The sequence below is a fragment of the Saprospira grandis str. Lewin genome (assembly GCF_000250635.1).
Lineage (GTDB): Bacteria > Bacteroidota > Bacteroidia > Chitinophagales > Saprospiraceae > Saprospira > Saprospira grandis.
Window position 1 is genome coordinate 2,852,501 of record NC_016940.1, and the last position, 57,671, is coordinate 2,910,171.

Consider the following 57,671-nt stretch of genomic DNA (forward strand, 5'->3'; position numbering starts at 1 on the left):
CTAGAAAAGCAAATGTAGGCATGAGTAACGATAAAATAGGTGCAAGACCTATTCGCCGTAAGACCCAGGTTTCCGATTCTATGTTAGACAGAGTCGGGTTAGTCGGACCCTAAGGAGTAGCCGAGAGGCGAATCCGATGGAAAATCAGTTAATATTCTGATACTTGTATATTGGGCGAAGCGGGGACGGAGTTGACGGTCATCTGCTCACTGACGGAATAGTGGGCTAAAGTGTGAAGAGAGGGCAGTAGTGAAGTACGCTGTCTATTTGAAGCACGATAGTACTTGGATCTCATTAGAGAGAAGAGCTAAGATGTTAGTCAGCTTCCAAGAAAAGCCGCTAAGCATTAACTAATATACAAACCGTACCGCAAACCGACACAGGTGGTCGAGGAGAGTATCCTCAGGCGCTCGAGTGATTCACGGCTAAGGAACTAGGCAAATTGGACGCGTAACTTCGGGAGAAGCGTCGCTCTGAGTAATCAGAGCCGCAGTGAAAAGGCCCAGGCGACTGTTTAGCAAAAACACAGGACTCTGCGAATCCGAAAGGAGAAGTATAGGGTCTGACACCTGCCCGGTGCCGGAAGGTTAAGGAAGGGGGTTAGCGCAAGCGAAGCTCTTGACTGAAGCCCCGGTAAACGGCGGCCGTAACTATAACGGTCCTAAGGTAGCGAAATTCCTTGTCGGGTAAGTTCCGACCTGCACGAATGGTGTAACGATCTGGGCACTGTCTCGGCCGTGAGCTCGGTGAAATTGAAGTATCGGTGAAGATGCCGATTACCCACAACGGGACGAAAAGACCCCGTGAACCTTTACTACAACTTAACATTGTCTTTGAGTAATTGATGTGTAGGATAGGTGGGAGACTATGAAGCTGATGCGCTAGTGTTGGTGGAGTCGTCCTTGAAATACCACCCTTTAATTGCTTAGAGACTAACCCGGTGGGGGACATTGTTAGGCGGGTAGTTTGACTGGGGTGGTCGCCTCCTAAAAGGTAACGGAGGCTCCCAAAGGTTCCCTCAGCATGGTTGGTAATCATGCGAAGAGCGTATAAGTACAAGGGAGCTTGACTGTGAGACAGACAAGTCGAACAGGGACGAAAGTCGGGTTAAGTGATCCGGCGGTTCTGCATGGAAGGGCCGTCGCTCAAAGGATAAAAGGTACTCCGGGGATAACAGGCTGATCTCCCCCAAGAGCTCATATCGACGGGGAGGTTTGGCACCTCGATGTCGGCTCGTCACATCCTGGGGCTGGAGAAGGTCCCAAGGGTTGGGCTGTTCGCCCATTAAAGTGGCACGCGAGCTGGGTTCAGAACGTCGCAAGACAGTTCGGTCTCTATCTGTTGTGGGCGCTCGAATATTGAAAGGATTTGACTCTAGTACGAGAGGACCGAGTTGAACAGATCTCTAGTGTACCAGTTGTGCCGCCAGGTGCATGCTGGGTAGCTATATCTGGAAAGGATAAGCGCTGAAAGCATCTAAGCGCGAAGCCAACCTTAAGATGAGTATTCGTTGAAGAGACCTGGAAGATGACCAGGTAGATAGGCTATAGGTGGAAGCACAGTGATGTGTTAGGGAGCCAAGTAGTACTAATTTCTCGAAAGCTTCCTTTTTCTTTCTTTTTTAAAAGAAAGATCGATAATCAACGCACTTTTAAAGTTCTATTACTTTCCTTATGTCATAACGATATAGAGTTTATCCAGAGGGATAGACAAAGATTTAATGGTGGTCATAGCGAGGGGGAGACACCTTTTCCCATTCCGAACAGAGCAGTTAAGCCCCTCAGCGCCGATGGTACTACGAAAGTGGGAGAGTAGGTCACCGCCAACCTAATCTATAAAGCCTGTACAGCAATGTGCAGGCTTTTTTTTGCCCTAAAGAGAGGGCAAGGCCCCGGAGGGGCTGGCGGCTTGCCGCCAAAGAGGAGCGAAGCGAGGACGGCTGAGGGATGGAAAGCAGGGCCGCTGCAGGCGGCAGACCCAAGGCTTTTGCAGCGAAGCGAAAAAGCCTGCAGGGCCGAGCAGACCTGCGAGCTGCGATACAGCCCGACCCGCCCGCAGGGCGGGGCAGCCCCAAAATAACAGCAGCAGAAATAGTACTTTCTTGATTTTGAAGCGATTTGGGAAAACGACTCGAAAAATTGGGATAAAATAGATACTTTTGTGGGCCTTTAGGGCCTTTTTTTCGTCTATAAGGCAAAGCAACCCTCTTACCGCTGAACATAAGCAGCATATAAAAACAGACTCATGGAACCACAGCCAAAAATTAAGAAGCTGAGCATTATTATACCAGCCTACAATGAAGGTCGGACGATACATCGGATTTTGAACAAAGTGCGGGCCGTAGAACTGCCCCTAGGTATAGCTAAAGAAGTAGTGATTGTTAACGATTGTTCTAAGGATGATACAGAAGAAGCCATCAAGCGGTATCAGGCGGCTCATCCAGAGCTTCCTATTCAGTATTTGGCGCATGAGGTCAACAAAGGAAAAGGGGCAGCCTTGCATACGGGAATTGAGCATGCCTCGGGCGAGTACCTCATCATTCAGGATGCGGACTTAGAGTATGACCCCGAGGAATACAATGATTTGCTCAAGCCTGTGCTTTCTGGTTTTGCAGATATTGTTTATGGCTCTCGTTTTATGGGGGGGAACCCTCACCGAATCTTATTCTTTTGGCATAGCATCGGAAATAAGTTCCTGACCTTTCTGTCGAACATGTTTTCGAACTTGAATTTGACAGATATGGAAACCTGTTACAAACTGTTTCGGACCGATATTATTCAGCAAATTGCGTTGAAAGAAAACCGTTTTGGTTTTGAGCCAGAGGTAACGGCTAAAATTGCTCGTATCCCTAAAATCAGAATTTATGAAGTAGGGATTTCCTATTATGGGCGGACCTATGAGGAAGGGAAAAAAATTGGTTGGCGAGATGGATTTAGAGCCATCTATTGTATCTTGAAGTACAATGTTTTTACCGCCAAGCGAAAAATGTTTAAAAATGGAGTCTTCCAAAGCCAATCCTAATTTAGCAGATCCTGTAGGAGAGCGCACATTAGAGCGTTTTCAATTGGCGAAGGACTTTAATTATTGGATGTATCAGAGCATTGCCCCCTATTGTCCATCTCCTTGTTTAGAAATAGGGAGTGGTTTAGGGAATATCTCTCAGCATTTTATTGCGACCCAAAAAGAGATTTGTTTGACTGATTTGCGGCCGCATTACTGCAGTCGTTTAGCCAAGACTTTTGAGGGCGTAGCGGTAAAGCAGCTAGACCTAGTGGCGATGGATTTTGAGCGGCAATATGCAGAGCTGATAGAGCAATTTGCTTCTGTTTATGCACTAAATGTAGTAGAACACATAGAGGATGACCGGCAGGCTTTGGAAAATTGCTGCAAATTGATTCGAAAAGGGGGAAATCTGGTTATCTTAGTTCCTGCTCATCAGTTTCTGTATAATGGTCTAGATGAAGCTTTGGGCCATTATAAGCGCTACAGCAAAAAGGAATTGCGTCAGCTATTTGAACAACTGGGCCTAAAGGTGCTCAAGGCGCAATATTGGAATGCAGCAGCCATGGCGGGTTGGTGGTGGTATGGCCGAATTCGGAAAGAGAGAGAGCTGCCAGCAAGTCCCCTAAAACGTTATAATCAACTTTTACCAATTATTAAGTTCTTGGATCGTTGTCTCTTGGGGCAAATTGGTAATTCGGTGCTCATTGTAGGCCAAAAAAATTAAACTTAGTTTAGACAGCTATTGCTATGAAAATTACAAACGCACTTTCGCATTTTGCCATTGTCGCTATATTACTCTTTGCGGCTATACTTTATTTTAAACCGGTAGCCTTAGATAATAAGTCGCTACCAGAAAGTGATAATATCCAAGCCCGTGGTATGCAGGCGGAAATCCAAAAATATAAAAAGGTAGATGGGGCTGCTCCCCTTTGGACCGATCAGGTCTTTGTTGGGATGCCTTCTTACCAAATTTATGGAGAGTACAACAATAATGTTATCCAAAAGTTATTTTTCTATGTTGTCCGTTTGGGGACACCAGTAAATACTCCACACATCATTTTATTTATGATGATGTTGCTGGCTTATTTGTCGCTGATTATGTTTGGCGTGAATAAATGGTTAGCGGCATTTGGTGGACTTGCCTTTGGCTTGATGACCAATAATTTGGTCCTTTTTGAGGCGGGCCACTCGACAAAGTTGCATGCCATGACCTATATGGCGCCTATTTTAGCCGCCGCCACAATGACCCTTCGAGGAAAGCGGATGCTACTGGGGGCTAGCCTAATGGGCGTCTTCTTGGCTGGACAGATTTCGGCAAACCACCTCCAAATTACTTATTATACCTTTATGATGCTGGCCTTTATTGGCGGAGCATTTTTGGTCAACGCCCTATTCAAGCGAGAACAGCTAATGACCGTCGTTAAGGGCGGAAGCTTGCTAATTATTGCGGCGGTCTTGGCCGTAGGAGCCAACTTATCGGCCCTTTGGACTACCTATGAGTATTCTAAAGAAACCATTCGGGGGAAGTCGGAACTAACGGCCTATACCTTAGATGAAAGCGATGCTCGGACCTTGGCCCAAGAAGGAATGCCTGCCGAAAAAATTGCGCAGTTGCAACAGGCTAGAATCCTTAATGAGCCGATTAAAACAGAGACGATTTTTATCAATCGACTAAAAAATGTAATTGGTCCTGATTATGTAAATGCGAATAAAGAGCGCATCTTGGCGCTAGCTTCTAGCCAACAACAAGATGGCTTGAATAAAGATTACATCTTTGGCTGGAGCTATGGGAAAATGGAAACCTTTACGCTTTTAGTGCCTCACTTTTATGGGGGCGCTAATGGAATGTACTTTGCCGATGATCAATCAAAGAGCGGAATTCAGCTTAGTAAAGAGTCTGCTACGGGAAAGGTGATTCAGAAAATGATGCGCAATGTACAAGACCCTAATCAAAGTCAGCAAATTGCCAATCAATTACTGCAAATGAGTACGCAGTACTGGGGTGCTCAACCCTTTACTAGTGGTCCGGTATATTTTGGTGCCGTGATTTGTCTACTCTTAGTTTTAGGTCTTTTCTTGGCTGATGGACCCCTGCGTTGGGGCCTAGGCTTGGCCTTGCTTTTCCTTACCGTTTTGGCTTGGGGCGATAACTTTAAGGCTTTTAACTATTTTATGGTGGATAATTTCCCCATGTATAATAAGTTTCGGGCAGTGAGTATGGCGCTTTCGGCTGCGCAGGTTTTGGCCGCGCTTTTGGCCATTTTAGGATTGCAAGGATTCTTTAATTTAGAAGATACGGCCAAGCGAGAGAAACTGCTTTATCTAGCCACTGGAATTACAGCAGGTCTAGCTGTTTTTGCCCTCGCCTATAGTTTTGTGGGCGACCTCTCTGCTCCCAATGATGCTCGCCTAGAGGCTATGGTCGCCCAGGCGCCTCAGTGGGCCGAGTACTTAGAAGCCCTAAAAGAAGATCGGGCCAGCCTGATGCGCTCGGATGCACTTCGCTCTTTGGTCTTTGTGCTTTTGGCTGCCGGAAGCCTTTGGGCCTTTAATAGAGGTTACTTTAAGGAGAAATTGATTGCTGTAGCCGCTTTGGTCCTTTTGAGCTTGATCGATTTGGTGGGCGTAGACCTCAATTATGTCAATAAGGAAAGCTTCCAACGTAAAAAAGATGTGGCTAGCGCTCCTCCCATGACAAAAGCCGATCAGCAGGTGCTCGCTGATAAAGATCCCCATTTCCGTGTTTTTGACCTGATTGCTGGCGCCCGCCGTGGTGGCTCTCCCTCTAATTCTTTTGCCAGCTCAGAAGGGGCCTATTTTCATAAGGTGATCGGAGGTTATCATGCCGCCAAACCTATCTTGTTGCAAGAAATGGTAGAGGGCTATTTTAATAGCAATGAAATTTTGACCGATAAGCGGCATTTACTCGAAATGCTGAATGTGAAGTATGTCATGCAAAGCCCCGAAAATGCGGTCCAAATTGCTAACTTAGGAAATGCTTGGTTTGTGGACCAAGTCAAGCAGCTGGAAGATGCCGATGCCGTTTATACCGCCTTGGCTACCTTTAACCCCAGAGTAGAGGCGATCACGACAAAAGCTAATGCAGCTTATCTAGATGGCTTAGCGAATACAGCAAGCTCTGGAGATTATATTCGCCTAACGGCTTATCATCCAGAAAAACTCGTCTATGAGTCGCAGGCCCAAAACGAGCGCTTTGCCGTTTTTTCTGAAATCTATTATCCCGCTAGCAAGGGCTGGCATCTCTACATTGATGGACAAAGAGCCGATCAAGATTTTATTAAGGTGAATTATCTATTGCGTGGGGCCAGAATTCCCGCAGGCAAACATAAAATCGAAATGGTTTTTGAGCCTAATTCGTATTATACTGGCGAAACTGTATCCCTAATCAGCTCTTTGCTGATTCTTTTGGCCCTTTTGGGCACCGGCTTTATAGCTTATCGCCAAGCTCAACTTAAAGCCGAAGAAAGTATGATCTAATAGCCATTAGATGGTACAAATTTAGGCCTCTACGCTTCAGCGTAGAGGCCTATTATTTTGCGGTCTAGCAGGCGCGCAGCGCCGCAGGCTGAGGGATGGATAGCAGTGGCCGAAGGCCAGACCGAGCTTTTGAGCAAAGCGAAAAAAGCGATGGGCCGAGCAGACCTGCGAGCTGCGGTACAGCCCGACCCAGCCGCAGGCTGGGGCAGCCCCAAAAAAATATCAAAAACTAAATCCTATTGCCCTTGCTTAAAATAAAAATCATCCTCAATAGAAGATAACTCCCAAGGAATTTGCACGCCCTCAGAGGCCTTGCGAACATTTCTGCGAACCCTTTTAAAGATGTCTTCTAACTGAATATTGGGCTGCCGCATCTGCGCCAATAATTCCTCCACATAAAGGCTGTGCTCCCCCTTGGGGTTGTTCTTGGCCACCGCCCCCGGAGAGGTCGAAAAGGCAATGAAGGAGTTGTAAGGGGCCGAGTTGATAGAGGCCAAACCGTTGTGGGTGTTGCGGCTGGATTTAAACTCTTTTTTGTAGGGGTTGTCTCGACAAGCATCCAAAATGACAATGTTCAATTCATTGCCCGCATAGTCCATTTCCACCAAAACACGGCCCAAATCTACCGACTCAAATTCAATGTCTTGGGCCTTCCGAATATCGGCATTCACAGGCACCAAATAGTTGCGCCCATCGGCCTGCAAACCATGGCCCGTATAGAAAAATAGCCCAACACCGCCCTCTTCCTTGAGCTTTTGACCAAAATCCCGAATCGCCCGCTTCATGTCTTCCTGCTTGGCATTGGTGTAGAGCATGACCTCAAATCCAGAACGCTGCAGCTCCTCCGCCATCGCCAAAGCATCCGACTGCGGGTTTTTTAAAGGCTTATGCTTATAGCTCGAATTGCCAAAAACTAGGGCCAAACGCTTTTTCCCCTTAGGGATATTGCTCAGCGCAGGCAAGACCAAACCCTTAATATCACTGGGGTCCAGCTTGTTTTCTGCAAAAGGATCGCTGGCCTTGCTCTCGGTTTTGGGCTCCTCTTTTACTAAGGTCGAAATCGTCTCAAATTGCCCATTATTCCAGCGAACTCTAGCGGTAGACCCATCGGCATAGGTATAAATTCCCTCCCCAACAATCTGGTTGTTCTTAAAAATACCACTAAAACTCTCGCCATTGGCCCATTTGTAGGTCCCTTCTCCCTCTCGCCAATTATTGGCATATTCGCCAATGTATTGCTCCCCATTTACATGGAAAAAATGCCCGTAACCATGCCGCTTATTGGCCCTAAATTGCCCCTTATAAACATTGCCGTTTTTAAAGGTATAATTGCCCCGGCCATGCATCTGGCTCTCCTTAAATTCTCCAATGTACTTATCGCCATTGTCAAAAATAAAACGCCCTTTACCGTTCTCACAATCGCCAACGGTACAGCCTTTTTCTTGGGCCAAAAGGAAAAAAGGCAGAAAAAATAAGCTCAAAAGTAGTCTGTGTTTCATAGTAGCTGCAATTTGCAAAATAATCATAAAGGGGGGCTTCCCGCAGCCCTTTTTAGCGGGGCTGCGGGCGCTATGCTGCGGGGCTCGCTATTCGCTCGGCCCTTCGGCGCTAGCGCGCCTCGGTCTGCCCCTTTGGGGCACCCACTCCGCAGCGCTAAGCCATTTGGCCCTGCGGGCCAGGCGGCTTCGCCGCCCAATGGACCAAAATCGGGCCAAGGGAATTTAACTTATTAAATATAGTTTAAAGTGATCTGCCCCCTTCTTTCTCTAAAAATAAGCCCTTAGATTGATTCTAAATAATAAAACCAATGTCTAAATATATAACAACTTCTTACCTCATAGAGGGCATGTCCTGCGGGGCCTGTGCCCAAAGTGCAGAAAAAATTCTCTCCCGCCAAAAACAACTCAGCCGAGTATCGGTCAATTATGCCAGCAAAAAGGTCCAAATTACCGCAGAGCAATCGCCAGATTTAGAGCAGCTCAATGCCGCCCTCAAAAAAGCAGGTTTTCAGTTGCTGCCCCCCGCTCCCGATCAAAGAGCAGTAGCCCGAGAACGGGCCAAAAAGAAGCAACAACAAAGTTTCCGCCAGTTATTTTTGGCCAGCTTGTTTGCCCTTCCTCTTTTTGTCGTCTCTATGCTGATGCCGCCTTTTGCAGGCGATAATTACCTCATGCTATTTTGGGCCTCTATGATTTTGTTTGGCCCCGGACGACAGTTTTTTGTCAAGGCTTGGCAACAACTGAAAGTAGGCCAATCTAATATGGATACTTTGGTGGCTCTAGGCACAGGAACGGCTTATGTATATAGTCTGGTCGCTACTTTTTTGCCCAATTGGTGGAGCAGCCAAGGCCTTAGCCCTCATGTTTATTTTGAAACAGCTGGCCTGCTGCAAACCTTTATCCTTTTGGGCCGATACTTAGAGGGCCGAGCCAAGGCCAAAGCCTCTAAAGCCTTAGATGCCCTCTTAGATTTACAACCCCCTACGGTCCAAATTTGGCAGCATGAAATCTGGACCGAAATGCCCTTGGCCGCAGCTCAAGCAGGGGACCGCCTGCTCATCCGTCCAGGCGAACAAATTCCCCTAGATGCGACTATCCTCGAAGGTGAATCAGAGGTGGATGAACAGCTGTTGACTGGAGAATCTCTGCCCCAACACAAACTAGTCGGTGCCCCCATTTGGGCAGGCACGCTCAACCAAACGGGCCGTTTGCTGGTAGAGGCCAAAAAAGGAGCCGACCAAAGCCGTTTGGCCCAAATTATTGAGCTGGTCGAAACTGCCCAAAGCTCTAAGGCCCCCATTCAAAAATTGGTGGATAAGATTTCAGGGATTTTTGTGCCTGTTATTTTGGTTTTGGCCCTGCTTACCGCCTTAATTTGGTTCTTTTTTGGACCAGCACCGGTCTGGAGCCATGCCCTAAATAATATGGTGGCTGTTTTGGTCATTGCTTGTCCCTGCGCTCTAGGATTAGCTACTCCCATGGCTATTATGCTAGGCATTGGCCGAGGGGCCAAGTTGGGCTTGCTGCTCAAAGGGGCGGAGAGTCTAGAAGCCGCCCAAGCCATTGATGCCTTTGTCTTTGATAAAACGGGTAGCCTTACCGAGGGCCAAATGAAGCTTCAGGCAGAAGAATGGCGGCAATCTATGGCCCATTATTGGCCCGCACTTTACGCCTTGGAAGAAAACTCAGAGCATCCATTAGCCAAGGCTTTGCTAAACTTGAGCGAGCGCCCCAGCCATTTACCAAAGGTAGACCATTTTCAGGCCCGCTCTGGCCGAGGCGTTTTGGGCCAGATTGCTGGACAAACTTATGCGGTGGGCAATCGCCAGTTATTAGTAGAGCAAGGGCTCGATCCTAAGGATTTAGCCCATGGACCTTGGCGAAGCTGGGAGGCCGAAGGCCAATCGGTCCTCTTTTTTGCCGTAGAACGGCAGCTCATTGCCGCCTTTGCCTTCTCCGATGTATTAAGAGATGGGGCCAAGGAAACGGTAGCGGCCCTACAAGCTCGTGGCATCAAGACCTATATGTTGAGCGGTGACCAAAAAGTGGTAGTGGACCGCCTAGCCAATGAGTTAGGCATTGCCCATGCCCAAGCGGAACTCTTACCAGAAGATAAAATCAACTTCATTAAGGAGCTGCAGGCTCAAGGACTAAGGGTGGCTATGCTCGGAGATGGCCTAAATGATGCCCCCGCTTTGGCCCAAGCCGATTTAGGAGTATCCCTAAATGCAGGAACAGGAGTGGCCCTAGAAGCTGCAGAAGCCTTGTTGCTCAAGAATGAACCCTGGCAGCTCATTCAACTACTCGATTTGGGCCAAGCGAGTATGAAAATTTTGCGACAGAATTTATTCTGGGCCTTTGCCTATAATTTGCTGGGGATTCCCATTGCAGCAGGACTGCTTTATCCTTTTACGGGTTATTTATTGGATCCAATGTTAGCTGGCGCCGCTATGGCTTTTAGTTCGGTTTCTGTAGTGCTCAACAGTTTGCGCCTGCTCTCTTGGCCCATTTCCAAAATGGCTGCCTAGCCTTACTGCTGTTAGAGCGGTATTCGTCGCTAGGCTCCTCATGCGTTGTCATAACCCGCCCACCCACCCCTCTGCGGGATTCCCTAAGGAATCCCTTGGGGGAGGCTGGGCCATTTTTGCAGCAGACAGGCGGCGAAGCCGCCGCAGGCCTAGCGATGTGCAGCAGGGCGGCGCAGCCGCAGACCCAGGCCGTTAGGCCGCAGGGCCGAGCGAGTAGCGAGCTGCGAAACGTAGCGCCGCAGCTCTGCTGCGGAGGCCCAAAAACCTCAAAATAAGTCGCTCAACAAAAGCGGCTTTTGCCGAACAAGCCTTATATTTGCGCCCAAATTCTATTGCGAAACCGCTCATCGAGCTGCAGAATATATACTAAACATGAAAATCTCACTTAACTGGTTGAAGCGTTACCTAAGCTGCGACCTATCTTTAGATAAAATTAGCGAAAGACTGACCGATATTGGATTAGAAGTAGATGGAGTAGAAACCACGGAAACAATTCCGGGTAGTTTGCAAGGGCTAGTTGTTGGCTATGTAGAAAGCTGCGAAAAGCATCCAGATGCCGATAAACTTTCTCTTACTCAAGTGAATGTAGGAGCCGAAGAATTACTTCCTATTGTCTGTGGCGCCCCCAATGTAGCCCAAGGGCAAAAAGTAGTAGTGGCCACTGTGGGCACCACCCTCTATCCCGAAAAAGGCGATGCCTTCAAAATTAAAAAAGGAAAAATCCGTGGTCAAGTTTCTATGGGTATGATCTGCGCCGAGGATGAAATTGGTCTGGGCCAATCTCATGCGGGCATTATGGTTTTGGACCAAGATGCGCCTGTTGGTAGCCCCATGGCGGATTATATCAACAGCATTGGAGGCTATAAGGGCAAAAAAGCCGAAACCGACGCCCTCATTGAAATCGGTTTGACCCCCAACCGCTCAGATGCCACTAGCCATTATGGTGTTGCCTTTGACCTAGCTGCCGCCCTTAACTTTGAAGAGGAGGGGAGCGCCAAACTAGAACTACCTGCTGTAACAGACTTTGCCCTAGGTACCTCAAAATTGGCCATGGGACTAGAGGTAAAAGCAACAGAAAAAGTGGTCCGCTATTCGGGCCTAGTCATTGAAGGCATAAAGGTTCAGGACTCTCCCGAATGGTTGCAACAACATCTTAAAGCCATTGGGATTCAGCCAACTAACAATATCGTAGATATTACCAACTTCGTTTTGCATGAAATGGGCCAGCCCTTGCATGCTTTTGATTACGAGCAGATTAAATGCGCTAAAATTCAACTAGATTGCCTAGCCGCCGATACGCCCTTTTTGGCCTTGGATGGCCAAGAATATCCATTGCGCGCCGAGGATCTCATGATCTGTGATGCAGAAGGCCAAGCCCTTTGCATGGCAGGCGTTTATGGGGGAAAAGATTCTGGCGTGAGCGAAAAAACCGTAAACATCTTCTTGGAATCGGCTTGTTTTGATGCTCAAAGCATCCGCCAATCGAGCATGAAGCATAATTTGCGGACCGATGCCGCCACTCGCTTTGAGAAAGGCAGCGACCCCAATGCTACTATCTATGCGCTTCAACGTGCCGCCCTTTTGATTAAAGAGTTGGCTGGTGGAGAATTTGGCAGCGAATTGATGGATTACTATCCTCAGCCCGTCGCCCGCCCAGAAGTAAAACTACGCTACAAGCGCCTTAATGGCTTGATTGGGGTAGAATTGCCCAAAGCCGAGGTCAAAAGAGTATTGGCCCTTCTAGATATGCCTATTGTCTCCGAAGATGAAGAGCAACTCATTGTTGCCGTACCCACCAACAAGACCGATGTCTTGAGAGAAGTGGATATCATTGAGGAAATTCTCCGCATCTATGGATTCAATAAGGTGCCGAACTCCGATAAAGTAGCCTATAATCTTAGCTTTCCCCAAAAGCCAGAGAGCCTAAAACTCCGCCATCGCTTGGCCGAAAACCTAGCCGCCGCAGGCTATACCGAAATGATGGCCCTCTCGCTTTCTAAAAATAGCTATTACGAAACCCTTTATCCCATTGCTACAGAGCAATTGGTAGAAATTCACAATACCTCTAATCAAGAGCTGAGCCTCATGCGCCCCTCTATGCTCATGGGCGGCCTAGAAGCCATTTTGCACAACCAAAATCGCCAACAAGATAACCTCCGCTTTTTTGAGTTTGGCAAAACTTACCGCAGAGATGAACAAGGCGCTTTTGTAGAAACCGAACGCCTAGCTTTCTTCCTCACCGGAAAAAAACAAGAGGAAAGCTGGTTGCAGCCTCAAACCGAATTGAGCTACTACGACCTCAAAGCAGTGGTGGAAAATAGCCTAGCCAAATTGGGCATTGACCTCAACGCACGCAATATCCAACAGCAAGTTATTGAGGATGAAAAACCTTGGGCCTATGCCCTCCAAGCTAATATTCGCCTAGGCAAAACCGCCGACGAACTATTGGTTATGGGCCGAGTAGACCCCGAACTCCTCTATGAATTTGGCATCAAAAAACCGGTCTACTTTGCTAGCCTCAATTGGGAGACCCTCATGAAGGTAGTGGCCAAGAAAAAGGTCAAATATCAACCGATTAGCAAGTTCCCCGCTATGCGTAGAGACCTCGCTTTGGTCGTGGATAAGGCTGTTCGCTTTACTGAAATTGTAAAAATTGCAGAAAAGCAGGCAAAAAAATGGCTAAAAGCTGTAAATTTATTCGATATTTATGAAAATGAAAGCCAACTCGGAGAAGGCAAAAAGTCTTATTCTGTTAGCTTCATTTTTCTAGATGAAAATAAAACCTTGAAAGATAAAGAGGTGGATAAGGTGATGAAACAGCTTATGCAGCAGTACGAAAAACAACTGCAAGCGCTCATTCGCCGCTAAACCTCCTAGCCTTATCATTATGAGTCTTTTAGACGAGAAATTAAGCGAAGTTCTACAAAAAGTTCAGCTCTTGTTGCAAGAAAACCAATTGCAAAAACAAGAGCTGCAGCGCCTTCGTCTACAAAACGAAGAACTTCGGGCCCAACAAGACCAACTGCAAGAAAAATTGCAGGCCCAATCGGCCCAAAATGCTGCCCAACAACAACTTCAATCACAGGTTTCGAAATATATAGAGGATATTGATTCTGCCATTGAATGGCTGAAAGCACTCGATTAAACTATGTCGAAAGAAAATCTCCATAGCATCAAAGTAGAAATAGCCGGACGTAGCTACCCGCTTTTTGTAACCGACAAAGAGCGAGAGGCCGTCCTGTTGCTCGGAGAAAAAATTAACGAAGAGATTAACGATCTGCATGCTCGCTATGCCAATAGCCTAGTTAAACAGGATATTATGGCCATGCTATTACTTACCTACGGCAAAAAAATGCAAGAATTAGAAGAAAGTACTAGCCTGCCCTCCATAGAAGATAAAATCAATCAACTCCAAAATCTTTTATCCGAAATCCCCCTTGAAGATTAAGCACTTTTTGTAAAATTTCCCTTGTCTAAAAGTTTGTACCGCATTTTGTTGCCCAGCTCGCTGGGCCCTACATACTTTTACTATTCTTTTTAAATTATAACGACAATGGAAATCATCATAGCCCTTTTGGGCCTTGCCATCGGTTCCGGCCTAGGGTACTACCTCGGTACTAAGGTCCTGAACAAAACGGTGCGCGACAAAGAAGAGGACCTGGAATCTAGAATCCAAGATATCCTCCAACAAGCTAAAGATAAAAAAGCCGAGGCCGAAGCCGACGCCCGCCAAGCCGCTTCCAAAATTATTGAGGACGCTAAACGCAATGGCGAAAATATTAAACGCAAGAAAATTAAAGAGGCTAAAGATCTCTACAATAAAAAGAAATCTGAATTTGATGCCAAGGCTAACCGCCGAGACCAACAACTGAAAAATGCCGAGAATAAGGCTAAGGAAAAAGAAAACCAACTCCGCCAAGAAGAAGGAAAACTTAAAAAGGAGACCGAGGCAAATGCTAAACTCCGCCAACAACTAGAACAGAAAATTCAAGATACTACCGCCAAAGCAGAAGCTATGGCCCAACAAGAAGAACAGTTCCGATTTGCACTCGAAAAAGTCGCCAAGATGTCCGCCCAAGAAGCTAAAGAAGAACTGATCAAAAATATGCGCGATAAGGCCGAATCCGAAGCTATCGCCCTGGTGAAAGACCGTATCGAAGAAGCTAAGTTAACCGCTAATAAGGAAGCAAAAAAGATTGTGATCCAAACCATTCAAAGAATGGCCGCAGAACACACAATCGAAAATACCGTTTCTGTCTTCCACCTCGATTCTGATGACCTCAAAGGCCAAATTATCGGTAGAGAAGGCCGAAATATCCGTACCCTAGAAGCCGCTACCGGCGTAGAGGTGATCGTAGACGATACCCCCGAAGCCATCATTATCTCTAGCTTCGACCCCGTCCGCCGTGAGGTTTGCCGCCTCTCTCTACAACGACTCGTTGCCGACGGACGCATCCACCCTGCCCGCATCGAAGAAGTAGTGGCCAAAACACGCAAACAAATCGAAGAGCAGATTATGGAAATCGGTCAACGCACCGTGATCGATCTCAATATCCATGGTATGCAACCCCAACTTATTCGTATGGTGGGCCGCATGCGCTTCCGCTCTTCTTATGGCCAAAACTTACTCAAACACTCTATCGAAACCGCCAAGCTTTGCGCTACTATGGCCGCCGAATTAGGCCTCTCTCCCCGAGAAGTTAAAATGGCCAAAAGAGCCGGACTCCTACACGATATCGGAAAAGTATCTGAGGAGGAAACCGAACTCTCGCACGCTATCCTCGGTATGAAGCTTTGCGAAAAACATGGCGAAAAAGCGCCCGTGATTAACGCCGTTGGTGCCCACCACGATGAGGTCGAAATGAAGTTTATTATCTCGCCCATTATCCAAGCTTGTGATGCCATTTCTGGGGCCCGCCCCGGCGCCCGCCGAGAAATTCTCGAAAGCTATATCCAACGAATCAACGAACTGGAACAACGTGCGCTCTCTTATGATGGCGTCCAAAAAGTTTACGCTATGCAAGCCGGCCGCGAACTCCGCGTGATCGTAGAAGCCGATAAGGTGAGCGACCAAAAAGCCGACGAACTGTCTTTCCTCATCTCTCAGCAGATCCAAAACGAAATGCAGTACCCCGGCCAAATTAAAATTACGGTCATCCGTGAAAAACGTGCCGTGGCTTTCGCCCGCTAATAAGAAGCATTTGCTATATCGCCCCTCCGCAATTTGTGGAGGGGCTTTTTTTTTGCCTTTTTTTGGGGCCCGCGGCCAGCTAGGCAAAGCCTAGCTGGCCGCCGCTATGCTGCGCCGCTCGCAGGTCTGCTCGGCCCTGCAGCCGCCGTAGGCGGCTTGGGTCTGGCCCTGCGGGCCACGGCTGCGCAGCGCTGGGCCGCTCGTCTTTTGTGCTTTCTCTATACGCTCTGCTCTGGCCCCCTTGGCCCAAAATCCAATTTTCTAGGCCTGTGTATCAGGATAAAGTATATAGGGCTTCCCCCCGCTTAATGTTAGAAGCAATTCCTCTCTCTATACAGCTCATCACAAGGCAGAAGCAACTGCGGGCTAGAGCTAATCTGCTGGACCAAGAGCAGGCGGCGAAGCCGCCTGCAAAGGGCCGAAGGCCCGCGGCTGAGGGGCTGTAGCAGGGCCGCCAAAGGCGGCAGACCAAAGCGGCTTTTGCCGCTGCAGGGCCGAGCAAACCTGCGAGCTGCGCAATGGCCCGACCCGCCCAAAGGGCGGGGCAGCCCCCAAAAAACAACTGCAAAATCGCCCCCTCCCAAAATTATCGCCCGCTTTAACCTCTAGTTAATAGTAGCTTAGTATCTTGAGTTCACTATCTTAGTCAAAATCACAAGCACCCACCATAAAATAACTGCGATGAAAAAACTTCTCCTCGGCCTACTGCTCCTGCCCCTTAGCCTAGCCAGCCAAAGCCTTACCGACGATTTTAGCGATGGCGACTTTACTAGCAACCCTAGCTGGACCGGTGACCAAGCTCAATATACTATCGATACAAACAATGCGTTGGCCATCAATGACCTTGGCAATACTGGCAATAGCAGCCTGTATGTGGGCGCCAATATGCAAGATAGTACCGTTTGGGAGTTCCTGATTAAAACTGACCTGACCACCTCAGGACCCTCTGGCTCTAATAAGGTACGTGTCTATCTCCAAATCGATCAAGCCGATGTTAACGCTAACCTCAATGGCTACTATCTGGAGTTTGGCGAAAGTGGCAGCAATGACGCCCTAGAGCTTTACCGAATTACAAACGGCTCTTCCTCTAGCCTGATCCGTGGAACAGATGGCCAAATGGCCGGCCCTAGCAATAATGTCCGTGTCCGCATTAGCCGAGATAATGCCGGCAACTGGGAGCTAAGCGCCGATTATAGCGGAGGTACTAACTTCGTCTCGGAAGGCACCACCCAAGATAATAGCCATAATGCAGGCAGCTTCTTTGCTATCCGCACGTATTATTCTTCTACCCAAGGCGACCGCTTTTCCTATGACGATATTTCGATTTCGCCCCTTTTTGTGGACCAACAAGCGCCCAGCTTGCTCTCAGCCTCTGCCGCCTCGGCAACTACTGTAGCAGTGCTTTTTGATGAGGCCCTAGACCCCACAACAGCCAATAATGCCGCTAACTATAGCCTGAATAATGGTGTAACGGTCTCCGCCGCTCAAATTGATGCCCAAAATCCTAATCAGGTGAACCTGACGGTAACTAGCATGCAGTCGCAAACGAGCTATCAGCTAAGCGTGAATAATGTGGAGGACCTCTCGGGTAATGCCCTGAGCAACCAAAGCACTACCTTTACTTATGTTCAGTTGGTCACCCCCGCTTATCAAGATCTCATCTTCAATGAACTGATGATCGATCCCTCTCCCACAGTCAATTTACCCGAAGCCGAGTTTATCGAAATCTATAACCGAGGCACAGGGGCCGTGGACCTCAGCAATTATGAGCTGATCCACCGCAGCGCTAGCAGCGGTACCGAAACTAGCCGCAGCCTAGCCAATTATATCCTCTTGCCCAATGAATACCTGATCCTGCACAATGATGCCGCCTATACAACGGCTAGCAATCAACAGCAGATTCCTGGCTTTCCCTCTCTAAATAATACCAGCGCCTACCTGCTGCTCAAAACGCCCGCAGGCCAATTGGTCGATAGCATTTTGTATAGCAACGATTGGTACCAAGATGATAATAAAGATGCCGGCGGCTGGACCCTAGAGCTAATCAACCCCAATTTGGTCTGTAAGGGCGGCAATAACTGGATCGCCTCCAACGATCTTAATGGCGGAACCCCAGGCGCCCCCAATTCGGTCCTGGATAATACCGTAGATACTACAGCCCCAGTCATTCTTCAAGCCCGTCAGGCCTCTGTGAATCAGGCGGTTTTGGTCTTCGATGATATTTTAGATGCCCTAGCTGCCACGGACATAGCTAACTATAGTATAGATAATGGCCTGAATGTCGTTTTTGCCCAGCTCTTGGACCAATATACCGTTGAGCTGACCTTCAATAGCAATATGCAAAGCCAAAATACCTATAGCATTACAGCCAATAATGTGGGCGACTGTGTAGGCAACCTAGCCAATAGAACGGCTAGCTTTGTCTATTATGAAGTGGAAGCCGCCGAACATTATGATATCCTAATCAACGAAATCTTGGCCGATGCCTCTCCCTCTGTGGGCTTGCCAGAACTCGAGTTTGTAGAGCTTTATAACCGCTCCAATAAGTATATCAACCTGCTTAATTATCGCTTTAGCGATGGGACAAGTAGCCGAGATGCCGTCTTCCCTTTCTATATCTTGGCCCCCGGCGAATATCTCATCATTAGCGGAGAAGAACAGGGCCAATCTTATAACAGTTTTGGCTCAGCAATCACATTCACGACCTTTCCAGACCTCAACGCAGGGGGAGAGCTCATTAGCCTGAGTGCCGCAAACGGAAATATTATTGATGCCGTAGACTTTAGCTCCGACTGGTATAGCGAAAGCAGTAAGGCCGATGGTGGCTGGACCCTCGAACGCATCAATCCTAACCGCCCCTGCGAGGGCGCTAGCAACTGGATGGGCTCTATCGCTCAACCGCCCAATTATGCTACGATTGGGGGAACGCCCGGAGAAGAAAATTCGGTCTACCAAGATAATCCCGACCAATTCGCTCCCGACCTTATCCGCGCTTATCCTTTTGGGGCCAGTATTGCCGCCAATGGCGATAGCATCCGCCTCTTTTTCTCCGAGGCTTTGGATGATAGCACGGCCGTTAACTTGGCCAACTTTAGTCTAGATAATGGCCTGATGGTCCAAGAGGCCTATCTGGAAGCCCCCAACTACAATACTTTGGTCATTGTTACCGATCAAGGACTAAGCGCTAATACGATTTATACCATTAGCCTAACCAATGGCCTGACCGATTGCGTAGGCAATCCCATCGGCCTGATCAATAGTACCCGCTTTGCCCTGCCCCAAAACATTGCGGCTGGCGATCTCCAACTTAATGAGGTCCTTTTCAATCCCGCTACGGGCGGTAGCGATTTTGTAGAAATCTATAACGCTTCGGAGAAGGTGCTCAACCTAGGCGACCTCTGGATCGCCAACACCACCGAAGAAAGTAGTTTGCTGGATGATGCCAATCGAGTAGTGGGCAATTTGCTCATTTTCCCTGGCAGTTATGCCGTACTCACTGAGGGAGCCGCCAATCTGGCCCGCCAATATGCCCGCCCAGTAGGCCAACCCACTCCCGATTTAAGCAAGATGCTCGAAACAGACCTGCCTGCTTATAATGATGATGAAGGAACGGTTTTAATCTATAGCGTAACGAATAATCAGGCGGTCTTTGTGGACCAATTTGATTATTCTGAGGATTTCCATAATGAATTGCTCGATGAGGTGGATGGCGTTTCTCTAGAACGCATCGACCTAAATGCGCCTACCAACGATCCTAATAACTGGCATTCGGCGGCGCAGGCCGCTACCTTTGCCACTCCAACTTATGAGAATAGTAGCGCTTTGCGCAATGAGGTCTTGGGCCAAGAATTACTAGAGTTGCCCAATAACACTTTCTCGCCCGATGGCGACGGCTTTGAGGATTTTCTATTGATTAACTATAGTTTGCCCGGTCCCGATTATGTGGCAGAGGTTGCCGTCTATGATGCAAATGGCCGCTTTATTAAGCAGTTGGTGCAGGGCGAAAGTCTCTTGCAAGAGGGCTTTTTGCAATGGGATGGCAGCAATGAAGCCGGCGAAAAGGCCCTGGTGGGTCCCTATGTCATTCTGGCTAAGTTGGTTTCTCCCTCTGGAGACACAAAAGTGGAAAAGAAGACTTGTGTGCTGGCCGCCAAGTTTTAATCCCCAAGCAAAATGAGCCGTTTAGGCGCTAGTTTTAGATAAGCAATTAGTCATTTCTATGGCTAGTTGCTTATTTTTTTGGGGCCCGCGGCCGACTAGGCTCCGCCTAGCTCGGCCGCCGCTATGCTGCGGGGCTCGCAGGTCTGCTCGGCCCTTCGCTTTTTTTTCGCTTTGCTCAAAAAAAGCTCGGTCTGGCCTTCGGCCACCCGCTCCGCAGCGCTGGGCCAATGCCCGCCTGGCCCATAAAAAAAGGCTGGGCCAAAAACAGCTAGCTTATAGTTGTTGTCAAAAGAGAAAGCGGGCGGTACTGCCGTTTTGGACCAACTATAAAATAAAAATCCCCTCGCAAGGAGGGGAGAGTAAAAGTAATGATAAACGCCTGTTTGTTAGTTAGTGCCAGGGACTTCATCATCTTCCAAAACTTCAACTTCTACCTTAGCAGAGCTGTTTTCGGAATTTTCCAACACCAAGAGACGATGCCCAAGCGGTAGCTGTAGGCGAGCATTTTGGCTGTTTTGTAGGCGATAAACTTGATCGGGAGTATCTGCCGAATTAGCTACAGTATAATACTGAAGGTTGTCTCCTTCTAGTAGCTGTAGGCGAATCGTTTCTCCACCCGCAAGCAAGCCCTCTAGCTTGACGACTCGGCTTTGGGGGGCGAGATCAAATTCAAAGAGGTCGTAGTTTTCTTCTTCCTCGCTATTGTTGTTGCTGCTGCTTGAGCGGCGACGGAAATACTTCAGTTCGTAGAAGTTGGTCACTTTGTGCAGTTCTCTGTAGTAGTGCCCAATTAGGCGACCAAAGGCCCCAAAGAGTACGGTGGCCAATTCCTTACGCAAGGCCTCTAGGCTAGCAGAGTGAATGCTTTTTTGGCCCTCATTTCCTTGCTGTTCTTGGCGCAAAAGCTCTAGCTGCTGCCCAAAAGCAAGGATATCTCCACCCAATGTTCCTAGTTGCGGGTCCATGCTAAGCGCTTCTCCTAAGGTCATTACAGATTCAATGCGCATTTCATAAGCTCCTTTCTGGAAAGGGGCGCGGCCATTAGGCAGCAAAGATTGATACTGATTGCTTCTGTCATCATAAATCATCTGAATCTCTACATCCCATCGACGGATTTTCTCGCTAGAAAGCAAGGCCGTCATATTTGTAAAATCAAGCGTCTTTAGACGATAAGCATTGATTTGGAGCGTCTTTGCTCGATATTGGCGAACAAAGTTGCTATAGGCGGGCTGCACAAAGGTCAAGATGTCTTGAATAACCGCATCATTCGGGGCTTCTGCCATAAGCTTGTGAATGTGGTCCGTAGACATCAGGTACATTTTCTTTAAGCTGCTTTGAGTAGAGCTATTGACGAAGTTCTCAATCTTGCTCCAGTCTTCTCTATATCCCATAAGTTTTGTGTTTAAATGGGGTTAATGAATAAATTACGTTATAAAACTACAGGTATACTTTTAAAATGTCAAGCCTTTTGCCAAAAAAATATAACTTTTTAACATTTACTGTTTACGCAGCGCTATTTTTTGTAGTTGATCAATTAAATTTAGTACTGTACTATAGTAGAACAGTTGTTTTGGGGCAAGAGCTGAATGACAGCAGGGAAAAAGCTAATGTTTAGTACTTATCTGCAACTTACAAACAGCTTGGGCCTGGCGCCAGAGCTAATCTGCAGTTGCAAAACGTCTCTGGCGTGGCGCCGGAGCTAATCTGCATTTGCAAAACGCCTCTGGCCTGGCGCCAGAGCTAATCTGCATTTGCAAAACGCCTCTGGCGTGACGCCGGAGCTAATCTGCATTTGCAAAACGCCTCTGGCGTGACGCCGGAGCTAATCTGCATTTGCAAAACGCCTCTGGCGTGGCGCCGGAGCTAATCTGCAGTTGCAAAATGCCTCTGGCGTGGTGCCAGAGCTAATCTGCAGTTGCAAAATGCCTCTGGCGTGGTGCCAGAGCTAATCTGCAGTTTACAAACTCCTCCGGGCGTATCTAAAATGCTCTATCTTTTTTTTCTGGACCGACCCTACTACAGTTTAGGGATAGGCGCTTAGGAGCTAAATATGGAAGGCAGTTATATTTTTGGGCCAAGAATCCTGCAGCCTAAAGGCCTGCTGGGCCGAGCTGTAGGTTGAAACCTACAGCCAATTAACGAATGCAGTTTAATATAGTATGGAAGGTTAAAACCTTCCATAAACAAACATCTTCTAGGCTGCCTAAATCATAAATAGAGCAGTTCTGAGGGCCGTTAAAAGCGGTAGAGGATTTTAATCCTCTCCGCACTATAGATGTAGTATATAATTGTTGTATGGCTGTAGGTTTCAACCTACAGTTATTGTCGAAGCGCCCGGACCTCCATTCGGCCTAGCGATGCGAAAGGGGGCGGCGAAGCCGCAGACCAAGGCCGTCAGGCCGCAGGGCCGAGCAGACCTGCGAGCCCTGAAGCGTAGCGCCGCAAGGCGAAGCCGCAGCGGAGGCCCCAAAAAAACAACTAAATAAAAGCGTCCGTAAATAGGAGAGGGGAGGAAGAGAAAAGAGATAAAACTTGCAGAGCGGCTAGATTGGAACTATTTTAGCGCAAAGAGTGATATTCCCCCAACAACCCCATTAAAGTGAAAATACTATGTGGAAAAACTATCTTTATTTGGCCTTAGCCCTATTTATTTTGACCGCCTGCGATTCGGATAAGCCGAGCAGCAAACCTGCGGTATTAGTAGACACCGATAATTCGGTTCAAAGAGGTGATCGTCCTATGTCTGAGGCAGAAGCGACAGCTATGGCGGTACAAACGGCGATTAAAGAAGGTCTGAGCAGTGGAAAAAGCTTTAAGGAAGCGATTCCGGGCTATCAATTTGGTATGCAAGCCGAAGACATCAAGAAGGCGCATAAGAAGTTGGCCCGCAAAGGGAAAGTAGAGCGCTTTAAGTCGGCTAGAAGTCGAGAAGAAGGGGCTTATGCCTATCAGTTGCCAGTGGCGGGAGAGGCCCTGCCTATTATTTTTGACTTTGAGTATAGCGAAGAGGCTGGGCTTTATGCGGGCAAGGGGCTAATTCGTTTGGAAGAGGGGCAAAATAGTACAGATGTCTTAAACGTAACGGCTGATTTGTTTAATGAATGGTATGGACAGCCTTCTTTTGAGCTGCCCGTACACAACTATTGTAAGCGTTATTTGTGGGTAGAAGGCAACCGTTTGGTTGATTTGGCCTGTGAGCTAGATGGCGTGCAAGTTCGCTTTTATAATCTAGAAGAAGGTATGCCTAATTTATTTGAGGAAAAAGGCAAAACGCCAGAAAAGTCAAAAGAAGAAATGGAATTACAACTAGAGGAAGAGCCTACTCCTTTGACGCAGTAGGATTTAGGCAAAATAGCAGAGCAAAAGGGCCGATGAGTTGAACTGACAACTTGTCGGTCTTTTGTTTTGTTAGCATCATTTTTGCCCTTAGAGGTTGATTTTTTAATTAAACAAAACAAGCATGAAAAAGCTATTATTTTTTGTATTGACACTATTTGCTGTACAAGCACAAGCACAAATTGGCCAAGGATTATTTGCTGGTGGAGGACTAGGGCTAACTGTAGAGAGTGGTAAGTCAGAATTTGGCAACCTAAGTGTTGAAGGACCTACAACAACGGGCTATTCTTTTGCTCCAAAAGTAGGGTACTTTTTTACGGACAACATTGGTGCAGGCTTAGAGCTTATGGTATCGGGTGTAAATACATCATTGGAAGACGACAAAACAACCTCAACTATTGTAGGTGTGGGTGTATTTGGTCGTTATGCTATTGGTTTGGGTGAAGAGGAAAAATTTGCCATTGTTGGAGATTTGAATCTTCGTTATATGAGCCAAACTGGAGAAACAAAAACAGGGAATGTTACTGTAGAAGATGATCCTATTAACACTGTAGCTGTAGGAATTGCTCCTAGTTTGTTGTATTTCCCTACGCCTAAGATTGGTCTAGAAATGGGCTTGGGTAATATTATCTCTTATGAGAACCAAGTGGAGAAAATCAATGGTGGTGATGATAAAATTACTAGCAATACTTTTGAGTTGTTCAATTTGAATAGCTTGAACCTAAACATTGGAGCGAGTTATTACTTCAATCGCTAGGATTAAGGAGGGATGGTTTAGGGTTTTGTGTATCTGAATAAAATTTGGGCTTTTAGTTTGACGTTCAAAAGCAGGGTTCATCCAATTATTGCCTAGGGACAAGCCCCTAGGCTAATCTAAATGGAGTCAGCCCTAAGAAGGGCCTCAACTGCTTATATAGAAGGCTTTGCTCAGTTGTTATAGCAGATAATAACCTTATCCAAAGGCCCTCTTTAGAGGGCTGTCTAAAAAAGCTAGCCTAGGGGCTTGTCCCTAGGCAGCAAAAAGGGGAAGCACAAAATCTTAAACCGTCTCGCTAAGGACAAAAAAGAAGGGGCTGTCGGATCATCCGACAGCCCCTTTACTATATCTATATGGCCTTAGTTATCTTCTACTAGGCTTTTCACTTCTGCCAAAGCGGCAGGGATGCCCGCTGGATTCTTGCCACCTGCGGTAGCAAAGAAAGGCTGTCCGCCTCCACCACCTTTAATGTGTTTAGCGGCTTGCTTAATCCATTTGCCTGCATTCCAGCCTTTTTCTTGAGCCAGTTCTCTGCTCATAGAAATCGTGAGGCTAGCCTTTGCGCCATCGGCGGCGGCTAGAGCGACTACGGCTCTGGGCAGTTGTTGGCCAATCTCTTGGCAAATCTGCTTGATGGCATCCTTATCGGAAACCGAGAGCTGACCACTCACGAGCTGCACATCGCCAATTTCTTGGGCTTGGGCCAAAAGATCTGCCTTTTCGGCTTGAGCTTGTTGGAGCAAGAGCTGTTCTAATTCCTTTTGTAGGGCTTTTTGGTCTTCAAGGAGCTTATCAATAACCGTCAAAAGCTTTTTAGGATTATTAAAGCGGCTTTTCACCTCTGCCAATTCTTGGCTTTCCTTGCGTAGGTACTCCTCGGCCACATCTGCGGTGAGGGCCACAATACGGCGTACGCCTGCGGCTACAGAGCTTTCTTCCCGAATCTTAAACAGGCCAATTTTACCGGTAGCCGAAACATGGCAACCGCCACAAAGTTCTTTAGAATAGCTATCGTCAAAGGTAATTACCCGGACCTGATCGCTGTATTTTTCGCCAAATAGCATCATTGCGCCTTCTTCTTTGGCTTGCTCAATGGGCAAATCTCTTTGCTCCTTAAGGCTGATGTTTTCCCGAATCTTTTTATTGACCAAACGCTCTACCTCTACAACTTGCTCGGCAGTCATTTTCTCAAAATGAGAGAAATCGAAACGGAGCAAATCCGCATTGACCAAAGAGCCTTTTTGTTGTACATGATGGCCCAAGACTTGGCGCAAAGCGGCATGCAAAAGGTGGGTAGCCGAGTGGTTGTTTTCGGTGAGTCGGCGTTTGGGGGCGTTAATCTCTGCCCGTACGACTTGGTCCAATTGCTCGGGCAACTTCGTCGTAATAGAAATGATGAGATCATTTTCTTTGAGCGTATTGATCACTGGGATTTTCTCCTCGCCAAAGAAGAGTAGGCCGGTATCGCCTACTTGTCCCCCGCCTTCAGGGTAGAAAGGCGTTTGTTCTAGGACCAATTGGTATTGGGTTTTCTTTTTCACCACCACTTTGCGGTACTTGAGCAAGCGACTTTGGCAGCTATCTTTTTCATAGCCTACAAAGTCGGTTTGTCCTTCTTCAAGGATCACCCAATCGGCTACATCTTTGGCGGCATCTGCTTGTGAGCGTTTTTTCTGCTCGGCCAAAGCGGCCTCGAATCCCTTGAGGTCTACGGTCCAGCCTTTCTCTTTGGCAATGAGCAAGCTCAAGTCAATAGGAAAACCAAAGGTATCAAAGAGTTCAAAGGCAGTTTCGCCGGGCAGCTCATTATTTTTGACCTCCAATTGCTCAATTCGCTTGAGTCCATTGGCCAAAGTGCGCAAGAAGGCCTCTTCTTCCGATTTCACCATTTTGCAAATGAAATCTTCTTGGGCGGCCAACTCTGGAAAGACCTCCTTAAACATTTCGGAAACCACAGGCACCAACAAATGGATCATGGGATCTTGGCGATTAAGGAAGCTAAAATAATAGCGAACGGCTCGGCGCAGTACGCGGCGGACCACATAGCCGGCCCCAGTATTAGAGGGCAGTTGTCCGTCGGCAATGACCAAAGCCACGGCCCGAACATGGTCGGCAATAACGCGCATGGCAATATCGCTCAAGGCTTTGGGCGAATAATCATCCTTATATTCAAAACCGCTGAGGGCCTCAATCTTTTCGATAATGGGGCTAAAGAGGTCAGTAGTATAATTAGAGGTTTTATTTTGCAGCACCATACAAAGGCGCTCTAGGCCCATACCCGTATCAATATGTTTATTTTTGAGCGGGACCAGTTTGCCATCGGCCATGCGGTTAAACTGCATAAAGACCAGGTTCCAAATCTCAATCACCATGGGGTCGTCCATATTCACCAGCTCCTTGCCATCCTTAGCGGCCCGTTCTTCTTCCGAACGCAGGTCAATATGAATCTCGGCACAGGGGCCACAAGGTCCCTGATCGCCCATTTCCCAAAAATTATCTTTGCGGTCAAAGCGCAGGATGCGATCTTTGGGCACCCATTTCTCCCACATTTTTTCGGCCTCCTCATCGGCGGGGAGATTATCGGCTTCATCGCCAGCAAAAACGGTAATATAAAGGCGTTCGGGGTCAATGCCATAGCGCTCTGTGAGCAGTTCCCAAGCCCAATCAATGGCTTCTTGCTTAAAGTAGTCGCCAAAAGACCAGTTGCCCAACATCTCAAAAAGAGTTTGGTGGTAGCTATCTCGGCCCACATCTTCCAAATCATTATGCTTGCCCGATACGCGCAAACACTTCTGGGTATCGGCAATTCTGGGCGAGGGGCTTTCCTGATTGCCCAAAAAATAATCTTTAAACTGTGCCATGCCTGAGTTGATAAACATCAGGGTAGGGTCATTTTGGTTAACGACAGGAGCAGAGGCTACAATTTGGTGGCCCTTACTTTCAAAAAAGTCTAGAAACTCTTGTCGGATCGCTTTTGCTGTTTTCATAAACGCTCTAAAATACTAGTACTAAGTTTTCGGATTCAGATGATCTTTAGGATGATTTGGGGCTGCCCCTCGCCTTGGGCTCGGGTCGGGCTGTGCCAGGGCTCGCTATTCGCTCGGCCCTGCGCGGGCTTTGCCCGCTGGGTCTGGCCTTCGGCCCCCCTTATCCATCCCTCAGCCTGCGGGCGCTTTGCGCCCTGCTAGACCTTAAAAAAAGACGCCGAAAGATAGGGTTTTTCAGCTCAAAAAATGCCCTAAGTAGTTAAATCCCTGCCTTAAAGCGCTAAAATTTGTCCTTTAAGTGAATATTCTTAATTTTGCTTGGCATTTTCGCAAAATTAGAAATCATATGTCTAAGGATAAGTATATATATAACCCGCACACCCTGCGCTACGAGAAGGTAAAGGTCTCTAAGCGTAAGCGGTATTTACAGCTGGCCCTCTTTTTTGTCATGATTGTCGGTTTTTCTATCGGCATTGTGTACTTGGCTTCATCTAAGCCCAATGAGGACAAACAGGAGGCGCATGAATTGCAGCTCATCAAGTCGCGCTATGAAGAAATGACTAGCCAATTGGACCTAATGGAGGAAGCGCTAGAAAACCTACATGAGCGAGATGTGGCCATCTATCGCCAAGTGTTGGAGCTCGACCCGAATGACGAAGCCTATTGGACCGGAGGGCGAGGCGGCAGTAATAAATATGCAGGTCTAGAAAATCTATCGGATGCAGAGCTCATTAAAGAACTTTCGGAGCGGGTCTTACAAATGCGCCAGCGGCTGGCGCTTATGGCCAAGGCTCAGGAAGAAGTTTTGTTAGCCGCCAAAGAGAAACAAGAACTTCTACAAGCTATTCCCTCGATTCGTCCGGTGCGCAGACTACAGCGCCGCATCGAGTATCTTTCTGGTTTTGGTTACAGAAAGCACCCTATTTACAAGATCTTGAAGATGCATACGGGCATTGACTTTGGGGCACCGACTGGCACGCCCATTTATGCTACGGGCAACGGAAAAGTGGCCAAGGTGGTCCTTAAGCGGACGGGCTACGGCCGCCATGTTATTATTGATCATGGACATGGCTATAAAACCCTCTACGCACATATGTCTAAGGTAGAAGTAAAGGCTGGAGACAAAGTAAAGCGGGGAGAAATTATTGGTCGAGTGGGCAATACGGGGGCTTCTACGGCGCCACACCTTCATTATGAGGTGGTGCATAAGGGCAAAAAAGTGAATCCCTTGCCCTTTTGCCGAGACGGTCTAGATAATCAGGAGTATAAGGAGTTTATTCAGTATGCTTCGCAGCAGAACCAAGCTCTATCGATACATAAGTAGGTCCTTTTGCTGCGGTTTTGCAGGCCCTTTAGGGCCGCAGGCCACAACAAGCCCTTTAGGGCGCAGTTCGACGACCGAAGGGAGTAACCGATGCGACAGGGTGGCGCAGAGCGCCAGACCGAGCCAGCTTGCTGGCGAGGGCCGAGCAGACCTGCGAGCCCTAAAGCGTAGCGCCGACGACCGAAGGGCGGCGGAGGCCCAAAAATCTCTCATAAAAAAACGATTAGGATGAAGCCCAAAGAGTTAGCAGAAAAGTTAGATGTATCGACGGCCACCTTGCGTAATTGGGCCAGAGAGTTTGCCTTTTTTCTTGGAAAAAAGGGGCGAAAGGCCACGGATTACACCGAGCATGGCGTGCAGCGCATGTTGGTGGTCAAATACCTTTTGCACGAAAAGGGCTTCACGGTAGAGGGGGCCAAAAAAGAGATTCATCGGCGGGCGAATTTGGACCAAAGCCATCAGCAGATGATCGAAAAGCTAGAGGAGATTCGCCATTTCTTATTGGGCCTACAGGCTGATTTGGCGGCTCAGGAAGGGCAGGAGAAGGGCATTTAGGGCTGTTCTGGCCTGAATATGCGGACTATGGCCGCAGTTGGGCAAAAGATGTTGTTCTTTGTCTTGGCTCCCCAAACCTTCAAAAATATCGCTTAGCTGCTTGGGGCTGGCATATTCATCCGCCTGGCCTTGCAAGACAAAAGCGGGAGCCTGAATTTGGGGCAAGAGCGGAGCGATATTCCAAGATTTAAAATCGGCGCGCAGCCAAGTATCGGCCCAAGCCGAGAAAATGCGGGGACTTTCGGCCCCATGATATTTCCCCAGTTTCTGAATAATTTTCGGAAGCTGGGGATTGTTTTTTACGGCAAAAATGCCAGCCAGCGTTACCTCCTCCACATAAATATGAGCGGCCAAAACGGCTAGGGCCTTCACTTGGTATTGGGCCGCATAGGCTAGGGCGATGCTGCCGCCATCGCTATGACCGATAAGGATAGGCTGTTGGACCTTTAGGCTTTGGAGCAAAGCGTATAGTTCTGCCACCCCATCTTTTTCCAGATAACTTTTGGGGCGGGGGAGGGGCAAGGGATCCGATTGGCCATAGCCTCTGCGCTCATAGAGCAGGATGGGGCAATCTAGCGCTTGGGCCAGTTCTTGGGGCCAGCCCTTCCAGAGCGGCAAAGCCCCTAGGCCTTCATGCAAGAAGACCAAAAGGGGCTTTTGGGGGGCAAAGTTGCCAATCAGTTGATAATGTAGTTGATAATCTTGGATGGGAAGAAAAGCAGAATGGCTCATTATTGAATAATCGTTTCGATAGAATTGGCTCGTAAAAAGGGGCGTTTTTCGCCTGGCGCCCCCCAATAGATGCGAGTATTGGGTAATATTTTTTTCAGGGCCTTGATGGCCTGTTCATTAACGCCATTTTCCTCTTGCCAGATGAGCACCTTTAGGTGTTTGAAGCGCTCAATACTTTTGGGGAGGGCTCGGCGGCCCAAGAAAGAGATATCGAGCACCTCTAGATTGGGCAATTTGGCCAATAACTTAAGGTTGTTATCTAGGGGGAGTTGGTAGCAGCCGGCAATGCTCAGCACTCTGAGCGATTTCATCTGTTGGACATTTAGGGCAAACTGCTGTAAGGGCAGGCGTTGCAAGAGGAGCTTTTCCAATTTGGGCAGGCGATAAACGGCGGCAGGAAGGTAGCGAAAATTATTGTAGGCGCCAGCCATAGAGCGGTGGCTATTGCTGAGGTCTAGGCTGCGCAACTCTCGGAGTTGGGAAAATCCAGCGGGGAGAAACTTCAGCTTATTATCTCTTAGGCTGAGATTTTCGAGTTTTCGGAGTTGATAAATAGAATTGGGGAGTTCTTCTAGCTGATTAGAGCTAAGGTCTAGGCGTTTGAGTGCTTTACATTGGTAGAGGCTAGTAGAAAAGCTTCGGATCTCATTATACTTGAGTAAAAGTTCTTCTAGCGATTGGAGACGGCCCAATTCATAGGGAATCTCTTTGAGTCCACGACTAGAGAGGTTGAGGTAGCGTTTTTGGGCCATAGCGCTGGGGCGCATAGGGATATTCAGGCCCATCAGGTAGCGGATGCGGGCCCTGCGTTTGCTTTCTAGTTGATAGAGAAAGAACTGCACTTCCTCCTCACTTTTGCCGTAGGGATAATTAAAGTCCTCTTGGCTTTGGAGCAGGGCAAAAATGCTATCGCTATAATTGGGATAGGCATTATTGATATAATCGGGCTGATCGGGGCGCAAAGGGTGCCCTCTCCAAAGGCTATCCTTTGGATATTGGTAAATAGTTGGTTCTTCCACCAAGGCAACGGGCTCGGCGGGGGTGCTGGTTTGGCAGGCCCAAAGGAGCAAGAGCTGGCTGAGCAGCCAGCTCTTGCGGGCCAATAGCTTAATTGTTTTAATTGACTTTCCAGTTTTGATAGAGATTCTTCAAATTACTATTTTCTTCCTTCTCTATAACCGTCTTTAGGGCCTTTTGAATTTCCTCATAGGGGGCTTTTTCAAAATAAGCCTTTTGCAAATCGTAGAGGGCATTGGCTGCGGCATAGCGGTGCCAGAGGTCATTCTTGGGGTTGCTGCCAATTTCTTTTAGTGTTTTGACCTTTTCTAGGGTCAAATTATCATCGGCAATAGCGACAAGGAGCTTTTGGTATTGGCCAAAAAAGCTAATGGCGCCATAGTTCTCGGTTTTCTGCCAGTTCTTGCTAAAGAACGGCAGATATTGTCGGTCGCCGGTTTGGCCATAGAGCTCGGCAATGCCCATGAGCAGGGTGGGATTTTGTTCCTGCTCTAGCTCTTTGGCTAGTTCAAGGGCCAGGTTCTGGTCAATTTGCTGAATGGCCTTAAAGGCGCCATAGATGACGCTATAGGCTTCTTCTTGATTGGCCATAATTTTTTTGACGGTAGGAAGAATACTGGCATCGCCTATGCGGCCCAGCTGTTGAAGGGCGGCCATGCGCACCTGAGAGTGGGGATCTTCCTCGGCCATTTTGCTCAATTTGGCGATCAGGCTTTTTGTCTCTTCTTCAGATTGTGCTTTTACATAATCGCAAGCCATAGCGCGGATGGGCCAGGCGGGATCTTGCAGGGCGGTCCAGAAAAGCTTGCGCATCTTTTCTTCGCCTTGGTCGTATTTGATCTTTTGCAAGGCATCGTAGCGGTCTTGAAAGCGGGCTGAAAGGCGATATTGGGCGGCCCATTCTTCCTTGCTTTGTTCCTCGGCACGTTCGGCTAGGAGCATGCGTTCCCGATCTACGGCCACCCAAGTAGGGGCTTCATCGAGGGGAAACTCAAAGCGCTGTTTTTGTTGGTCCATACGGATCTGCTTAATGATGGGCAAATCGCCAGCAGAAGGGGTATAGATGGCCAGTTCCATGGGCAGAATAAAGACCGTACTTTGGCTATAGTCTTGGGTTTGTTCTAACTCTACTACTAGGGTTTTGCTACTATCGGAATAGCTGCGTTTGATATTGAGCTTGGGGTGTCCCGCCTTATAGAACCATTGATTAAAGAACCAATTGAGGTCTTCTCCAGTCACTTCTTCAAAGGCGAGGCGAAGCTCATCGGCTTCGGCGGCGCTATATTCATTTTTGTGCAAATAGTGTTTGAGGCTTTCAAAGAAAGCATCATCGCCCAAATATTTGCGGAGCATATGTAAAATGGCCCCTCCTTTATTGTAGCTATGGGCATCAAACATATCTTCTTTATCCTCATAGCCATAATGGATAAGGGGGTGGGCATCATCTTGCAAAACGGCTTGGTTCATATAGCCACGGACCTCATTCATGCGCTTGTAGTCGGCAAAGTCGCGGCCATAGCGGTGTTCAAACCAGAGGTATTCGCCATAGTTGGCAAAAGACTCATTGAGGGGGAGGTTGGCCCAGCTCTCGCAGGTCACCAAATCGCCAAACCAATGGTGCATCATTTCATGGGCCACTACGCCTTCATTGGACGTATTATCAATCAATTCTCGGCTAGTTTTCTGCATATACTCGCCAAAGATAACGCCGGTGGTATTCTCCATGGCGCCAGAAACATAGTCGCGGACGACCACCTGCGAGTATTTGGGCCAAGGATAATCATAGCCTAGGCGGGCCGAAAAGAAGCTGAGCATTTCTGGAGTTTGCGGAAAAATGGCCTTTGCATGCTCTGCATATTCTGCTTCTACATAATATTCGAGCAGTTTGCCGTTCCATTCTTCGGTACTGCGGGCAAATTCTCCAATGGCCATCATAAAGAGGTAGGGCGCATGGTTTTGCTCCATTTTCCAGTGGTCGGTTCGGCTGCCGTCTTCATTTTTTCTGCTGCTAATGAGTAGGCCATTAGAGAGGGTTTGGAAGCGGTCTTGGACCGTAATTTTAATTTCCTGAGTTGTTCTTTCGTTGGGGCGGTCAATAGTGGGAAACCAGCAAGAGCTGGATTCGGTCTCGCCTTGGGTCCAGATTTGCTGCGGTTTATCGGGGTTTTTGCCATCGGGGTTAATAAAGTAGAGGCCTTTATCTGCGGTAATAGCGGCGCTTCCGCCAATGGGTAATTCATCGGGTTTGGCGGTATATTCTACCAAAATCTGGTAGCTTTCTTCTCGGCTATAACTGCGGTCCAATTGGATAAAGAGGTTCTTTTGGTCCTCATACTTATATTGCAGCTTTTTTTCTTGTCCGCCCTGCAAAATGGCCACCTTCTGAATATCAAAGCCCTTGGCATCTAGGCGTAGAGAGTCGGTGGGGTAAAAAAGCGGCTTGATGGTCAATTTTGCTTTACCCAAGAGGTATTTTTTGTTCCAATCAAAGCGGACCTCCAAATCGGTATGCAGCAAATCGTTGCGGCGGGTATAGCTGGGGTTGTAAACGGCCCGATCAAAATCTAGGCGGTTGGCGGTTACTTCTACGGGTTCTAGTTCATAGTCAATGTACTCAACTACTTCTTCTTTTTTTACTTTCGAGCTGGTTTTACAGCTTGTGCCCATCATGGCTAGGCCCATGAGGCTCCCCCAAAAGAGGGCTTTTTTAGAGATCTGTACCATATTATTTTCTGCACTACTTTTTTCAATGCGTTTTGATTTTGCCGTTTTGGCTGCTCTTCAAAGATACAAATTTCTGCAAGAAGTAGATAGGGGCTTTGGGGCCCGCGGCCGCCCCTAAAAGGGCGGGCGGCCGCCGCTATGCTTTGGGGCTCGCAGGTCTGCTCGGCCCTGCGCAGGCTTCGCCTGCTGGGTCTGGCCTGCGGCCACCCCGCCGCAGCGCTGGGCCAAAAAAAGGGGCTGCAATGCTTGCAGCCCCTGAGTTCAAAGCGAAAATATTGATTGGCTTACTCTTTAGTCCTTTTTTTAAAGGCTTGCATTTCGTCGCCAAAGTCATTAAACTTCTGGAAGATATCTTGCCCATGGTTATCGGGACAGTTTTTGGCCAATAAACTATTGAGCATATCTGTATACTTTTGTCTTTCTACTGCAGGATCGCCAGCCATTTCTAGTAGTTCTTGAGCAGAGGCAGCGCTTATATTATTTTTCTTTGCCTCGCTCAAACATTGGCTAAAGGGGCGAGTATTTAGCATAATTTTTCGCACTTCTAGCAGCCTCTCCTCAGGATTTAGACCTTCTTTGTTTTGGGCTTCTTGGAGCAAGGCAATGGCTTTATCTAAGGACAGCCGCAGCGTTTTTTCCTCTTGTTGCAGGCAGTTACAAAGGTCAAGGGCCATGCTGTCTAGTTCTGTTTGGGTGCTTGGACTTAGCCTAGCCATATCGGCTTCAACAGAAGAACTTTCCTCTTTTTGGGCCAAGGCTTCTTTTGGGCTGGCCAGCAAGAAAAAGTTAATGATTAGGGCCGTAAATAGGTAGTTGCTAAATAAACGCATAATTGTTTTGGCTTAAGGGATAAAATAAAAAAGGGGCTGCAATTCTTGCAGCCCCTAAATAGGTTTAGGCATAAACGCTATGCTTACTCTTTACCTTTATTCTGAAGAGCTTCCATTTCTTTACCGAAGTCCATGAACTTCTGGAATACCTTCTGTTCTTTGGGGCAGTTTTTACCCAAGAAAGCGTTGATGATTTCCATCTGCTTCTTTTCTTTTACTTTACGGTCAGCATCTTCGCCGATGATTTTCTTCATTTCTTCGTCTAGAAGATCTTCATTAACACCGTCGCCTACTTTCTGGAAACATTCGCCAAAGGCTTTCATTTTGGCCATAGAGCCCATGACTACACCCATAACCTCCATGGGGTTAGTATCTTCTTTGGCTTGAGCCTCTTTGAGCAAAGGAAGAACCTCATCTACAAAAGCAGTGAGTTCTTCACCGTGTTGGCTAAGGCATTCGCAAGCGCCGGTAGACATTTTGTCCATTTCGGCTTTGGCTTCATCGCTCATTTTTGCGATGTCGGGATTGCTAGCTGTGGGATCTCCACCTCCACAAGACATGAGGAAAAAGCTAGTCATAAGAGCGATAAGAAGGCTGCTGCTAAATAAACGCATAATTGTAAGAATTAAAATGATAAGATGTAATAGGGATTGAGCACAATTAGAACAATGGTTTTGCGCTTGAGCAATCAGCCCAGAAACTTCAAAAACATGGGTAATCAACTGTCTCAGTTTTTAACAAAACCAAATATAGGGCTTTCGAATTATAGCTGCCAGTTTTTTTAAGGAAAGCTTAAATATTATTTTTTAGTCAGCTTTGTTCGGGCAGGGTTGTTTTAAAATATTTTGGGGTGAAATTAGTTTTGGCTGTGCGCTTTGCTGCTAAGTAAAAGTTATCTCAAAATGCTTGCAGCGGAGGAGGCGCATTTGGCCTAGCGATGTGCAGCAGTGGCCCGCAGGGCCAGACCGAGCCGCTGAAAGCGGCGAAGGGCCGAGCGAAGAGCGAGCTGCGGAACGTAGCGCCCGCCGCAGGCGGGAGGCCCCCAAAAAAAACAGCAGATAAACAGCAGCATATAGGGGGGCAAAATAGTTTTGTATAGCCTAGCGAAAAGCCTATCTTTACAAGCTTTTCTATTGTGAACAACCTTGGGCGCTTAGTGGGACAAGCTTTGGGTTCAAGTAAAAGGAAAATTAGACGATGGGCAAAAAGATTGAGATTCGGGCCAACTATGAACTATTTTCTAAGGCGGAGGAGCTGCCTGCTATTGAGGCGGAGCTTTTGCTTAGGGCGCATGCGGCCTGTGATACTGCCTATGCACCCTATAGTGAGTTTAGAGTGGGGGCGGCGGCGCTTTTGGAGAATGGGGAGATTGTATTGGGGAGTAATCAGGAAAATGCGGCATATCCGTCTACCATTTGTGCAGAAAGAGCAGCTGTTTTTGCGGCTGCGGCACAATTTCCGGGGGTAGTTATTCGGGCGGTGGCGATTCGGGTAAAAACGGCTGGGGAGCGGGTAGAGCGTCCGATTTCTCCTTGCGGGGCTTGTCGGCAGGTATTATTTGAGTTTGAGTGGCGGCAAGAAACGCCTATACAATTATTATTGCAGGGGGACAAAGGCGATATTTATCGGATAGCTTCGACCAAATCGCTTTTACCACTTTTGTTTGACCCAAGTTTTTTATAAAAGATGTTAAGTAGAAATTTCCGTATTCGGGAGGGCTTATTGGCCCTAGATTATTCTTCGGCAGATGAGCAATGTTTGCGTTATTTGGAATTTTTGCAGCAGTATGTGCGCATAGATCGATTAGAATTGATGCATGTGGTAAAAAAGTCGGGCTTTTTTGAGCAACTTTTTGCGGCTGATGCGGAGCGGATGCGGAAACTTTTTCCTTCTGCGGAAGAGCAGCGGCAGCGCATGCAGGCTTTGGCGGAGGCTCATTTGGGGCAGACGAATATTCAGTTGGCCTATGAGGTAGAGAATGGGCAGCCTTTGGAGGAATTGTTGGAAGAATTGGAGGAGCAGCGGACAGATTTGTTGGTTTTGGGCAAAAAGCCTTTGGCCCAGGGGGCTGGGGTTTTGAGTCGAAACTTGGCTCGTCGCTCGCCTTCTTCTTTGCTTTTTGTGCCTCCTTTGGCCGAGCCATTGAAGTTGGGCCGTTTTATGGTGCCGGTAGATTTTTCTGAAAACTCGGCTTTGGCTTTGCAGGCGGCTTGTGCTTTGGCTCGACGTCTGCCGCAGCCGCCGCAAATAGACTGTGTGCATGTGTATCGCATGCCCGATCCGCATATATATAATATCAATCAAACGCAGGCGGAGTTTGAGGAGTTGCTTTTATCGAGCACCAAGGAGGCTTATGAGAATTTCTTGGATAACTACCTGCCTAAAGATATGCCTCGGATGGAGCTGCAATTGATACAGCGAGGGCGCTTGAGTACGGCGGGGCATTTATATGATTGGGCAGAGGATCATCGGCCCGACCTCATCTTTTTGGGGGCCAAGGGGCATACTGCGCTCAAGACGCTTTGGTTGGGCAGTGTTAGCGAAAAAATTATTCAACTCAATGAAGCTTTCCCCTGTTTCATTATTAGATAAGTTATTGGATTATGGGCAAACAGATAGATGCCGAGCAGTTGCGGGGGCTTTTGCTCCCTTTGGGTTTTATTGAAGAGCAGGGAACGAAAGAGGAGGCCCTTGTATTTTGGCGCCGATTGGAGAACCGAGATTTGCGTTCGCCCTTTGCTTTTAGTCATGTTCGGGCTTCTTTGGACCAATATGTCTTTCGCTTAGAGGCTTGGAATCAGGGGCGATTGAAGAAGGCCGCCAAGGCGGATTTGATCGTTTTGGAAAGCCCGGAAGATTTGGAGCCTTATAAAGAAATTATTTTGGAGAAAAGCCGTGCCGCTGCCGAGCAATTGCCTGCTTTTATTGGCTTTTTTGCCCAGCAAATGCAGGCTTTAGAAGAAGAGAAATTGAGTAGCCCAATATATAAGGCGGCGCTCAAAAATTTGGAACTGATGGCTCAAGCGGCCAATCAGGTAGATTTAGAATAAGGAAGTTATGTTATTAGAAATTCATCCCGATAATCCTCAAGCTCGCAAGATAGAGCAGGTTTTGAAGGTCCTAAAAAATGGGGGCGTGATTATTTACCCCACCGATACTGTTTATGGTTTGGGCTGCGATATTACCCAGCCTCGGGCCATCGAACGCATTTGCCGCATCAAGGGGATTCAGCCCAAAAAGGCCAATTTATCATTTATTTGCGCCGATCTTAGCGACATTTCTAATTATTGCCGCCCTTATTCTACCAGCATTTACAAATTGATGAAGTCGGCCCTGCCTGGTCCCTTTACCTTTATCTTAGAAGGGAATAGTAGCTTGCCCAAGTTGCTCAAAAATCGCAAGAAAACCTTGGGGGTTCGGGTGCCTAATAGTCCGATTGTCCGTGATTTAGTTTTGGGGCTTGGCCAGCCTTTGCTTTCTTCTTCTATCAAAAACTTAGATGAGGAAGATGAGATTAGAGAATACCCTACCGATCCCTACGAAATCCATGAACAATATGAGCATCTGGTCGATTTGGTGATTGATGGCGGTATTGGTGGCCATCAGCCTTCTACGGTAGTGGATTGTACGCAAAACCCGCCCGAGTTGATCCGCCAGGGTTTGGGCAAATTGAACTTCTAAGTCATGAAAAAGGAAAAATGGATTTTGGGCCTTGGGGCCATTTTTGGCGCTTTGGCCGTTATTTTAGGCGCTTTTGGGGCGCATGCACTCAAGGCGCAAATTACGCCCGATCGTCTAGAGATTTATCAGTTGGGCGTGAGCTATCAGTACTATCATGCTTTGGCCCTTTTGGCGACTGGCCTTTGGGCGCGTTTGGCTGGGGCCCCAGCATTAAAATGGGCGGGCATTAGCTTTGCCATGGGCATTTTGCTTTTTTCGGGCTCGCTTTATCTCTTGGCTTTACGAGATGTAATGGGCATTTCGGGCGGGGTATTGGCCGTTATTGGTCCATTAACTCCTGTTGGCGGCCTCTTTTTTATTGGCGGCTGGTCGGTACTGGCCATTAAAGCGTTTAAGTAGTTTTTTTGGGGGGCTGCCCCAGCCTTTGGCTGGGTCGGGCCATTGCGCAGCTCGCAGGTCTGCTCGGCCCTGCGCGGGCTGCGCCCGCTGGGTCTGCCGCCTTCGGCGGCCCTGCTACAGCCCCTCAGCCTGCGGCGGCTTCGCCGCCTGCAAAACCGTTTAGAAGCGGTATTGCTTCGCAATATCTATGAATGAGAGGAAGTAGGACTAGTTCAAATTATCGTAAAAGCGATTCTATTTGTTTTTCCAATACTTCTTCTAGCCTTTCATTATAGCCTATTTCAATGGCTATAACTTGCTGTTTGGCATCTAATAAAATAAATGTTGGAGCAGAAATTATATTGTACTGCTTGGCTAGGTCTTTATTAATTACTGTAGGGTAACTGATCTGCTTATATTCCATATGTTTTTTTATCTGATCTGGATGATCTACATGGTTTACGCCTATAATATAAAGCCCTTTTTCTTTATACTTTTGATGCAGCCGCTCTAAAACAGGCATTGATTTTAGACAGGGATAACATCCTCGATACCAAAAGTCAAGTAGTACTATTTTTCCCTTGAGTTTCGATAACTCTACTATATTACCATCTGTATCATGAGCTTTCCAATTGCTAATGCTTTGTCCAATTTTAAGCGTCGGCGCTAACTCTTCCGGATTAACCTCTTTCGGCTCATGTGGAAAATACTTATTTAAAATTTCTTTTTCTGCAAGGGCAATGCTATCAACAGCATCTCTCGTATTATGGCTCTCAAGCACTTGGATACTAGCTTCTTCATATTGAGACATGTTCTCAAATTCTAATCGTAAACTATATTTTATGGGAATAAAATCTGCCCTAATACAAGTGACGGTAGTATGAATGTTGTAAATTTCGCCACTATTTTTTGTGAATCGATGTATCGTAAATGCATGAGGCTCATCTGCTTTTTCAATCCATAAAGAGTCTGCATTTTTTTTAAAATTTTCCCAAAAGGCAAATTGATAAGGTTTGAATATAGCCTTATCCTCTTTGTATTCGTCCACTGTTTCAGGAGTATCATAAAATGCATAGCTGATGCTAGAGTGAAAACCCAAAACAACAGTATCAGGCTTGATAATTTTTGTAACATTTGTATCTAAAATCATATAAGTACTAGCATCTAAGCTGTCATTAAGCGTTTTAGGGTACATCCTCACCTGCTTTCGCCCTTGATACCTAACGGTATCCTCAGAAAAAAACTTAAAGTGATTTTTGATGCTGTACTTCCTCATGCTAGTCGCCATAATTTCTTCTTTCCTATGGCTTATTACTTCCTCAATAGTAGGTAGCTTATCATCAGCTGTAAGAACCTGGTTGATTTCATGAGCAGGCAGCTGAGCCAATACGGTAGTACAAAACAGCACCTTACTTAAGAACAGAATTAGAATATAATTTTTCATAGGATTGAAATGATTGTGGTAGTTGTAGATGGGTTTTAATTACATTGAGTATAGTTAAATTTACTTTTTTAAATATAAAAAAAATAATGATGGTATTTTGGGGCTGCCCACTCGCTTCGCTCGGGTCGGGCTGTGTACTCCCGTTGGTTGTCGAACTGGCGCCCCTATAGGGGCTGGTTGTCGCAGCTCGCTGTTTGCTCGGCCCTGCGCCGCCAAAGGCGGCTGGGTCTGGCCTTCGGCCACTGCTGCCCATCCCTCAGCCAGTCGCTTCGCTCCTCTAGAACGCAGGAGTTTGGGCCAAAAAAAAGCAGGAAAAATGAAGTCAATCATTTTTCCTGCTTTTGTATTATTATGGACCTTGGGGCCTATAGCGGATCAAGTTCAATAAGGACTTGATTTTTCTCTACTGCTGCGCCTTTATCCACCTTAATGGCTTTAATAATGGCATCGGCTGGGGCTTTAATTACATTTTCCATTTTCATGGCTTCAAGGATGAGGACTGCCTCATCTTTTTTCACTTCTTGGCCAACTTCCACCATTAGGTCGAGTAGCAAGCCAGGCATAGGGGCTTTAATATCATTGACCTTAGCGGCTCCTACTTTTTCAAAGCCGAGGCGTTCGGCCAAAAGATCGAAGCGATCTTTAGCACCGAGGCAGTAAGTATTTTGTCCGATACGGATTTCAAAACTTTTGCTTTGATAATCGGCAGCGATTACTCTAGCGGTATAAGATCGGTTTTGGTAGAGGATATGAAAAGCCTGATCTTCTACTTGGACCAGGTCCCAGTTGAAGTCTTTGGGGTCTAGTTCTAGAACGTCCTCTTTAGATTGATGTTTAATTTGGTACATAGTACTATGCTTTTCCGAGCTGAGTCAAAAAGTAAATTTCAAAAAGCGTAAAGCAGAAGTATACCCAAAAGAAGGGCAATACAAAAAGCTGGTCGGCTGGTTTAAAGGTATAAAAATAGGCCAAGACCAGCGAAAGGCTGAGCAGCATTTTGATGCTAGTTTGCATCATAAAGACTCGGCTAAACTGCAATTGGTCGGGACTTTGGCTAGCCTGACGGGCCCAAAAGAAGCAGAGCCAGCTAAAGAGCACAAAAAAAAGGTAGCTGGCCCAGGCAAGGCCGCCATAGTTGGCAAAGCGGGGCCAAAACCATTGCAGGCCCAAAAGGCTAGCGGCTACAAAAGCCGAAACGCCTAGTAGGCTAGAATAAAATTGAGATAATTGCATGATTACTCTTCTTCCTGGTCTTCTGGGGGACTTTCGGCCAAGAGTTGGCGAATAAATAGGTAGAGGGCCAAAAAAACGGAGCCTAAAGAGCCCAGCACCACAAATAGAGGTTTGCTATCGAGGTATTTATCTAGATATAGGCCAGCAAAGGAGCCAGCAGCAATGACCAAGGCCATTTGCACGCCCATACCAGAGTACTTCATATAGCCCTCTAGAGCTTTTTTGTTTTTTCTAAAGGCTTGGCCTTTTTTATTTTTTGGATTGGGGGCCATGTTGCAGATTCATTTTGCAAGCTCCATTCATTTGGGCGCCATCTTCTACGGCCAGTTTAGTGGTTTCTAGATCGCCCTGAATTTTGGCCGATTTGCGAACATCCAGTAATTGTTGGCAATAGACATTTCCTAAGACTTTGCCCTCAATGATGGCATTTTGGCAATGAATATTGCCTTTGATGACAGCAGTTTGGCCCAAAACCACCTTGGCTTTGCAGCGCAGATCACCCTCTATGCGTCCATCTACACGGATATCAATAACAGATTGCACATTTCCTTTTACGATAGCGTCTCGGACAAGGCTGTTATGAGAAACGGCAGCCGTTCGGGCAGCACGTTCTTTATTTTTATTGCTAAACATAAGTGAGTTCGTTAAGAAACAAAGCAAAAAAAGGCTGTCTATATAGAGACAGCCTTTTTAGCTAGCAGATTGCATCAAAGCAAGCGGCTCTGGGCAACTGAGCTAGCCAACTATTTTGATTTAGCCGACTTTTTGGGGCTAAGAGTAACATGCATACGGCGGTCCTCCATTTTAGGGGGATAATCCGTTACGCTCAATTCTGCTAGTTCTGCAACAAAGCGTTTGAGCAGGGTACGTCCACGGTCCTTAAAGACAATAGAACGGCCCTTAAACTGCACATAAGCCTTTACCTTGGCGCCATCTTCTAGAAAGCTCTTGGCATGCTTAAGTTTAAACTCAAAATCGTGATCATCGGTGTTGGGGCCAAAGCGAATTTCCTTAATGACCACCTTAACCTGTTTGGCTTTGAGTTCCTTTTCGCGTTTTTTGCGTTCGTAGAGGAATTTTTTCAGGTCGATAATTTTGCAAACAGGGGGTTTACCCTTAGGCGAAATTTCTACGAGGTCCAATTCCAATTTATTGGCCCAAGAGGCAGCAATTCGCGTTTTGATAACGGTACCGCTTTCTACCTCTTTGCCAGCTACTTTACTGATCTCATCAAAGTTGTCGCCTACCAAACGAATTTCTGGTACGCGAATATTATCATTGGTTCTGTACTCAGATCCAGGTGTCTCTCTCCGACTATATCTTCCTCGGTTTCTGTTAATTCTTCTAGCCAAACAACTAATAATTTAATGAAAAAAATGAATAGAGAATTTTTTCTCTTGGGGAGAAATTTCTCGGCTTGATGCTTCAAAAGTACTAAAAAAAATTGGCTCTCTTTATTCCTTTTCAGCGTTTTTTGCATCTTCTAAAAAGAAGAGCTATATATTGTAGTTAATTTTGCTTGCTTTTCCTAATTTTTAGGGCCTTATTATCCGTCTAGAGGTGAGCGAAGCGAGCCGGCTGAGGGATGGACAGCAGTGGCGCAACGCGCCAGACCGAGCCAGCTTTGCTGGCGCAGGGCCGAGCGAATAGCGAGCTGCGAAACAGCCCGACCCGAGCCGATAGGCGAGGGGCAGCCCCAAACGATTAAAAATAAAAAGAAATGAAAAACCCCCATGTTTATTCCCCTGAAGAGTTGGCTAAGATCTTACTCTTAGAAGAGTATAGTTTGCCCTATGCGTATGAAGATGGGCAATTAGTATTGCCTGCGGATACCGCTAAAAGTTTGTCTTATTTGCTGCAAAAAGAGCAAGAAGAAGGGCAGCGCTATGAGATTTTTGCCGGATTTGACTACCGGCAGATGTTTGATGATCTTTGTGCATTTTTGGATGATCAAAAGATTCCCTATAAAATTTGGGAGAAACAACAGGACCCTGGAGAGGATTATGCGCGGGCGCCTGCCTTGAAAGACAGCGCTTTTTATGTCTATTTGCGGCTGGTCGATTTTGAGCGGACGCAGGCGCTTTTGCGAGAGCAGGCCAAGCAGCAGGCTATATATAAGGAGGCTGATTATCATTTGCGGCGATATAGCGATGAGGAGCTGATGGAAATTTTGGAGCAGCCCGAAGATTGGCAGGCGCTAGATGTGGTGGCTGCTCGTTATTTGCTCAATGAGCGGGGCCATGATATTAGTGAAGAGGAGGTAGAGCTGATGCGGCAACATCGGATGATTCAGTTGCGGCAGCCTAGGGCACTAACGTCAAAAGAGCGCCGAGATGGCTATTTGACGGCCATTCTTTTGGGGCCATTGGGCTGTTTTTGGGGCTATCATTATTATTCTGATCAGCGATTATTACCCAATGGGCGAAAAGTTCTTAATTTTGCGCCCCAAGCCAGGGCCGAGGGGATGCGAATGATGATGATTTCGCTGAGCTGGAGCCTGCTGGCTGGCCTTATTTTATATTATATGACATAAGTTTTTGATGGGACGGAATAAGAAATTACAGAAATTTGCAGAGCTACACGAGCTGCCCAATGTTTATCTAAATTTTGGCGTCAATTCGCCAATTATTGAATTGCCCAATGGCGAAAAGCAGGATATGCGCGGCCAATGGAAAAAGCAGTTGGGCAGTGATAAACCCTTGGTCCTTGAGCTGGCCTGCGGAAAAGGAGAGTATAGCCTGGGCCTTGGCCAAATGTATCCCGATAGCAACTTTATGGGGATGGACCTCAAGGGGAACCGCATCTGGACCGGCGCAAAAAAAGCCTTGGAACAAGGCCTAGATAATGTGTTTTTTCTCCGTGCCCAAATTGATTTTATTGAGTCCTTTTTTGCCCCTGAAGAAGTAGACGAAATCTGGATTACCTTTGCCGACCCCCAAGCCAAAAAGCCTAGAAAACGCCTGACATCGCCCCTCTTTTTGTCGCGCTACCGAAATATTTTGAAGAAAGGCGGCAAAATCCATCTTAAAACCGACTCGCCTCTGCTTTATGAGTTTACCCTAGAGCAAATTGAGGAGCAGGGCCTTCCCCTAGAGTTTGCCCATGATGATATTTATAGCTTGGCCGAACAAGACCCGAATTGGGGAATTACCACCTATTACGAACAGCTGCACCGAGGCAAAGGCGCTACGATTAAGTACGCTCGTTTTAGGTTGGATTAAATAAGATATAATGCGATTTCGTTCTTTCTTTTCTATTGTCCAAAAGGGCTTGCCTTTTTTGGCCTGTCTACTTATGTTTATTGGCCTGGTTGCCTCTAAAGCCCTGATTGCCATTGCTTCGGTGGTTTTTGTTTTGGCGGCTTTGCCCTATGCCTTTAAGGCCAAAAACTGGAAGCAATTGCCTCATCAAGCCAAGCTGCTTAGTCCCGCTTTTTTGTTCCTTCTCATGGCCGCTACAGCCGCTTATAGCCAAAATACTGCCGAGCTGATGAGCCGCCTTCGGGTGATGTTACCGCTCTTTTTATTGCCAATTTCTATGGCCCTATTGCCGCCCTGGCCCAAGCAACAATGGCGCTGGCTTTTGGGCATTTTTGTGTTGCTGATGAGTCTGGCCGCCGCTGGGGTGCTCGTCAATTACGGCCTAAATTATGAAGAAATCCAGCGCTCTCTAACACATAGTAAGGGCATGCCCAACCCCGCCAAAGACCATGTTCGCTTTAGCCTGCTCCTTTCTTGGGCTAGCCTCTTGGCGGGCCAATTGTTCTTCTGGCGCCTTGGTCGCTGGCCCTGGCTCTGGCTCGGCCTCGGCCTCTTTCTCTTTTTGGCCATGCACATTTTTGGCGCCCGCTCGGGCATCCTGGCCTTCTATCTGGGCATCATTTATTTGTTGGTCCGCTGGCTTTGGCAAAGCAAACGCTTTCTGCTTGGCGGTCTGGGCCTGCTAGCCTGCCTATCTTTGCCCTTTTTGGCCTATCAAAGTATTCCCTCTTTTCGAGAAAAAATATTACTGACCCAAAAAAATATTCGCCTCTACCAAGAAGGCCATATTGGTGATTATTCCGATACGCAACGCATCCTCTCTTTTCAAATCGCCCTGAAAGTCTGGGCCAAATCGCCCCTTTTAGGGGTGGGCCTCGGCGACCTAAAAGATGAGCAAAGAGCCATCTATGAAAAGGAGTATCCTCAGCAAAGGGTAATGGCCCCACATAGCCAGTATATTAGTAGCCTGGCCGCTATGGGCATCCTGGGCCTGCTGCTTTTTATCGCCTTCTTTTCTTGGCCCTTTTTTATCGAAAAAACAGCCATTTATCAGCTTTTTTGGCTGCTTATTGCGGTCTCTTTCCTAAGCGAAAATACCCTCTTTATTACCATCGGAGCCAATTTATACGCCTTTTTTCACAGCTATTTACTCCTCAGACAAAAGTCCTGATTTTTTCTTTTTTGGGGCTGCCCTTCCCTGCGGTCAGGTCGGGCTGTTTCGCAGCTCGCAGGTCTGCTCGGCCCTGCAGCGCTAAAGCGCTTTGGTCTGGCCCTGCGGGCCACTGCTGTCCATCCCTCAGCCGCGGGCCTTCGGCCCTTTGCAGGCGGCTTTGCCGCCTGCCCAAGCCTATAAAGAGGAGGCCACCCTCGCAAAGCCCGATTGTGCAACAATTTTCTGTCCTTCCTCCGATTGGCAAAAGGCCATAAAGTCTACCCAAAATGGATCTTTAAGGGCCAAGGCATCTAGGTATAAGTAGAGCGGCCGTCTAAAAAGATATTGCAGATCTTGCAAATTGGCCTTTCGTCCCGCTACCGCTACGGTCGAAACGCTTAGGCCCGCAGGCAAATCATAGGGCGCAAAGGCCAAGCCGTTGGGGTCATTGGCCAGGTCCTGCAATAGGTAGTCAAAGTTTTCTTGCTGCTTATGGGCAGCCCCTAGCGCTCCCAATATCCGCTGCACAAAATGAAAGGAACCCGATTGCTCATTGCGCAAATACAGCCGTATTGGACCAGAAAACCGCAGGTCTATTTCTGCCCAGTCTCGAATCTCTCCCCGAAATATTTTGTCTAACTGCAGTTTACTCAATTCCTTGATCTCTGCCTTTTCTTTATGTACCAACACCCTAAGGGCATCATAGGCCAAAAGGAGCTGCTGCTCTTGCTTTAAGGCCGGAAGCTGAGCCAACAGACTGTCGTCAATTTCCTTAGAGGCCATAGCCATTTGCGCCTGACCTGTGGCTAGGGCCATAAAACCCGCCTGCGAGCCCTTGGGCAAAAGCTCTAAACGTACTTTTCTTCCAGCTTGCTCCCAACTGTAAAGATAACCCGCAGATAAATGCTCTTTTTCTAGCTTTTCTAGCTGCAGTTGGCCCAAATAGGCATCTAGTAAGGCTGGCATTAAAACCGCACCCAAGGTTTTTGAACCCGTAATTTTATATAACTTAGGCCCTAATTGCTGGGGACTATCGCCGCCCTGCTCAATTAGAGAACTCGCTCCCTGAGGCTGACAAGCCCAAAGGCTAAAAAGGACCAAAGCATAAAAAAAATGCTTAATTTGGAATACAGTCATGGAAAATAAGATTTTTCAGTCTTGGAATTTTATTTTTGGGGGGCAGTTTCCTGGGATTTGGGCCAAAAATAGCCGCTCTAGCGCTTTTTTCCCGCTTTCCTATATTGCCAAATTGTTAACAACTCTAGATATTCAGATGATCCAGCTACCTTTTGTCCAACAAGCCGAAAAGCATCGCAACCGCAAAGCCATTACCGACGAAAATGGCTCTTATACCTATCATTACCTTTTGCAAGCTTCGGCTTCTTTGGCGGCCCACTTACTCAATGGCCGAGCAGATCTAGCCGGAGCTAGAGTCGCTTTTATGATTAGCCCTAGCATTTATTTTGTGGCCTCTCAATGGGCCATCTGGCGAGCCGGTGGGGTGGCGGTCCCTATTCATTTATCTTACCCTCTACCCGCAGTCGAGTTTTTACTGGAGGATACTGGAGCCGAAATATTAGTGGTAGACCGCAGCCACAAAAAACAATTAGAGGGTTTAGAAGACCGACTCAATATTCAAGTCTTTACTATCGAAGAGTTACTCAATGACCTTAAGGAGTGTAATTTGCCCATCATCTCCCCAAAAAGAAACGCATTAATTATCTACACTAGCGGGACCAGCTCTCGGCCCAAAGGCGTATTGAGTACGCACGAAATTATTCAGGCCCAAATCGAAGCGCAGGTCCAAGCTTGGGAGTGGCAAAAAACAGATCATATTCTCAATATACTCCCTTTACATCATGTGCATGGGCTTATTAATGCCCTAGCTTGCCCCCTTTGGGTGGGCGCCTGCTGCACTTTCCAAGAAGAGTTTGAGGAACGTAGGGTCTTTTCTACCCTAGAGGCTGGCCGCGTGAATGTCTTTATGGCCGTCCCTACTATTTATTATAAGCTAATTAACACTTACAAAGAGCTACATAAGTACCAACAAAAACATATTAGCTCGGTCTTGGCCAAGTTTCGCCTGATGGTCTCTGGCTCGGCCGCGCTGCCAGTACAAGTCCTCAAAGAATGGCAAACGATTTCAGGCCACCGCCTACTCGAACGCTATGGCATGACCGAAATCGGCATGGCGCTCTCTAATCCCTATAAGCAACAAAGCCGCGTGCCCGGCCATGTGGGCCAACCCCTGCCCGGGGTAGAACTTCGCCTCTGGGATGAAGAACAAGGAAAAGCCCTTAGTGAAGAAAATGAAGCCGGAGAAATTCAAGTGAAAGGTCCAACGGTCTTTAAGGAGTACTGGAACCGCCCAGAATATACCGCCAATTCCTTTACCGAAGATGGCTGGTTCCAAACAGGTGATATTGCCATCCTAGAAGAAGGGAGCTACCGCATTATGGGCCGAAAATCTATCGATATTATTAAGTCTGGAGGATATAAAATTTCTGCCCTAGAATTAGAAGAAATTATGAGGGAACACCCTCTGGTAAAAGATTGTGCTGTAGTCGGTCTCGATAATATCGAATGGGGCGAAATTGTAGCCGCCGCAATCATCCCCAATACCCAAGATGCAGAAACTCTAGAACCCCTGCTCAACGAATGGCTGCGCCAAAAACTACCCGCCTATAAGCTGGTCCGCCGCTTCTTACTCCTCCAAGAACTTCCCCGAAATACTATGGGTAAGGTCAATAAACCTAGCCTGAAAAAGATGTTTGAAGATCCTAATAACCAACACTAAAATAGGAAGACTTTTGTTAGACCAACTGCTATCTGTACCAAAATAGTCGGCCACAAATTGTAAAAGCCGCAAAAAGCACTTATATTCATTGGTCCAAAAAAAGTACAATTACCCTAGTTGACTATATACGCTTATGAAACCGAAATTACAACCAGAAATCCTCGAAGGCCTAAAGTTTGCCGATTATCGCAAGCTTTTCTATAAAGAGCTCAAACGCATGAAAGCCGGCTTCCCCGAAGGAGAACAAACCGAATACCTCATGCTCAGCGAATTTGAATTTGCTGACCTAAAAGGGAAAAAGATCCCCTTTATCGTTGTCGGAACACTAGGCGGTAGCTGGGGCAAGTTCTATAAAACAGAAGCGAAAAAACGTCCCAATAAAGATTTTAGCAAAGGGAAAGTCTCTTTTGGTGCCACAGAAGGAGGATTGCAAAATTTCCACTTCGAACTCAATGACGGTAAACTGACCGCCAAACATATCAAAATTGCCGAAAAGGTCCTCTTCAAAAAGGTAAAGCTTAGCCCACAGTTAAGCGAAAATGTTGGAGCAGGAGAAGCCCTAGCCGCTGCCGGAGCTGGCGCCGCCGCCGCCAAAATGCAAAAGGCTAAAGAAGCCCTAGAGGGCCAAGGAAAAACCCTCAAAGAAGGCTTACTGAAACTCAAAGGCGAGTTCCTACAGGTGAAAAAAGAAGTGCTGCCCAAGTTTAAAGCTGGCAAAGCAGGCAATAAAGCCATCAAACAACTTAAAGCCGCTCAAGCCGCTTTCCAAACCTTCAAAAAGGATTATGAGGGCGCTCACAAAAAAGTACAAGCCGGCTTTAGCACGGCCTTCCAACAACTAGAAGGCCAGGCCAAAGAAATGGCCAAATTAGCCCTAGCCGTCAAAAAGAATAAAAAGTCTTTGGCCCAAGAATTAGCCGAAGCCTACTTTATGAAGAAGGAAAAACGAGCCGCTACCGAAAAAGAAGTGGCCATTATGCAACAAAGTCTCAAAAATGCTATCGCCTACCGCAAATTAGATAGCCAAGACGATCGCGCCCTACAACTTAAGGCCATCTACCTAACCGCCCAACATGTAGGCCCCTTCTTCACCGGAGAAAATACAGACCTCGTCTACCAAAAAATGCAAGCTTAATCGCATGAAGCGCTAGCCATATACAGAGGCTGCCGACAATCTGTCGGCAGCCTCTGTTTTTTTCTCTACCTCTACCCCAAAAAAACAATCTCTCTATACCACTGTTTCTCCCCTAAATGGGATTTCCCCAAAAAAGAGAAGTATCTTCCTCTAGTTTTTGTATCTTTTCCCCTAAATATTAAATTTTTTGTATATGAGCAGTGCAGATAAAAATCTATCCGATTACCGCCCCGAGGAAATCCCCTCGGCCCAAAATTTCAGCTTCGGTATTGTAACCGCTGCCTGGAACCAAGATATTACCAGCGCTCTTTATGAGGGCTGCAAAAATACACTCCTCGAGCATGGCTGCTCCGAAGAGCAAATTCACTCGGTTTGGGTGCCCGGCACTTTTGAGCTGCCCACTGCCGCCCGCCTACTCGCCCAAAGCAAAAAAGTAGATGCCGTCATCTGCCTCGGCTGCGTGATTAAAGGAGAAACCTCCCACAATGAGTACATTAACCAGTCGGTAGCTATGGCCCTACAACAACTCTCTATCGCCTCAGCCAAACCCTTCATCTTTGGGGTCCTTACCCCCAATAGTATGCAACAAGCCCTCGATAGAGCCGGCGGACAACATGGCAATAAGGGCGTAGAAGCCGCAGTGACCGCTATCCAAATGGCCGAACTGCGCAAGACGCTGAGCAGCCCCGAAAAGCAAATTGGATTTTCCTTTGGACTATAAACAAATATTCTCATGAGCTTAAAAATGACCGTCCGTGTAATCGATACGGGCTTTTTCAAATTAGATGGAGGGGCCATGTTTGGCGTGGTGCCCAAAACACTTTGGCAACGCCTAGAAGAACCCGATGAAGATAATCTCTGTACCTGGGCGATGCGATGCCTCTTGGTCCAAACCGAACATGGCCGAAATATCCTCATCGATACCGGCATCGGGACCAAACAATCCGAGAAGTTTTTCTCGCACTTTAAGTTGCATGGCCAAGCCTCTCTCTATAGCTCGCTCGCTATGCACGGCCTGACCCCCTACGATATTACCGATGTCCTCCTCACGCATTTGCATTTCGACCATGTCGGCGGTGCCGTGAAACATGATGTAGACGGCAATCCCGTCCTCAGCTTCCCTAATGCCACCTATTGGTGTAGCGATAAACAATGGGAGGAGGCCACTATGCCCAACCCCAGAGAACAGGCCTCTTTCTTACTCGATAACCTTTTGCCCCTAGAGTCTTCAGGACAACTTAAGTTTATCGAGGCGGGCCCCTACGACGCCCAAACCCGCTGGTTTAGCAATTTTAATCTCCTCTTCGCCTATGGCCATACCAACGGCATGATTCTGCCCTACCTGATGGTCGATGGCAAAAAGGTGGTCTATTGCGCCGACCTCATTCCCTCGCCCAGCCATATCCGAATTCCCTATGTCATGGCTTACGATATGCGCCCAGAACAAACCCTCATCGAAAAGGCTTACTTCCTAGAACGTGCCCTGGCCGAAGAATGGATCCTGGTCTTCGAACACGCTAAGTCCGTAGAAGCCGCTACCGTCAAAAGAGATGAACGCGGCCGCATCGTGATCGATAAAGTAGATACCCTCGATGCCTTCCTGGGCCAAGATGATATTTTTGCCTAGCCTTTTTGGAGCGCTACTCCTTATAGTCGTCGAACTAAAGTTCTTGCTGTCGTAGCTCAATGCTATTTTGGGGCCTCCGCTGCGGCTTCGCCTTGCGGCGCTACGTTTCGCAGCTCGCTATTCGCTCGGCCCTTCGGCGCAAAGCGCCTCGGTCTGGCCTGCGGCCACTGCTGCACATCGCTAGGCCAATAAGGCGGCTGAGGGGCATCTAGCCCCTCAGCCGCCTTCCTAATGAATACTATATTTAAATTAACCTAATGAAAGAGCAAATCTTAGAGCGCTTTCTGCGCTATGTGAAAATCGATTCTATGTCAGAGTTTGGCGTAGACAAAATTCCCAGTACCGAAAAACAATGGGATATGGCCAAAGTCCTAGAGGCCGAACTAAAAGCAATGGGAATGCAAGAGGTCGAATTAGACGAACATTGCTACCTCATGGCTACTCTCCCTAGCAATAGCAAAAAAGATATTCCCACAATCGGCTTTGTAGCCCATATTGATAGCTCTCCCGACTTTATCTCGGATGATGTCCGACCCAAAGTATGGCCCAATTATCAAGGCCAAAGCCTTGCCCTAGACGAAGAAGCAGGCATTTTCCTCTCTCCCGAAGAGTTTCCCGAAATGCTTAAGTATAAGGGCCAAACCCTAATTACTACTAGCGGAAATACGCTCCTCTCTGCCGATGATAAGGCTGGTGTAACCGAAATTATGTCGGCTATGGATTATCTCATCCAACATCCCGAAATCGAACACGGTAAAATCCGTATCTGCTTTACCCCAGATGAAGAGGTGGGCCGAGGCGCAGACCTTTTTGATGTGGAGAAGTTTGCCGCCGATTGGGCCTATACTATGGACGGCTCTGAAGTAGGCGAACTGGAATACGAAAACTTTAATGCCGCCTACGCTAAGGTAACCGTCCAAGGCAAAAGCGTACACCCCGGCTATGCCAAAGGCAAAATGGTCAACTCTCACTACCTAGCCGCCCAGTTTATGCTGAGCCTCCCCCTAGAGGAAACACCAGAACATACCGAAGGCTATGAGGGCTTTTATCACCTCAATAGTATGCAGGCTTCTGTAGACCAAGCCGAAATGCTCTATATTATTAGAGATCATGACCGCCAAAAGTTTGAGGACCGCAAGCAGTTCTTCGAGCAGAAGGTAGCCGACTTTAATCAAGAGCATAACCATTGCCTGAGCCTCGAAATGAAGGACCAGTATTATAATATGCGCGAGAAAATTGAACCCCTTATGCATATTGTAGATTTGGCCGAGGCCGCTATGAAGGACCTCAATATTACCCCCCTAATTAAACCCATCCGCGGAGGTACCGATGGCTCTCGCCTTTCTTATATGGGCCTGCCTTGCCCCAATATTTTTGCCGGCGGAATGAATTTCCACGGCCGCTATGAGTATGTTGCCCTAGAATCTATGGAGCTCGCTACTCAACTTATCGTTCGCATCGCAGAACGCCTAGCCGAAAAGGCCTAAGCCTTTCTCGCTATCCCCAAAAAGGGCTGTCGGCATCGCCGACAGCCCTTTTTGTTTGGCCCTAGATCTAAGATGATTGCAGAATAGGGCGTAAAAGTTTTGATGAGGTGTTTGATCTCTGTCAAATAGGGCGTAAAGGTATTGATGGGGTATTTGATCTCTGTCAAATAGGGCGTAAAGGTATTGATGGGGTATTTGATCTCTGTCAAATAGGGCAAAAAGGTATTGATGAGGTGTTTGATCTCTGTCAAATAGGGCGTAAAGGTATTGATGGGGTATTTGATCTCTGTCAAATAGGGCGTAAAGGTATTGATGGGGTATTTGATCTCTGTCAAATAGGGCAAAAAGGTTTTGATGGGGTGTTCTGCATCTGCAGAATAGGGCAAAAAGGTTTTGATGGGGTGTTCTGCATCTGCAGAATAGGGCAAAAAGGTTTTGATGGGGTGTTTTGCATCTGCAGAATAGGGCAAAAAGGTTTTGATGGGGTGTTTTGCATCTGCAGAATAGGGCAAAAAGGTTTTGATGGGGTGTTCTGCATCTGCAGAATAGGGCATAAAAGTATTGATGGGGTGTTTGATCTCTGTCAAATAGGACAAAAAGGTTTTGATGGGGTGTTTGATCTCTGTCAAATAGGACAAAAAGGTTTTGATGAGTTCGGTGTTAATCTAGAGCTAAGGGTAGAGTAGCCCCTTCTAGAGAGAGGGCTTTTTGTGTTTCGGTCAATGATTATTTTAGGGAATAGAGTTAGTGCTTGTCTATTAGGCAAATCCCCTCGAATGAGGGGATGACGATTTTTTTAGATAGCCTAGGGCCTTGGCCCTAGGGTTCTTATGAAAATTATGGGGAATAAAAAACAAAAGCCCAACCGCCAAAGAAAAAAGCAAAAAGAAAAACGACAGATGAGCGGCCTAGCGATGTGCAAGGGTGGCCGTAGGCCAGACCGAGCCAGCGAAGCTGGCGAAGGGCCGAGCAGACCTGCGAGCCCTGAAACGTAGCGCCCGCCGCAGGCGGGAGGCCCCAAAAAAATCCCCTTCTGCAGCAACTACAGAAGGGGAAAAAGGAAACTACCCTAAGTACTAGTCTTGTAGGATAATTTTTTGGCCCAACTGCTCAGTAGGCAATTGGATTTGGAGGTAGTAAGCCCCGGCGGCCAACTCACTAAAGTCGAGTTGGATATTTTGCTCGATGAGCTCGCCATAGTTTTGCTGCCAAACCATTTGGCCCAAGCTATTGTATAGGGCTAGGCGGACATCCTGAGCGGCTTCTAGGCTAAGCTCTAGCTGTAGTTGCCCTTTGCTGGGATTGGGGTAGAGCTGTAGGTTGCGCAAGAGGCTAACTTCCTGGACCGAAGAGGCCAAAGATGCGCAGAAATTATGCGTAGCACTAGTACCGAAACTGGCAGTAGGCATATCTACCACTGTATCATTTGCAGGAGAAATAATATGATAATCGCCATCTTCTGCACAGTTATAGAGCGTACCTTCCATGCCATCGCCATAGCTATCAAAGATGGTAAAGTCGTAGCAATCATTTTCTTGTAGACAGAGTTGTTCACTGTAGAGCGTAGGGCTGTTGCCCGTATAGTTATCTTTGCTGTAGAGCAAAACGCCATTGGCATCGCGTACTTCCCAAGAAGTTTCAGAGGCATAGCAATCTGTTTTGAGATCTAGCTGAAAGGTAACGGGCTGCGTAATGGCGTAGAAGTTGGCGCTGATCACATCATTGACGCTATTAGAATCTACTTGGCCATTGGGGACTGTTACGGTAGCGCTAAAGGTTTGTGGACCAGCTGCGCTAATGTTAAGGCTAGAAAGACTAACCGTTTCGCTGCTATTGCTAGCTAGGTTGCCGCTCCAACTATATGCCTGGTTGCTCCCGCCATTAATGTTGTAGAGAATGGTAGCAGAAGTAAGTGTACTACTCCCGCCATTATAGATCTCGATGCTGGGGTTAATGCTGCTTGCGCCACAGATAACGCCCGCGATGGCAGGGTCGGTATTTAGGCCGGCATCATTGGCTACAGGGCCAGTAGCACCGGGGCCAAAGCCCGTTAGGGTTTGCACATTACTATTGTTGGGGTCCAACCAATCTTTGAGGCGGCTACTGCTAGCGCCGGCGCCATCCCAAGAGATATCAAAGCGGCCATAATAATCGGCAGAACCATTATTGACAAGACCAGAACAGGCGGCACTACCACCATAAAGTTGGCCAATAATCAGTCCGTTGAGGTTGAATAGGGGAGAGCCAGAAGAGCCCGGTTCGGTTGTTCCTTCATCCCAGTTGGCCACCTGCCAAGTATCGGCACCACTAAAGGTTGCTGTGCTTAGGCTTTGGTTTTCCTTAGAAATTTTCTTTACATCTCCGCTGGGGTGGTGCACGCAGATAGCGCCATTTGCAGCCGTGCTGCTGCGGTCCCAACCGGCCAAATAATAGGGGGCGGCGGGTAGTGTGCTCAATTCGACTAGGGCAAAATCGGTCCCTGCATCGCTCGCTCTAAGGGTAGCGCCATTCACCTCATTGTAAGGGGCGCCGGGGTCGGTACTGTTCTGCGCTTGAGCACAAACGGCATTGGGGCTTTCCCAATTGAAGCGGAACACCCAAGTAGCGGGACTCCCATTCATACAGTGGTTGGCGGTCAAGAAATAAGGCGTACCATCCTGAGCCGTGTTATTGATGAGGGCCCCAGTACAGAAACCAGAACCGCCAGACATCATGATGCCCACCGAGTTGATCTGGTTGCGCCAGTTGTTGCCCAAGGGGCAGTTTACATCGATATTACAATCGCCTGAACTATTAAGCGCCTTAACCAATTCTTCTGCATAGGGACGAACATCGCGGTAGCCATGCACTAGGGTACCAATATGCAGTTTTCCCTCTCCAGCTACAGCCGCTGGCTCAAAATATTCAATCACAATAGACTCTCCTTGGAGCAGGCTAGTCCCTAGCATACGGTCCGGATGGTTGTTTTTGGCCGTATAGGCGCCCAAGCGAGCTTTGCGATCTAGGCTATAGAGCTGCACATGAGCTCCTTCAGGCAGCAAATAATCGTCAAAGATGAGGTTCATGCTCAACGCCCCCTCAGATCGGAAAGCAATGCGCCAAATGCGGTCGCCATTGGGCAAGTTGGTCCAAACACCCCCTTGATCTAGGCCATAATTTACGGCAAACTCATAACCAAAGCGCCAGGGACCAATTTTATCGGCCTCATTGATGGCGTCAATTCTTTGTTGCTCTTCCAGATCAAAAGCAGGCATATTATATACAGGCGCAGCCTGCAAAGCCGTTATCTTTTGGTTCCAGCTCTTTGGCATGCCCAAATCCGTGGTTTGCGCAAATAGGCCGTAGGCCGAAAATAGCAGCAGGAAGGTGAATAAAAATTGTTTTAACATAAGTAAGTAGTTGTATGTAGAAAAATAATAACTTCTAAGCTTTTAGGGCATTATCTTAATGCCAAGATACGCATTTTTGCTGGCCTTCCCTCGGAGCCTATTATTTAACCCTTTTAGTGACATCATTTTTATGTATAGAAAATCTCCACCAATCTATTTTTTTAGTTTAGGGGCCTCAGCTGCGCTGCGCTTGCTGCGCTACGCTACGGGGCTCGCAGGTCTGCTCGGCCCTTCACAAAAAAGCGCTGCGCGCTTTTTGCTCGGTCTGCCGCTTCGCGGCACCCGCTCCGCATCGCTAGGCCAGCTGGCTCTAGCTCTCTTCTTATGCCTTGGCCTATCGGCTCCGCTCTCGGCCCAAAAAGGCCCTGCAGTGGATAGCCTGGCCCAAGCTCTATACTTTAGTGGCGACTGTAAGGAGGCAGAGCAAGAGTATCTCCGCCTGCTAGAAACTATCAAGCTAGAAGAGCAGCCCGCAGTTTATCAAAACATTATCATCAGCTTAGCCGGCGTATACGCCTGCCTATTTGAGTACCAAAAAGCCAAGCAGCTCTATTTTGAGGCCCGCAGTTTGGTGGCTAGCCAAGCCAATGGAACAGCCTCCGCTCCCTATTTAACCATTTTAGATGGCCTAGCTGGAGTGCACCACCAAATGGGCGACCTCCTTTCGGCAGAGCTTTATTATAAGGAGTACCTCGAGCGAGAACTCCGAAGAGGTGAACCCAAGAGTTTTAATCGTTCTATTGGACTCAATAATATTTCTTTGGTTTATTATGATCAGGAAAAATGGGATCAGGCGATTAAAAATTACCAAGAGGCTATTGATATCATGAAGTTTCACAAAGATCCTTATCATAGTTTGCCCTTGTATTATCTCAATTTAGGACGGGCCTATCATGGAAAAAAGGATCTGGAGAACACCCGCAAATATTTCCTTTTGGCCCTAGAAAGTGACAGCTTGGCCTATGAGAAGTCTAATCCTTATTCTTTCTACTTTTCTATTCTTTACAACTTATCTTATCTGGAGTTGGAGTTGGGCCAAAGAGATAAGGCCCTAGGCTATGTTCGCCGCTGCTTAAAAGAAAATTGCCAGCTGCCCAACCTAAGCGAAAAACTAGATGAAAACTGGAAAGCCGCCATCTTGAATGCCGATTATATTTCTGAGGTCCCGGTTTGGGATGCCCTTTGGGCCTATTATGATGTTTTGGCGGGCCAAGATCCTCAAGGGCAATTACTTATTGCGCAAACGGCCATGGCCATGCAAAACCGCTACTTATTGCGCTTTGAGGATGAAAATGATCTTTATACAGCTCTAGACTACAAGGGCGAGTGGGCCGATTTGGGCCTAAGGGCGGCGGCTGCGGCCTATGCCGAGAAGAAGTCGGCCCAACCTTTTCAGCAAGGGCTATATTTTGCCGAAGAAGGCTTGGCGGCCCTTTTGCGCAGCAAGCTGCGCAAAAATGAGCAGCTCAGTCTGCTACAACTCCCTGCAGATTGGGCCAAAAAAGAAGAAGACTTGCGGCAGGCACAAAAAGCGGCCAAACTGGCCCTATTGGAGGCCGATAGAGCGGAGGAAGCCGCTGCGCAAAAAGCGTATAATCAGGCGCAGATCGCCTACAGCCAATTTCAGGATGAACTGAGAGAACAATTTCCCGACTACCATCAGCTCAATTATAGCGAGGCCAGCATTTCGGTAGAGGCCATACAAAATGTATTGGGACCAAAAAGAAGCATGTTCATCTTTTTGCAGTCAGATTCGGCAGCATATCGGATGGAGTTGAGCCAGCAGCGCCTTTCTTTGGTCCGCTTGCCAATCATGCAAGATAGTTTGGACCAACAGATAATGTCTTTGCGCAAAATGCTAAGCAATTATAGTAGCTTGAAGCAGCAAGACATTGCCGATTTTAAGGAGCAGGCTCATGCGCTTTATCAGTTTTTGTTTCCCAAA

Annotated in this window: 44 protein-coding genes and 2 rRNA genes (2 of these 46 running past the window's edge); 29 read left to right on the forward strand and 17 right to left on the reverse strand. The window is 47.4% G+C overall.

The window, feature by feature from the left end; genetic code table 11:
• From SGRA_RS12620 to SGRA_RS12645, 5 genes are all read left to right on the forward strand, one after another.
• A 23S ribosomal RNA gene (locus tag SGRA_RS12620) occupies positions 1 to 1,611 on the forward strand (it extends 1,202 nt beyond the left edge of the window).
• Positions 1,612 to 1,719: 108 nt separating this feature from the next.
• Positions 1,720 to 1,828 (forward strand): 5S ribosomal RNA (rrf, locus tag SGRA_RS12625).
• A 416-nt stretch (positions 1,829 to 2,244) separates the two neighbouring features.
• Entirely contained in the window at positions 2,245 to 3,021 is a 777-nt protein-coding gene (locus SGRA_RS12635; protein WP_015693111.1) for a glycosyltransferase family 2 protein, read from the forward strand.
• A complete protein-coding gene (locus SGRA_RS12640; protein WP_015693112.1) occupies positions 2,996 to 3,727 on the forward strand; it encodes a class I SAM-dependent methyltransferase in 732 nt (243 codons plus the stop codon). The genes SGRA_RS12635 and SGRA_RS12640 overlap by 26 nt, the downstream gene beginning before the upstream one ends.
• A gap of 23 nt (positions 3,728 to 3,750) precedes the next feature.
• Complete coding sequence (locus SGRA_RS12645) at positions 3,751 to 6,501, forward strand: YfhO family protein (RefSeq protein WP_015693113.1); 2,751 nt, start codon at positions 3,751 to 3,753, stop codon at positions 6,499 to 6,501.
• A gap of 236 nt (positions 6,502 to 6,737) precedes the next feature.
• Here the strand turns inward: SGRA_RS12645 and SGRA_RS12650 are convergent, their stop codons facing one another.
• Positions 6,738 to 8,000 carry a caspase family protein gene (locus SGRA_RS12650; RefSeq protein ID WP_015693114.1) on the reverse strand — a complete coding sequence of 421 codons (1,263 nt, stop codon included), beginning with the start codon at positions 7,998 to 8,000 and terminating at the stop codon, positions 6,738 to 6,740.
• Between the two features lie 308 nt (positions 8,001 to 8,308).
• On the opposite strand from SGRA_RS12650, the gene SGRA_RS12655 reads away from it, so the two are divergent.
• From SGRA_RS12655 to SGRA_RS12690, 6 genes are all read left to right on the forward strand, one after another.
• On the forward strand, positions 8,309 to 10,528 hold the full coding sequence (locus tag SGRA_RS12655; RefSeq protein ID WP_015693116.1) for a heavy metal translocating P-type ATPase: 2,220 nt from the start codon (positions 8,309 to 8,311) through the stop codon (positions 10,526 to 10,528).
• A gap of 372 nt (positions 10,529 to 10,900) precedes the next feature.
• A complete protein-coding gene (gene pheT / locus SGRA_RS12660; RefSeq protein ID WP_015693118.1) occupies positions 10,901 to 13,396 on the forward strand; it encodes a phenylalanine--tRNA ligase subunit beta in 2,496 nt (831 codons plus the stop codon).
• A 19-nt stretch (positions 13,397 to 13,415) separates the two neighbouring features.
• A complete protein-coding gene (locus SGRA_RS12665; protein WP_015693119.1) occupies positions 13,416 to 13,673 on the forward strand; it encodes a hypothetical protein in 258 nt (85 codons plus the stop codon).
• 3 nt (positions 13,674 to 13,676) lie between these two features.
• Positions 13,677 to 13,976 (forward strand): cell division protein ZapA, encoded by a 300-nt coding sequence (locus SGRA_RS12670; protein WP_015693120.1) that lies wholly within the window; start codon positions 13,677 to 13,679, stop codon positions 13,974 to 13,976.
• Positions 13,977 to 14,081: 105 nt separating this feature from the next.
• Positions 14,082 to 15,719 (forward strand): ribonuclease Y, encoded by a 1,638-nt coding sequence (rny, locus tag SGRA_RS12675; protein ID WP_015693121.1) that lies wholly within the window; start codon positions 14,082 to 14,084, stop codon positions 15,717 to 15,719.
• Between the two features lie 681 nt (positions 15,720 to 16,400).
• Positions 16,401 to 19,880 carry a lamin tail domain-containing protein gene (locus SGRA_RS12690; protein ID WP_015693124.1) on the forward strand — a complete coding sequence of 1,160 codons (3,480 nt, stop codon included), beginning with the start codon at positions 16,401 to 16,403 and terminating at the stop codon, positions 19,878 to 19,880.
• Positions 19,881 to 20,266: 386 nt separating this feature from the next.
• Here SGRA_RS12690 and SGRA_RS12700 read toward each other — a convergent pair whose 3' ends face one another.
• Positions 20,267 to 21,271, reverse strand: coding sequence for a hypothetical protein (locus SGRA_RS12700; protein ID WP_015693126.1), 1,005 nt, complete (start codon positions 21,269 to 21,271; stop codon positions 20,267 to 20,269).
• Between the two features lie 1,219 nt (positions 21,272 to 22,490).
• On the opposite strand from SGRA_RS12700, the gene SGRA_RS12705 reads away from it, so the two are divergent.
• Complete coding sequence (locus SGRA_RS12705; protein WP_015693127.1) at positions 22,491 to 23,219, forward strand: hypothetical protein; 729 nt, start codon at positions 22,491 to 22,493, stop codon at positions 23,217 to 23,219.
• 121 nt (positions 23,220 to 23,340) lie between these two features.
• On the forward strand, positions 23,341 to 23,973 hold the full coding sequence (locus SGRA_RS12710) for a hypothetical protein (RefSeq protein ID WP_015693128.1): 633 nt from the start codon (positions 23,341 to 23,343) through the stop codon (positions 23,971 to 23,973).
• A gap of 359 nt (positions 23,974 to 24,332) precedes the next feature.
• Here SGRA_RS12710 and alaS read toward each other — a convergent pair whose 3' ends face one another.
• On the reverse strand, positions 24,333 to 26,960 hold the full coding sequence (alaS, locus tag SGRA_RS12715) for an alanine--tRNA ligase (protein WP_015693129.1): 2,628 nt from the start codon (positions 26,958 to 26,960) through the stop codon (positions 24,333 to 24,335).
• 346 nt (positions 26,961 to 27,306) lie between these two features.
• Here alaS and SGRA_RS12720 point away from each other — a divergent pair, with 346 nt between their 5' ends.
• Together SGRA_RS12720 and SGRA_RS12725 are read left to right on the forward strand one after the other, a co-directional pair.
• A complete protein-coding gene (locus SGRA_RS12720; RefSeq protein WP_041329653.1) occupies positions 27,307 to 28,284 on the forward strand; it encodes a M23 family metallopeptidase in 978 nt (325 codons plus the stop codon).
• 228 nt (positions 28,285 to 28,512) lie between these two features.
• The gene (locus tag SGRA_RS12725; RefSeq protein ID WP_015693131.1) at positions 28,513 to 28,839 is read left to right on the forward strand and encodes a MerR family transcriptional regulator; all 327 of its coding nucleotides are present in this window, start codon (positions 28,513 to 28,515) and stop codon (positions 28,837 to 28,839) included.
• Here the strand turns inward: SGRA_RS12725 and SGRA_RS12730 are convergent.
• From SGRA_RS12730 to SGRA_RS12750, 5 genes are all read right to left on the reverse strand, one after another.
• The gene (locus tag SGRA_RS12730; protein ID WP_015693132.1) at positions 28,792 to 29,571 is read right to left on the reverse strand and encodes an alpha/beta fold hydrolase; all 780 of its coding nucleotides are present in this window, start codon (positions 29,569 to 29,571) and stop codon (positions 28,792 to 28,794) included. The genes SGRA_RS12725 and SGRA_RS12730 overlap by 48 nt on opposite strands.
• Positions 29,571 to 30,674 (reverse strand): leucine-rich repeat domain-containing protein, encoded by a 1,104-nt coding sequence (locus SGRA_RS12735; protein WP_015693133.1) that lies wholly within the window; start codon positions 30,672 to 30,674, stop codon positions 29,571 to 29,573. Before SGRA_RS12735 ends, SGRA_RS12730 begins: the two co-directional genes overlap by 1 nt.
• Before the next feature lie 13 nt (positions 30,675 to 30,687).
• Positions 30,688 to 33,312: a M1 family aminopeptidase gene (locus tag SGRA_RS12740; RefSeq protein WP_015693134.1), complete on the reverse strand. Its 2,625-nt coding sequence runs from the start codon at positions 33,310 to 33,312 to the stop codon at positions 30,688 to 30,690.
• Positions 33,313 to 33,596: 284 nt separating this feature from the next.
• Positions 33,597 to 34,142, reverse strand: a complete 546-nt coding sequence (locus SGRA_RS12745) for a hypothetical protein (RefSeq protein WP_015693137.1) — start codon at positions 34,140 to 34,142, stop codon at positions 33,597 to 33,599.
• Between the two features lie 83 nt (positions 34,143 to 34,225).
• On the reverse strand, positions 34,226 to 34,756 hold the full coding sequence (locus tag SGRA_RS12750) for a hypothetical protein (protein ID WP_148268345.1): 531 nt from the start codon (positions 34,754 to 34,756) through the stop codon (positions 34,226 to 34,228).
• A 583-nt stretch (positions 34,757 to 35,339) separates the two neighbouring features.
• Between SGRA_RS12750 and cdd the strand changes: the two genes are divergently transcribed.
• Genes cdd through SGRA_RS12775 form a run of 5 tightly spaced genes read left to right on the forward strand, consistent with a single transcriptional unit; the run spans position 35,340 to position 38,222 of the window.
• Positions 35,340 to 35,825, forward strand: a complete 486-nt coding sequence (gene cdd / locus SGRA_RS12755) for a cytidine deaminase (RefSeq protein ID WP_015693139.1) — start codon at positions 35,340 to 35,342, stop codon at positions 35,823 to 35,825.
• 3 nt (positions 35,826 to 35,828) lie between these two features.
• Complete coding sequence (locus tag SGRA_RS12760) at positions 35,829 to 36,734, forward strand: universal stress protein (protein ID WP_015693140.1); 906 nt, start codon at positions 35,829 to 35,831, stop codon at positions 36,732 to 36,734.
• Positions 36,735 to 36,745: 11 nt separating this feature from the next.
• Positions 36,746 to 37,192 carry a hypothetical protein gene (locus SGRA_RS12765; protein WP_002659563.1) on the forward strand — a complete coding sequence of 149 codons (447 nt, stop codon included), beginning with the start codon at positions 36,746 to 36,748 and terminating at the stop codon, positions 37,190 to 37,192.
• Between the two features lie 7 nt (positions 37,193 to 37,199).
• On the forward strand, positions 37,200 to 37,823 hold the full coding sequence (locus SGRA_RS12770; protein WP_015693141.1) for an L-threonylcarbamoyladenylate synthase: 624 nt from the start codon (positions 37,200 to 37,202) through the stop codon (positions 37,821 to 37,823).
• Positions 37,824 to 37,826: 3 nt separating this feature from the next.
• Positions 37,827 to 38,222 (forward strand): DUF423 domain-containing protein, encoded by a 396-nt coding sequence (locus SGRA_RS12775; protein ID WP_002659565.1) that lies wholly within the window; start codon positions 37,827 to 37,829, stop codon positions 38,220 to 38,222.
• Between the two features lie 217 nt (positions 38,223 to 38,439).
• Here SGRA_RS12775 and SGRA_RS19560 read toward each other — a convergent pair whose 3' ends face one another.
• The 6 genes from SGRA_RS19560 to infC form a co-directional block, all read right to left on the reverse strand.
• The gene (locus SGRA_RS19560; protein WP_015693142.1) at positions 38,440 to 39,645 is read right to left on the reverse strand and encodes a TlpA family protein disulfide reductase; all 1,206 of its coding nucleotides are present in this window, start codon (positions 39,643 to 39,645) and stop codon (positions 38,440 to 38,442) included.
• Between the two features lie 365 nt (positions 39,646 to 40,010).
• Positions 40,011 to 40,493 (reverse strand): acyl-CoA carboxylase biotin carboxyl carrier protein subunit, encoded by a 483-nt coding sequence (locus tag SGRA_RS12790; RefSeq protein WP_015693144.1) that lies wholly within the window; start codon positions 40,491 to 40,493, stop codon positions 40,011 to 40,013.
• Positions 40,494 to 40,497: 4 nt separating this feature from the next.
• Positions 40,498 to 40,878 carry a hypothetical protein gene (locus SGRA_RS12795; RefSeq protein ID WP_002659570.1) on the reverse strand — a complete coding sequence of 127 codons (381 nt, stop codon included), beginning with the start codon at positions 40,876 to 40,878 and terminating at the stop codon, positions 40,498 to 40,500.
• Positions 40,879 to 40,880: 2 nt separating this feature from the next.
• Entirely contained in the window at positions 40,881 to 41,150 is a 270-nt protein-coding gene (locus tag SGRA_RS12800; RefSeq protein ID WP_015693145.1) for an AtpZ/AtpI family protein, read from the reverse strand.
• A complete protein-coding gene (locus tag SGRA_RS12805) occupies positions 41,128 to 41,511 on the reverse strand; it encodes a bactofilin family protein (RefSeq protein ID WP_015693146.1) in 384 nt (127 codons plus the stop codon). The genes SGRA_RS12800 and SGRA_RS12805 overlap by 23 nt, the downstream gene beginning before the upstream one ends.
• 110 nt (positions 41,512 to 41,621) lie before the next feature.
• Complete coding sequence (infC, locus tag SGRA_RS12810) at positions 41,622 to 42,230, reverse strand: translation initiation factor IF-3 (RefSeq protein WP_071823190.1); 609 nt, start codon at positions 42,228 to 42,230, stop codon at positions 41,622 to 41,624.
• 368 nt (positions 42,231 to 42,598) lie between these two features.
• On the opposite strand from infC, the gene SGRA_RS12815 reads away from it, so the two are divergent.
• Genes SGRA_RS12815 through SGRA_RS12825 form a run of 3 tightly spaced genes read left to right on the forward strand, consistent with a single transcriptional unit; the run spans position 42,599 to position 45,309 of the window.
• Entirely contained in the window at positions 42,599 to 43,411 is an 813-nt protein-coding gene (locus tag SGRA_RS12815; protein WP_015693149.1) for a hypothetical protein, read from the forward strand.
• Between the two features lie 7 nt (positions 43,412 to 43,418).
• Positions 43,419 to 44,099 (forward strand): tRNA (guanosine(46)-N7)-methyltransferase TrmB, encoded by a 681-nt coding sequence (gene trmB / locus SGRA_RS12820; RefSeq protein WP_015693150.1) that lies wholly within the window; start codon positions 43,419 to 43,421, stop codon positions 44,097 to 44,099.
• A 10-nt stretch (positions 44,100 to 44,109) separates the two neighbouring features.
• Positions 44,110 to 45,309, forward strand: coding sequence for an O-antigen ligase family protein (locus SGRA_RS12825; RefSeq protein WP_015693151.1), 1,200 nt, complete (start codon positions 44,110 to 44,112; stop codon positions 45,307 to 45,309).
• A 177-nt stretch (positions 45,310 to 45,486) separates the two neighbouring features.
• Here the strand turns inward: SGRA_RS12825 and SGRA_RS12835 are convergent, their stop codons facing one another.
• The gene (locus SGRA_RS12835; protein WP_015693153.1) at positions 45,487 to 46,428 is read right to left on the reverse strand and encodes a substrate-binding domain-containing protein; all 942 of its coding nucleotides are present in this window, start codon (positions 46,426 to 46,428) and stop codon (positions 45,487 to 45,489) included.
• On the opposite strand from SGRA_RS12835, the gene SGRA_RS12840 reads away from it, so the two are divergent.
• The 5 genes from SGRA_RS12840 to pepT all read left to right on the forward strand — a co-directional run bounded on the left by SGRA_RS12840 (position 46,427) and on the right by pepT (position 52,337).
• Positions 46,427 to 48,088, forward strand: a complete 1,662-nt coding sequence (locus SGRA_RS12840) for an acyl-CoA synthetase (protein WP_015693154.1) — start codon at positions 46,427 to 46,429, stop codon at positions 48,086 to 48,088. The two genes, SGRA_RS12835 and SGRA_RS12840, sit on opposite strands and share 2 nt — an antisense overlap.
• Before the next feature lie 133 nt (positions 48,089 to 48,221).
• On the forward strand, positions 48,222 to 49,223 hold the full coding sequence (locus SGRA_RS12845) for a hypothetical protein (RefSeq protein ID WP_015693155.1): 1,002 nt from the start codon (positions 48,222 to 48,224) through the stop codon (positions 49,221 to 49,223).
• 193 nt (positions 49,224 to 49,416) lie between these two features.
• Complete coding sequence (ribH, locus tag SGRA_RS12850; RefSeq protein WP_015693156.1) at positions 49,417 to 49,944, forward strand: 6,7-dimethyl-8-ribityllumazine synthase; 528 nt, start codon at positions 49,417 to 49,419, stop codon at positions 49,942 to 49,944.
• Positions 49,945 to 49,956: 12 nt separating this feature from the next.
• Positions 49,957 to 50,850 (forward strand): MBL fold metallo-hydrolase, encoded by an 894-nt coding sequence (locus SGRA_RS12855; protein ID WP_015693157.1) that lies wholly within the window; start codon positions 49,957 to 49,959, stop codon positions 50,848 to 50,850.
• A 257-nt stretch (positions 50,851 to 51,107) separates the two neighbouring features.
• Positions 51,108 to 52,337, forward strand: a complete 1,230-nt coding sequence (pepT, locus tag SGRA_RS12860) for a peptidase T (protein WP_015693158.1) — start codon at positions 51,108 to 51,110, stop codon at positions 52,335 to 52,337.
• Here the strand turns inward: pepT and SGRA_RS12865 are convergent.
• Positions 52,334 to 52,975 (reverse strand): hypothetical protein, encoded by a 642-nt coding sequence (locus SGRA_RS12865; protein ID WP_245538555.1) that lies wholly within the window; start codon positions 52,973 to 52,975, stop codon positions 52,334 to 52,336. The genes pepT and SGRA_RS12865 overlap by 4 nt on opposite strands.
• A 438-nt stretch (positions 52,976 to 53,413) precedes the next feature.
• Positions 53,414 to 55,726: a T9SS type A sorting domain-containing protein gene (locus SGRA_RS12870; RefSeq protein ID WP_015693161.1), complete on the reverse strand. Its 2,313-nt coding sequence runs from the start codon at positions 55,724 to 55,726 to the stop codon at positions 53,414 to 53,416.
• Between the two features lie 370 nt (positions 55,727 to 56,096).
• Between SGRA_RS12870 and SGRA_RS12875 the strand changes: the two genes are divergently transcribed.
• Positions 56,097 to 57,671 carry the 5' portion of a CHAT domain-containing protein gene (locus SGRA_RS12875; RefSeq protein WP_245538556.1) on the forward strand. 912 nt of this gene lie beyond the right edge of the window, so only the first 1,575 of its 2,487 coding nucleotides appear in the window; the start codon lies at positions 56,097 to 56,099; the stop codon falls past the right edge of the window.

What these genes read in the sequence shown, in the direction of transcription:
- SGRA_RS12870 (WP_015693161.1), bottom strand. Translation starts at nt 55,726, where the DNA reads ATGTTAAAACAATTTTTATTCACCTTCCTGCTGCTATTTTCGGCCTAC.
- SGRA_RS12690 (WP_015693124.1), top strand. Translation starts at nt 16,401, where the DNA reads ATGAAAAAACTTCTCCTCGGCCTACTGCTCCTGCCCCTTAGCCTAGCC.
- SGRA_RS12655 (WP_015693116.1), top strand. Translation starts at nt 8,309, where the DNA reads ATGTCTAAATATATAACAACTTCTTACCTCATAGAGGGCATGTCCTGC.
- SGRA_RS12730 (WP_015693132.1), bottom strand. Translation starts at nt 29,571, where the DNA reads ATGAGCCATTCTGCTTTTCTTCCCATCCAAGATTATCAACTACATTAT.
- SGRA_RS12645 (WP_015693113.1), top strand. Translation starts at nt 3,751, where the DNA reads ATGAAAATTACAAACGCACTTTCGCATTTTGCCATTGTCGCTATATTA.
- SGRA_RS12760 (WP_015693140.1), top strand. Translation starts at nt 35,829, where the DNA reads ATGTTAAGTAGAAATTTCCGTATTCGGGAGGGCTTATTGGCCCTAGAT.
- SGRA_RS12700 (WP_015693126.1), bottom strand. Translation starts at nt 21,271, where the DNA reads ATGGGATATAGAGAAGACTGGAGCAAGATTGAGAACTTCGTCAATAGC.
- SGRA_RS12640 (WP_015693112.1), top strand. Translation starts at nt 2,996, where the DNA reads ATGGAGTCTTCCAAAGCCAATCCTAATTTAGCAGATCCTGTAGGAGAG.
- SGRA_RS12835 (WP_015693153.1), bottom strand. Translation starts at nt 46,428, where the DNA reads ATGACTGTATTCCAAATTAAGCATTTTTTTTATGCTTTGGTCCTTTTT.
- pheT (WP_015693118.1), top strand. Translation starts at nt 10,901, where the DNA reads ATGAAAATCTCACTTAACTGGTTGAAGCGTTACCTAAGCTGCGACCTA.
- SGRA_RS12765 (WP_002659563.1), top strand. Translation starts at nt 36,746, where the DNA reads ATGGGCAAACAGATAGATGCCGAGCAGTTGCGGGGGCTTTTGCTCCCT.
- SGRA_RS12805 (WP_015693146.1), bottom strand. Translation starts at nt 41,511, where the DNA reads ATGTTTAGCAATAAAAATAAAGAACGTGCTGCCCGAACGGCTGCCGTT.
- alaS (WP_015693129.1), bottom strand. Translation starts at nt 26,960, where the DNA reads ATGAAAACAGCAAAAGCGATCCGACAAGAGTTTCTAGACTTTTTTGAA.
- SGRA_RS12665 (WP_015693119.1), top strand. Translation starts at nt 13,416, where the DNA reads ATGAGTCTTTTAGACGAGAAATTAAGCGAAGTTCTACAAAAAGTTCAG.
- SGRA_RS12670 (WP_015693120.1), top strand. Translation starts at nt 13,677, where the DNA reads ATGTCGAAAGAAAATCTCCATAGCATCAAAGTAGAAATAGCCGGACGT.
- SGRA_RS12855 (WP_015693157.1), top strand. Translation starts at nt 49,957, where the DNA reads ATGAGCTTAAAAATGACCGTCCGTGTAATCGATACGGGCTTTTTCAAA.
- SGRA_RS12635 (WP_015693111.1), top strand. Translation starts at nt 2,245, where the DNA reads ATGGAACCACAGCCAAAAATTAAGAAGCTGAGCATTATTATACCAGCC.
- trmB (WP_015693150.1), top strand. Translation starts at nt 43,419, where the DNA reads ATGGGACGGAATAAGAAATTACAGAAATTTGCAGAGCTACACGAGCTG.
- SGRA_RS12650 (WP_015693114.1), bottom strand. Translation starts at nt 8,000, where the DNA reads ATGAAACACAGACTACTTTTGAGCTTATTTTTTCTGCCTTTTTTCCTT.
- SGRA_RS12775 (WP_002659565.1), top strand. Translation starts at nt 37,827, where the DNA reads ATGAAAAAGGAAAAATGGATTTTGGGCCTTGGGGCCATTTTTGGCGCT.
- SGRA_RS12720 (WP_041329653.1), top strand. Translation starts at nt 27,307, where the DNA reads ATGTCTAAGGATAAGTATATATATAACCCGCACACCCTGCGCTACGAG.
- SGRA_RS12840 (WP_015693154.1), top strand. Translation starts at nt 46,427, where the DNA reads ATGGAAAATAAGATTTTTCAGTCTTGGAATTTTATTTTTGGGGGGCAG.
- SGRA_RS12825 (WP_015693151.1), top strand. Translation starts at nt 44,110, where the DNA reads ATGCGATTTCGTTCTTTCTTTTCTATTGTCCAAAAGGGCTTGCCTTTT.
- SGRA_RS12740 (WP_015693134.1), bottom strand. Translation starts at nt 33,312, where the DNA reads ATGGTACAGATCTCTAAAAAAGCCCTCTTTTGGGGGAGCCTCATGGGC.
- SGRA_RS12770 (WP_015693141.1), top strand. Translation starts at nt 37,200, where the DNA reads ATGTTATTAGAAATTCATCCCGATAATCCTCAAGCTCGCAAGATAGAG.
- SGRA_RS12705 (WP_015693127.1), top strand. Translation starts at nt 22,491, where the DNA reads ATGTGGAAAAACTATCTTTATTTGGCCTTAGCCCTATTTATTTTGACC.
- cdd (WP_015693139.1), top strand. Translation starts at nt 35,340, where the DNA reads ATGGGCAAAAAGATTGAGATTCGGGCCAACTATGAACTATTTTCTAAG.
- SGRA_RS12795 (WP_002659570.1), bottom strand. Translation starts at nt 40,878, where the DNA reads ATGCAATTATCTCAATTTTATTCTAGCCTACTAGGCGTTTCGGCTTTT.
- SGRA_RS12745 (WP_015693137.1), bottom strand. Translation starts at nt 34,142, where the DNA reads ATGCGTTTATTTAGCAACTACCTATTTACGGCCCTAATCATTAACTTT.
- rny (WP_015693121.1), top strand. Translation starts at nt 14,082, where the DNA reads ATGGAAATCATCATAGCCCTTTTGGGCCTTGCCATCGGTTCCGGCCTA.
- SGRA_RS12790 (WP_015693144.1), bottom strand. Translation starts at nt 40,493, where the DNA reads ATGTACCAAATTAAACATCAATCTAAAGAGGACGTTCTAGAACTAGAC.
- SGRA_RS19560 (WP_015693142.1), bottom strand. Translation starts at nt 39,645, where the DNA reads ATGAAAAATTATATTCTAATTCTGTTCTTAAGTAAGGTGCTGTTTTGT.
- SGRA_RS12710 (WP_015693128.1), top strand. Translation starts at nt 23,341, where the DNA reads ATGAAAAAGCTATTATTTTTTGTATTGACACTATTTGCTGTACAAGCA.
- pepT (WP_015693158.1), top strand. Translation starts at nt 51,108, where the DNA reads ATGAAAGAGCAAATCTTAGAGCGCTTTCTGCGCTATGTGAAAATCGAT.
- SGRA_RS12725 (WP_015693131.1), top strand. Translation starts at nt 28,513, where the DNA reads ATGAAGCCCAAAGAGTTAGCAGAAAAGTTAGATGTATCGACGGCCACC.
- SGRA_RS12750 (WP_148268345.1), bottom strand. Translation starts at nt 34,756, where the DNA reads ATGCGTTTATTTAGCAGCAGCCTTCTTATCGCTCTTATGACTAGCTTT.
- SGRA_RS12800 (WP_015693145.1), bottom strand. Translation starts at nt 41,150, where the DNA reads ATGGCCCCCAATCCAAAAAATAAAAAAGGCCAAGCCTTTAGAAAAAAC.
- SGRA_RS12845 (WP_015693155.1), top strand. Translation starts at nt 48,222, where the DNA reads ATGAAACCGAAATTACAACCAGAAATCCTCGAAGGCCTAAAGTTTGCC.
- SGRA_RS12815 (WP_015693149.1), top strand. Translation starts at nt 42,599, where the DNA reads ATGAAAAACCCCCATGTTTATTCCCCTGAAGAGTTGGCTAAGATCTTA.
- ribH (WP_015693156.1), top strand. Translation starts at nt 49,417, where the DNA reads ATGAGCAGTGCAGATAAAAATCTATCCGATTACCGCCCCGAGGAAATC.